Below are 56,952 nucleotides of genomic sequence, written 5' to 3'. Positions count from 1 at the left end.
CGGCGACGGTGGAGGAGACGGCCAGGCCGAGGATCATCGGCAGGGTCATCAGGCCCGCCACGGTCGGGGACTTGTCCCGGGCGAGCTGGAAGTACTGGCTGAGGAAGGTGGTCGCGCCGTACATCCCGATGCCGACCAGGACGCTGGCCAGCGCGGCCAGGGTGACCGTCCGGTGCTGGAACAGGTGCGGCGGGATGATCGGCTCGGCGGCGCGGCGCTCGACGGCGACGGCGATCGCGCCGAGCAGCAGTCCGCCGCCGACCATGACCGCGGTCTGCCAGGAGAGCCAGGCGTAGTTCTTGCCGGCCAGGGTGATCCAGATCATCAGCAGGCTGACCGCGGCGGTGATCACCAGGGCGCCCAGGTAGTCGATCTTCACCTTGCGCTTGACCACGGGCAGCTTCAGGGTGCGCTGGAGCACCAGGATCGCGACCACGGCGAACGGGATGCCGACGTAGAAGCACCAGCGCCAGCCGAGCCAGGAGGTGTCGACGATGACGCCGCCGATCAGCGGGCCGCCGATGGTGGCCAGCGCGAAGACGGCGCCGAAGTAGCCGCTGTACCGGCCGCGCTCGCGCGGCGGGACCATCGCGGCCAGGCAGATCTGGGCGAGGGCGGTGACACCGCCGGCGCCGATGCCCTGGAGGGCCCGGCAGGCGATCAGCTGGCCGGTGTTCTGCGAGAGGCCGGCCAGCGCGGAGGAGGCGATGTAGATCACCAGCGCGATCTGCAGCAGCAGCTTCTTGCTGGCGAGGTCGGAGAGCTTGCCCCAGATCGGGGTGGAGGCGGTGAGGGTGAGCAGGGTGGCGGTGATCACCCAGGTGTAGGCGGACTGGCCGCCGTGCAGGTCGGTGAGGATGCGCGGCAGCGCGTTGGAGACGACGGTCGACGAGAGCACGGCGACGAAGAGTCCGAGCAGCAGGCCGGAGAGTGCCTCCATCACCTGCCGGTGCGTCATCGGTTGGTCGGCGGTGTCGGCGGCTCCGGTCGCGGCAGGCGTGGCGGTGACGGTCATCGAGGTCCTTCGGATAGTTGCCTGCAGCAACCATAAGGCCGATGGTTGACCTAGGCAACATTCGTCAAGAACAAGTAAAGCCCGGACCGATCCCGGCCCGGGCCCCTCGCGTCCACCGCTCAATCGGTCGGCGCGGCCGCCTCGCCGACCACGTCGTTGAAGCGGTGCAACAGATCGGCGAAGCGCGCCACATCCTCCTCCGGCCAGCCGCCCATCAGCTCCCGCACCCGGCCCATCCGCGCCGCCCGGGCGGCCAGGAAGCGCCGCCGGCCGTCCTCGGTGAGCGTGACCCGCGCGGAGCGGCGGTCCTGCGGGTCCGCCTCCCGGGCCAGCAGGCCCAGTTCCTCCAGCGCCCTGATCTGCCGGCTGATCGTCGCCTTGCCGACCGCGAAGTGGACGCCGATGTCGGTCACCCGGACCGGACCGGCCTGCTCGACGTGGCTCAGCAGGCTGTACGCCATGCCCTCCAGTTGAGGGTGGACCCGCCGGGACAGCTCGGACATCCGGGCCCGGCCGCGCCGGAACAGCACCCCGACCTCGCGCTCGACCGCCATCAGCGGATCCTCGTCCGGCCGGCCCCCGGCGCGGTCTTCGTTCGGCGTACTCACCGCGTCAGTATCCCGCAGCACACCCCGCCCGTCCCCGGCGCGGGAGAAACCTCGGCGAAACTAGTTCATGCTATTAAGTACCCGGTTTCCCCCGATACGCAAGGAGATGTGCATGACCGTCCCAGGGCAGCAGGAACCAGGGCCCACCGCGGCACCGGAGCGCGCAGCCGGGCCGGCCGCGCCGAGGAAGGGCTTCGCCGCCGAGCTGAAGGGCGCCGTCACCCCGCGCGCCGCGCTGCTGGTGATCGGCGTGCTGCTCCTCCAGCTGGGCTTCGTCACCTCCTACGTGGGCGCGCTGCACCAGCCGAAGCCGCACGAGCTGTCGATCGCGGTGGTCGCCCCGCCGCAGGTCGCCCCCCAGCTGGTCCAGGGCCTGGAGTCGGTCCCGGACGACGCCGTGAAGGCCTCCACCGCGCCGGACGCGGAGAGCGCCACCCAACTGCTCAAGGACCAGCGGATCTACGCCGCGCTGGTGGTCGACCCGGCCTCCACCGAGGACGTGCTGCTGGTCGCCAACGCGCGCGGGACGTCCGCCGCCAAGGCCGCCGAGTCCATCGTCACCGGCCTGGAGAAGAGCCAGGGCCGCACGGTCGTCGTCCAGGACGTCGTGCCGCTCGCCAAGGGCGACGCCAACGGCCTCTCCTCCTTCTACCTGGTGATCGGCTGGTGCGTCGGCGGCTACCTGGTCGCCTCGATCCTCGGCGTCAGCGCCGGCGCCAAGCCGGCCAACGCCAACCGGGCGCTGATCCGGCTCGGCACCCTGGCGCTGTACTCGGTCGCGGCCGGCATCGGCGGCGCGCTGATCGTCCAGACGATCCTGGACGCGCTGCCCGGCCCGTTCCTGGCGCTGTCCGCGGTCGGCGCACTGGTGGTCTTCGCGGTCGGCGCGTTCACCATGGCCATGCAGTGCCTGTTCGACGTCATCGGCATCGGCGTCGCGGTGCTGCTGTTCGTGGTGCTCGGCAACCCGAGCGCCGGCGGCGTCTTCCCGCCGCCGATGATGCCGGCGTTCTGGCGGGCGATCGGGGCCTGGTTCCCGAACGGCGCCGGCACCGACGCCACCCGCTCGATCGCCTACTTCGACGGCAGCGCCATGACCCAGCCGCTGCTGGTCCTGCTGGCCTGGGCGCTGGTCGGCGTCGGCATCACCCTGGCCGCCGTCGTCGGCCGCCCCTCGCACCTGAGCCGCGAGCTGGTCAAGGACTGAAGCGGCCGGTCAAGGACCGGAACGACTACTCCTGCAGCCGCCCCGGGTCGGCGAGCAGTGAGCGGACCACGCCGACCGCGGCCCCCAGCAGGGGGCCGCGGCGGCCCAGCCGGGAGACCGTCAGCCGCTCGTGCGACCACGGGCGGACGGTCACCCGGGCGGCCAGCTCGGCCCGCATCGCGGGCAGCAACCAGGGCGCCAGCTGGGCATAGCCGCCGCCCAGCACCACCTCGGACGGGTCCAGCAGGTTGACCGCCCCGGCCGCCGCGATGCCCAGCGCCGTCCCGGCGCCGTCGAGCGCCCCGCGCACCTCCTCGTCCGCGGCCTCGGCCCGCTCGGCGAGCAGCGCCACCCAGTCGCCCCGGATGCCCTCCAGCCCGGCCGCGCGCAGCACCGCCGACTCCCCCGCGTACTGCTCCAGGCAGCCGTGCGCCCCGCATGCGCAGCGCGGCCCCTCGGGGTGCACCGGGACGTGGCCCAGCTCGCCCGCGTAGCCGCGCGCGCCGCGCAGCAGCCGGCCGTCGACGATGATCGCCGAGCCGATCCCGGCCTCGGCGGAGACGTGCAGGAAGTGCTCGGGCCCGCCGCCCAGCCAGAGCTCGGCGAGGCCGCCGAGGTTGGCCTCGTTGTCGGCCCGCAGCGGGAGCTCGGCGAGGTCCGGCGCGCCGGCGGCGCGCAGCGCGAGCCGCAGTTCGGCGGCGACCGCGACGTCCCGCCAGTCCAGGTTGGCGGCCCGCTGGAGCAGCGCGCCCTCGGCGCCGACCAGTCCGGGTACGGCCAGCGCCAGCCCGGCCGGGCGCAGTGCGGCGTCGGCGGCGGCCCGGCGGACCAGCTCGGCGAGGTCGGCCATCACGGCGGCGGGCCGCCGGCCCCGGTTGCGGATGTCCTGGCGGCGCCAGGCACGGACCTCGCCGCGCAGGTCGACCACGCAGGCGCCCAGGTGTTCCACCCCGATCTCGGCGCCGAGGCCGGCCGGGCCGTCCGGGTTGAGCCCGAGCGCGGTGCCGGGCCGGCCGACCTTGCCGCTGGGGGTGGCCGGGCCCTCCTCGACCACCAGTCCGGCCGCGATCAGCTCCTCGGCGAGCGAGGAGACGGCGGCCCTGGTCAGCCCGCTCTCGGCGGCCACCTCGGCGCGCGAGCGCGGGGTGCGGGAGATGACCCGGAGCACCAGGGCCAGATTGCTGCGGCGCATCCCCTGCTGGCTCGCCGGCCCGGCCGCGCCCCCGGCGCCGCCCCTCTCACCCATCGCTCTCACCCGCCCCGGCCTCCGCCGACCGCACCCGCGGACCCAGCTGCCCGCCCGCGCCACCCGTGCCGCCGGTGCCCGCGACGAGGGACTGCTCCACCCGGGTGAACACCCAGCGCCGCATGGCCCAGAACCGGAACAGCATCGCCGCGAAGGTGCCCAGCACCATCCCGCTCAGGAAGTCGGCCACCTCCTGGGCGACCGCGCTGACCTGCGGCTCGCGCAGGTCGAACAGGTAGCGCGAGACGATCAGCGGCAGGACGTTGACGCCGATGGCGACGGCGCTCACCAGCAGGAACAGCAGCGGTTCGCGCCGCCGCCAGGAGGAGCGGAAGCTCCACCGCCGGTTGAGCAGGTAGGAGACGGCGGTGCCGGCCACCGTCGCCACGGTGAGCGCCACCACCGGCTTGCGCTCCAGCAGGGTGAGCCGCAGCGCGTAGTTGATCAGCAGGGTCAGGGCGAAGCAGCCGCTGCCGACCAGCAGGAATTTCACCAGGCTCCGGTGCCGGACCAGGAGGGGTCGCACCCGCTCCGGCACCCGGGCCAGGACGCGCTGGGTCAAGGACGGCACCCTCGCAGTCTGGCACGCGCCCCGCGGCCCGTCCCGTCCGGCGGCGCACCGGGACGGGACGGGCCGCGGGGCGGACCGGGGCCGGGGCCGTCAGGCCGCCGCCACCAGCACGCCGGCCGGCTCCAGGGCCAGCTCCAGCACCTCCCGGACGTCCGCGACCGGGTGCACGGTCAGCCGCTCCAGCACCTCCGCGGGGACGTCGTCCAGGTCGGGCTCGTTGCGCCTGGGGATGACCACCGTGGTGATCCCGGCCCGGTCGGCGGCGAGCAGCTTCTGCTTCACACCGCCGATCGGCAGCACCCGCCCGGTCAGCGACACCTCGCCCGTCATCGCCACGTCGGTGCGCACCTTGCGCCCGGAGAGCAGCGAGGCCAGCGCCGTGGTCATGGTGATGCCGGCGCTCGGCCCGTCCTTGGGGACGGCCCCGGCCGGGACGTGCAGGTGCACGCCGCGGTCGCGCAGCGAGGTGACCGGCAGCTCCAGCTCCGCGCCGCGCGAGCGCAGGTAGGAGAGCGCGATGTGCGCGGACTCCTTCATGACGTCGCCCAGCTGGCCGGTCAGGGTCAGCCCGGTGCCGCCGGTCTCGGCGTCGGCGAGCGAGGCCTCGATGTAGAGGACGTCGCCGCCGGCCCCGGTGACCGCCAGTCCGGTGGCCACGCCGGGCACCGCGGTGCGCCGCTCGGCGGGCTCCTGGGCCGCCTCCGGCACGTGGTGCGGCCGGCCGATCAGGGCCCGCAGGTCGTCGGCGCCGATCGCGGCGGGCAGCTCGCGCTCGCCCAGCTCGCTCTGTGCGGCGATCTTGCGCAGCACCCGGGCGATGGCCCGTTCGAGGTTCCGGACGCCGGCCTCCCGGGTGTACTCGCCGGCCAGCCTGCGCAGCGCCGGCTCGTCGACCGCGACCTCCCCGTCCCCGAGCCCGGCCTTCTCCAGCTGGCGCGGGAGCAGGTGGTCACGGGCGATGACGACCTTCTCGTCCTCGGTGTAGCCGTCCAGGCGGACCAGCTCCATCCGGTCGAGCAGCGGCTCGGGGATGGCCTCCAGCACATTGGCGGTGGCGAGGAAGACCACGTCGGAGAGGTCCAGCTCGACCTCCAGGTAGTGGTCGCGGAAGGTGTGGTTCTGCGCCGGGTCGAGCACCTCCAGCAGCGCGGCGGCCGGGTCGCCCCGGTAGTCGGAGCCGACCTTGTCGATCTCGTCGAGCAGCACGACCGGGTTCATCGAGCCGGCCTCCTTGAGCGCCCGGACGATGCGGCCGGGCAGCGCGCCGACGTAGGTGCGCCGGTGGCCGCGGATCTCCGCCTCGTCCCGGACGCCGCCGAGCGCGACCCGGACGAACTCCCGGCCCATGGCGCGGGCCACCGACTCGCCGAGCGAGGTCTTGCCGACGCCGGGCGGGCCGACCAGCGCCAGCACCGCGCCCCCGCGGCGGCCGCCGACCAGCCCGAGCCCCTGGTCGGCCCGGCGCTTGCGGACGGCCAGGTACTCGACGATGCGCTCCTTCACGTCGGCCAGGCCGGCGTGGTCGGCGTCCAGCACCGCGCGGGCGCCGGCGATGTCGTAGGAGTCCTCGGTGCGCTCGTTCCAGGGCAGCTCCAGGACGGTGTCCAGCCAGGTGCGGATCCACGAGCCCTCGGGCGACTGCTCGCTGGAGCGCTCCAGCTTGTCGACCTCCTTGAGCGCCGCCTCGCGGACCTTCTCGGGCAGGTCGGCGGCCTCGACCCGGGCGCGGTAGTCGTCCTCCTCGCCGGCCGGGTCGCCGTTCAGCTCGGCCAGCTCCTTGCGGACGGCCTCCAGCTGGCGGCGCAGCAGGAACTCCTTCTGCTGCTTGGCGACGCCCTCCTCGACGTCCTTGCGGATGGTGTCGTTGACCTCCTCCTCGGCGAGGTGGTCGCGGAGCAGGCCGAGCGCGTACTCCAGCCGCGCGACCTGGTCGGCCTCCAGCAGCACCTTGAGCTTCTGCTCGGCGGTGGCGAAGGAGGCGTAGCCGATGTTGTCGGCGAGCTCGCCGACGCCCTCGATGGCGGCCACCCGGTCGACGATCTGCCAGGCGCCGCGCTTGCGCAGCCACTGGGTGGACAGGCTCTTGTACTCCCTGACCAGTTCGGCGGCGCGCCCGGCCACCGGGGTGCCGACCGAGGACTCCCGGAACGGCGTGGTCTCCACCCAGAGCGCGGCGCCCGGCCCGGTGGTGCCGACGCCGATCCGCACCCGGCGCACCGCGCGGACCAGCGCGGCCGGGTCGCCGTCGGCCAGCCGGCCGACCTGCTCGACGGTGGCGAGGGTGCCGGCCGCCGCGTACGAGCCGTCCACCCGCGGGACCAGCAGGACCTGGGGCTTCCCGGTGCCGGTGGCGGCGGCGCGCGCGGCCTCGACGGCGGCGCGGACCTCGGCGTCCTTCAGGTCCAGCGGCACGACCATGCCCGGCAGGACGACCTCGTCGTCGAGCGGCAGCACGGGCAGGGTGAGCGGTGTGGACGTCGATGCCATGATCTCTCCCCAGTCAGCGAACTTGAGTCGACCTGACTAAGGCTGTGCGGGCGCCGGATGTTCCCCGGGCCTCGTTCGCCGTGAGCGAACGGTGAAGGACCCCTGGTGGTCCCGTCAAAAACCGGGCCGGACCCGGCTCAGCAGCGGTCCAGGGCCGCGGCCCGGCCCGGCGCGGAGGCCGGCGCGGGCGCTTTCCGGGGGCGCTCGGCGGACGCCCCGAGCCGGGTCCGGCACGGCCGGTGCCCGTCCCAGCGGCGCAGCCACCGCCACAGCGCCACCCCGGTCAGCAGCGCCGCCGGATGGCCGACCCCGGTGACGAGGTCCCGGTCGCCGGCGATCTGCTCGACGATCAGCGCCCCGGCCAGCCCGAGCGCGACCGCCCGGCCGCCCGGCCGCAGCAGCCCGGCCAGCGCGCCGAGGCTGGCCAGCACGCCGTAGCTGACGCCGATGTCCAGGTGGTCCATCGCGGCCGGCCCCAGCCGCCCGCTCTCCACCGCGACGATCACCACGCCCTGCGAGAGCAGGGTGGCGCCGATGTGCCCGGCGGCGAAGACCACGGCCGCCCGGGCGGGGCCGACCCGGCGCTCCAGCGGCGCGACGGTGAGGGCGAAGGTCCACAGGTAGGGCACCCAGTCGGTGCCGGCCACCCAGAAGCCGCTGAGCAGCAGCGCGCGCAGCGGGTGGCTCAGCAGGTTGTGCCCGTCCGAGCTGGACGCCTCCTGGAGCCGCTGGACGAGGTCCGGGTCGGCCAGCGAGGCGAAGGCGGTGGTGGCGCCGACCACGGCGAGGTAGCCGAGCGCGAAGGGGTTGCGCCCCGGGGTCGGCACCCGGGCCAGCAGCCACTCGACCGCCCCGGCCCGCAGGCCGTGCCGGAGCATCGCGTACGGCGGCCCGCCGCGCCCGGCGCGCACCCGTCGCTCCGCCATGCCGCCTCCGCTCCGCCGCCCGCGGCCGTCGCTCCCGCGCGTGTCCAACGTACCGGCGCGTCCGGGAAATCCCGCCCCCGCGATTTGTCGTGGCCACGGTACGGGCGGCGGCTGGGAGCCGGCTGGGAGAACCCTGGGCGCGGCATGATCGCCGGGTACCCGAATTGGTCCAGACCTTCTCCCCCTATACGCACACCCATCCCCGCTGACCGGCGGCTTGGCGCCAACTGATGTGCATACGTACCGTTACGGAGTGAAAAAACGCCGGGTAAGGTATCGGCCCGTGCCCACTTCCCAGTGGGCCCGACGACCGGCCCGGCAGGCCGGCCCACGGGCCGGAAATGCCCGGTCCACCTGCCGGGAATCACCCGCTGTCCGTACGCTGCGAGGTGCGTGGGAGAAGTGAGCGGCGCACACCGCTCGCCGACCCCGCAGTACGCGACGGGACGGCGGACCCGGCACAGTCCACGACGGAACAAGACTACGAGCGGAGCCTTCGCCATCCCCACAGATGGCCGGCCCGCAGCCCTGGGGGCGGTGGCGTGACCGTGACAGAAATTCAGCAGGACAACCAGAACGCCGGCGGCACGGTGAGCAGTCAGCGCAGAGTGCTGGTGGTCGAGGACGAGCCCACGATCGCCGAGTCCATCGCGGCCCGGCTGGGCGCGGAGGGCTTCAAGGTCGCCGTGGCCCACGACGGCCCGGGCGCCGTCGACGGCTTCCACACCTGGCAGCCCGACCTCGTCGTCCTCGACATCATGCTGCCCGGCTTCGACGGCCTGGAGGTGTGCCGACGGATCCAGGCCCAGCGCCCGGTACCGGTCCTGATGCTCACCGCGCGGGACGACGAGACGGACCTGCTGGTCGGCCTCGGCGTCGGCGCCGACGACTACATGACCAAGCCCTTCTCCATGCGCGAACTGGCCGCCCGGGTCAATGTGCTGCTGCGCCGCGTCGAGCGCGCCCAGCAGGCCGCCCGCACGCCGGCGCTCGGCAGCCTGCGCTTCGGTGAACTGGAGATCGACCACGTGCAGCGCCGGGTCCGGCTGGCCTCGGGCGACGTCCACCTGACGCCGACCGAGTTCGACCTGCTCGCCTGCCTGGCCGCCCAGCCGCGCGCCGTGCTCACCCGTGAGCAACTGCTGGCCGAGGTCTGGGACTGGACGGACGCGTCCGGCACCCGCACCGTCGACAGCCACGTCAAGGCGCTGCGCCGCAAGATCGGCGCCAGCTGGATCCGCACCGTGCACGGCGTCGGATACGCGCTGGAGGCCCCGCTCTCGTAGCGCCGCACCTTCGGACACCGGGCCGCCGGGGGCCCGTGTCCCGACCGCCGTGCGCACCCACGCGGGGGATCACAGGGGACCAATGACCTTTCCACAGCAACGCAACGGGGACCTCGACGGCAGCCGGCCGCCCACTCTGGCCGCCCGCGCCGCGAAACGGGTCTGGGCCGACATCCGGCCGCTGGACCCGGTCCGCTCGATCAAGGGCAAACTCGCCCTCCTGGTGATCGTCTCGGTCTTCCTGGCCACCGGCATGGTGGTCGTGGCGATCCGGTCCGAGACCCAGATCCGGATCATCATGATCTTCTCGATGATCGCCTCACTGCTCTTCATGCAGTTCCTCGCGCACGGGCTGACCGCCCCGCTGCGCGACATGACCGCCGCCGCCCGCGCGATGGCCTCCGGCGACTACAGCCGCCGGGTCGAGGTGAACTCGCGCGACGAGATCGGCGAGCTGGCCGCCACCTTCAACCAGATGGCGGCCGACCTGGAGGCGGCCGACCGGCACCGCCGCGAACTGGTCGCCAACGTCTCGCACGAGTTGCGCACGCCGATCGCCGCGCTGCACGCCGTGCTGGAGAACGTGGTCGACGGCGTCGTCCAGCCGAACCCGGCGACCCTGGGTGCCGCGCTGGAGCAGACCGAGCGGCTCGGCCGGCTGGTCGCCCACCTGCTCGACCTCTCCAAGATCGACGACGGCGTGGTCGACCTGGACGCCCGCCCCTTCGAGGTGCGCGAGTTCCTCGACGGCGTGCTGCGCGGGGTCACCGTGGACGGCGCCACGGCGGGCGGGGCGTTCTCCCGGCGCGGCGACGTCCGGCTCGCGCTGGAGGTGAGCCCGGTGGGCCTGACCGGCGTCGCCGACCCGGAGCGGCTCCACCAGGTGGTCGCCAACCTGGTCGACAACGCCTGCAAGCACTCCCCGCCCGGCGGCACCGTGACCGTGCGCGCCCGGCCCGACGAGGGGCCCGGCTCGCTGCTGCTGGAGGTCGAGGACGAGGGTCCCGGCATCCCCGCGGCGGACCGCGCCAGGGTCTTCGAGCGGTTCGGCCGCAGCGGCACCGCGACCGCCGCCGGGCCCGGCGCCGACGGCGGGACCGGCCTCGGGCTGGCCATCGCCCGCTGGGCGGTGGACCTGCACGGCGGGCGGATCGAGGTCGCCGAGGCCGCCCGCGGCTGCCGGATCGAGGTCCGGCTGCCCGGGCCGCGCTGACGCGGGCGGAGGACGGGCGCGAGGAGGACCCGGCCCCGGGTGAAGCGGACGAATGTCACAGATCCGACACAGAGCTTCGCCCGGGGCTCCAAACCCTACTTTGTCCGCTTTTGACCCCATTTTTTGGGTGGTCGGAAGCGGTCGGTTCCCCTCCGATGCCGGTTTCTAACGCACATTTTCAGCCAAAGCGCAGGTCAGGACTGTGATCTGGGCGACGCCTACCCCCCGGGGACTGCGCGATCACCGGTCGGAGGCGTAGCCTTAATCCCCGCTGTCCAAACATCCCAAAAGGAAGCGGAAGAGGGCGGTTGCCGCCGTGTCGCCACAGTCCCCTGAACACCCCAACAGCTCGGCAAGCTCCACTGGCTTCGGCCCCAATGAGTGGCTCGTCGACGAGATCTACCAGCAGTACCTCCAGGACCCGAACTCGGTCGACCGAGCCTGGTGGGACTTTTTCGCCGACTACAAGCCCGGTACCGAGGTGACCCCAGTGACCCAGGCCGCGACTCAGGCCGGCGCTACGCCGACCCCCGCCGCCGCCCCCGCGCCCGCCGCCGCTCCGGCGGCCCAGGCCCCCGCCGCCCCGGCCCCCGCGCCGGTGCAGCCGGCCCCGGCCGCCCCGGCGACGCCCGCCGCGCCGCTCGCCGCCGCTCCCGCCGCGCCGCCGGCGCCCAAGGCCGCCGCCCCGGCCCCCGCGCCCGCCGCCGAGCCCACCGGCCCCCAGCTGGTCCAGCTGCGCGGCCCGGCCAAGGCCGTCGCCACCAACATGGACGCCTCGTTGGAGGTGCCGACCGCGACCTCGGTGCGCGCCGTCCCGGCCAAGCTGTTGATCGACAACCGCATCGTCATCAACAACCACCTGCAGCGCGCCCGCGGCGGCAAGGTCTCCTTCACCCACCTGATCGGCTACGCCCTGGTCCAGGCCGTCAAGGCCTCCCCGGGCATGAACCACAGCTACAAGGTGGAGGACGGCAAGTCCTACCTGGTCAAGCCCGAGCACGTGAACCTCGGCCTGGCCATCGACCTGGTCAAGCCGAACGGCGACCGCCAGCTCGTCGTCGCGGCCATCAAGAAGGCCGAGACCCTCGACTTCTTCGGCTTCTGGCAGGCCTACGAGGACATCGTCCGCCGGGCCCGCGCCAACAAGCTGACCATGGACGACTTCACCGGCGTCACGGTCTCGCTGACCAACCCCGGCGGCATCGGCACCGTGCACTCCGTGCCGCGCCTGATGCAGAACCAGGGCACCATCGTCGGCGTCGGCGCCATGGAGTACCCGGCCGAGTTCCAGGGCTCCGCCCCGGAGACCCTGGCCCGCCTCGGCGTCTCCAAGATCATGACGCTGACCTCGACCTACGACCACCGCGTCATCCAGGGCGCGGCGTCCGGCGAGTTCCTGCGCACGATCCACCAGCTGCTGCTCGGCCAGAACGGCTTCTACGACGAGATCTTCGAGTCGCTGCGGATCCCGTACGAGCCGGTCCGCTGGGCCACCGACGTCGCCACCACCCACGACGACGAGGTCAACAAGACCGCCCGCGTCATGGAGCTGATCCACTCCTACCGGGTCCGCGGCCACCTCATGGCCGACACCGACCCGCTGGAGTACAAGCAGCGCAAGCACCCCGACCTGGACGTCACCACCCACGGCCTCACCCTGTGGGACCTGGAGCGCGAGTTCGCGGTCGGCGGCTTCGGCGGCCAGCGGATGATGAAGCTCCGCGACATCCTCGGCCTGCTGCGCAACACCTACTGCCGCACCGTCGGCATCGAGTACATGCACATCCAGGACCCGAAGCAGCGCAAGTGGCTGCAGGAGCGCCTGGAGAAGCCGTACACCAAGCCGGAGCGCGAGGAGCAGCTGCGCATCCTGCGCCGGCTGAACTCCGCCGAGGCGTTCGAGACCTTCCTGCAGACCAAGTACGTCGGCCAGAAGCGCTTCTCGCTGGAGGGCGGCGAGTCGCTCATCCCGCTGCTCGACGCCACCATCGACGCCGCCGCCGAGCACCGCCTCGACGAGGCCGTCATCGGCATGGCCCACCGCGGCCGCCTGAACGTGCTGGCCAACATCGTCGGCAAGCCGTACGGCAAGATCTTCGGCGAGTTCGAGGGCAACCTCGACCCGAAGTCGATGCACGGCTCCGGCGACGTGAAGTACCACCTGGGCTCCGAGGGCACCTTCACCGGCCTGGACGGCGAGACCATCAAGGTCTCGCTGGCCGCCAACCCCTCCCACCTGGAGGCCGTGGACCCGGTCGTCGAGGGCATCGCCCGCGCCAAGCAGGACATCCTGGACCAGGGCGGCACCACCTTCCCGGTGCTGCCGATCCAGATCCACGGCGACGCGGCCTTCGCCGGCCAGGGCGTCGTCGCGGAGACCCTGAACATGTCGCAGCTGCGCGGCTACCGCACCGGCGGCACCGTGCACGTCGTGGTGAACAACCAGGTCGGCTTCACCGCCGCCCCGGCCTCCAGCCGCTCCTCGATGTACTGCACCGACGTGGCCCGCATGATCGAGGCCCCGATCTTCCACGTGAACGGCGACGACCCGGAGGCCGTGGTCCGCGTCGCGCGGCTCGCCTTCGAGTTCCGCCAGGAGTTCCACAAGGACGTGGTGATCGACCTCATCTGCTACCGCCGCCGCGGTCACAACGAGGCCGACAACCCGTCGTTCACCCAGCCCCTGATGTACGACCTGATCGACAAGAAGCGCTCGGTGCGCAAGCTGTACACCGAGGGCCTGATCGGTCGCGGCGACATCACCATGGAAGAGGCGGAGCAGGCGCTCCAGGACTTCCAGGGCCAGCTGGAGAAGGTCTTCGCCGAGGTCCGCGACGCCGCCCAGGCGCCGGCCCCGGCCACCGGCGGCAAGCCGGTCGCCGACTTCCCGGTGACCATCCACACCGGCATCTCCCAGGAGATGGTCAAGCGGATCGCCGCCTCCCAGGTCAACCTGCCAGACTGGCTGACCGTCCACCCGCGCCTGCTGCCGCAGCTCCAGCGCCGCGCCGCCTCGGTCGAGGACAACACCATCGACTGGGCGATGGGCGAGAGCCTCGCCATCGGCTCGCTGCTCATGGAGGGCCACCCGGTCCGCCTGGCCGGCCAGGACAGCCGCCGCGGCACCTTCGGCCAGCGGCACGCCGTGCTGATCGACCGGGCCACCGGCGAGGACTACACCCCGCTGCAGTACCTCACCGAGGACCAGGCCCGCTACACCGTGTACGACAGCCTGCTGTCCGAGTACGCGGCGATGGGCTTCGAGTACGGCTACTCGCTGACCCGCCCGAACGCGCTGGTCATGTGGGAGGCGCAGTTCGGCGACTTCGTCAACGGCGCGCAGACCATGGTGGACGAGTACATCGCCTCCGCCGAGCAGAAGTGGGGCCAGCACTCGGGCGTCACCCTGCTCCTGCCGCACGGCTACGAGGGCCAGGGCCCGGACCACTCGTCCGCCCGCCCGGAGCGCTTCCTCCAGCTGTGCGCGCAGAACAACATGACGGTCGCCATGCCGACCCTGCCGTCGAACTACTTCCACCTGCTCCGCTGGCAGGCGCACAACCCGCACCACAAGCCGCTGGTCGTCTTCACCCCGAAGTCGATGCTGCGTCTGAAGGCCGCGGCGAGCGCCACCGAGGAGTTCCTGTCCGGCTCGTTCCGCCCGGTCATCGGCGACTCCACCGTCGACCCGGCGCAGGTCCGCAAGGTGGTCATCACCGCCGGCAAGTTCTACTACGACGTCGAGGCGGCCCGCACCGAGCGCGGCATCACCGACACGGCGATCGTCCGGGTCGAGCGGCTCTACCCGCTGCCGGTGGCCGAGCTCCAGGAGGAGCTGGCCCGCTACGGCGACGACGTCCAGTTCGTCTGGGCGCAGGAGGAGCCGGCCAACCAGGGTGCCTGGCCGTTCATCGCCATGAACCTGGTCGACCACCTCCAGGTCGTCATCGGCCGCAGCGCGGACGGCCCGCGCCTGCGCCGCGTCGCCCGCACGGCCTCCTCGGCCCCCGCGGTCGGCTCGGCCAAGCGGCACACCGCCGAGCAGCAGCAGCTGCTGGAGGAGATCTTCACGCTCTGACCCTCCGGTCGGCCGCGTGAACCCGGCACCACGGCCCCCGTGCCCCTGGACTCCAGGAGCACGGGGGCCGCCGCCGTTCCGGGGCGGTGCACGGGGTGTGTGCGAAGGTCCCAGCTCTGCAACCAAACCGGTACCGACCTGCGCGGAGTCCTGACGGATCGATAGGTTATGGAGCGCCAGACCGCCGCCCGGACGCCCGTCACCGCGCCCGCCCGGCGGTCGGTGGAACTCACCGCTCTCCCAGGGGGATCAACCGCATGACCGCCGACACGCCACGGGACGCCACCGCCGCACCGCTCCCGCCGGTCTTCCAGCCGCTGCATCCGGACGACCCCCGGGAGGTCGGCGGCTACCGGCTGTTCGCCCGGCTCGGGGCCGGCGGCATGGGCCGGGTCTACCTCTCGTACACGCCCGGCGGCCGGCCGGTGGCGCTCAAGGTGGTCCGCCCCGAGTTCGCCGAGGACGGCGAGTTCCGCCGCCGGTTCGCCCAGGAGGTGTCCAACGCCCAGCGGATCCACGGCCTCTACACCGCCCAGGTGATCGACTCCGGCGGCCTGGACGGCGACGCCCCGTGGCTGGTCACCGCGTACGTCCCCGGGCCGTCCCTGCAGCAGGTGGTGCGGGAGAACGGCGCGCTGCCGGTCCGCACCGTGCTGCTGCTGATGGGCGGCATCGCCGAGGCGCTGCAGGCGATCCACAGCGTCGAGGTGGTCCACCGCGACCTCAAGCCGGCCAACGTCCTGGTGGCCGGCGACGGCCCCCGGGTGATCGACTTCGGCATCGCCCGGGCCGCCGACGCCACCGCGCTCACCGGCACCGGCTACCGGATCGGCTCCCCCGCCTTCATGTCGCCCGAGCAGGCCCAGGGCCGCCCGGTCACCCCGGCCACCGACGTGTTCGCGCTCGGCGCGCTGGCCGCGTACGTGGCGGGCGGCGCCGCGCCGTTCGGCGACGGCCCGGACACCGCCGTGCTCTACCGGGTGGTGCACGAGCAGCCCGACCTGGACGCCGTCCCGGCCGGGCTGCGCGAGCTGCTCCTGCGCTGCCTCGCGAAGTCCCCCGAGGACCGCCCGAAGCCCGCCGAGATCATCGACATCGCCCGCAACCACCCGGCCGTCGGCGGGCAGCTGCGGTTCTCCGACGACTGGCTGCCCAAGCAGGTGAACACCGAGATCACCCGCCGCTCGGACCTGCCGAAGACGCCGCCCACCCCGCTGCCCGCTCCCCCGGCCGGCCCGCCGACCGGCCCGGTCTCCGCGACGCCGCCGCCCGCACCGGCCGCGCCGCCCACCCACCCGGCCACCGCGCCGTCCTTCGGCCCGCCGCCGCCCGGGTTCGGCCCCGCCCTGCCGGACACCCCGCCGCCCGGCTTCGTCCCGCCGCCGCTCGGCGCGTACGGCGCCGCGCAGACGCCCACCGAGGCCCCGACCGGCCCGCTGCTCGGCGCCCCGCCCACCGTCCAGCTGCGCCAGGAGCCGCCGTCCTACGACACCCCGCCGCCCGGACCGGTGGTCACCGACCTCGCGGCGCCCGCGCCGGAGCCGGCCCGCAAGGGCGGCGTCTCCTGGAAGGTGCTGCTGACCGTCGCCCTGGTGATGGCGCTCGGCGGCACGGCCGGGGGCGTGGTGCTGGTGTCCAAGCTCGGCAAGGACGACAACAAGCAGAACAGCGCCCAGGGCGGCCAGGGGAGCGCGCAGCCCGCCGCCCCGCCGGCCACCACCCCGCCGGCGGCCGCCACCCCCTCCGCCACCACGCCGTCCGCCACGGCCCCCACCCCGAGCTCGGTGCCGGTCAGCGCGGCGCCCAGTGGCTCGGCCTCGGCCGGCGGGGTCACCGCGCCGGCCCGGCCGGTCGGCTACCAGCCGGTGCTGGAGAAGAAGTCGCTCGCCATCCCCGCCGCCGAGTACTCCAGCGAGGCCTACCGGATCGACCTCACGGCCGGCACCGTGGTGCCGCGCGGCTCCGACCTGAAGTGGGGGCTCGGCCTCAGCCGGGAGTCCACCTCCAGCGGCAGCCGGGCCGACTCCTTCGAGAGCGTGGGCGACAACAAGTCCGACTTCGCGGTGATCACCGAGGCGACCGTCACCCCGGAGCAGTGCGCCGTCGCGATCGACTCCCGGCCGGACACCGACCTGACCTTCAACCGGGTCACCCCGGGCCGGCTGCTCTGCATCCGCGACCGGACCACCCGCAACATCGCCATCGCCGCCGTGGAGGTCGCCGACCCCACCACCGGCGCCGCCAAGGTCTCCCTCTCCACCTGGCGGGCCAGCTGACCCGGTCTATCCTGACCAGGTCGAATCCCCATCGGACCGGAGCGAACCGTGTACTTCACCGACCGCGGCATCGAGGAACTGGAGAGCCGGCGCGGCGACGAGGAGGTCACCTTCGAGTGGCTCGCCGAGCGCCTGCGCGAGTTCGTCGACCTCAACCCGGACTTCGAGGTCCCGGTCGAGCGGCTGGCCACCTGGCTGGCGCGGCTCGACGACGAGGACGACGAGTGACCAGGTGACCGAGTGACCGGACGACCCGGTGAGCGGCCGTCGCCAGGGCCCGGAGGCAACCGCCTCCGGGCCCTTTCGCGTGCTCCCCGTAGGGGCGGGTCTCCGGGTCCGCTCCGGGTCGGCCTCGGGGTGGGACTCCCTTGACTTCGCCGTCACGCGATATATCGTCTTTAAAAGAGAGAACGCGATACATCGCGAGTCCGAAACGGGAGGCGGCAGAGATGAGCCAGTGGACGGTCGAAGGACCCGACAGGATCACCATCGAGGAGACGGTCCGGAGCCTTCAGGTGCGGACCATCGACGGCACCGTCAACGTGGTCGCCGCCGAGGGCCCCGCCCGCCTGGAGGTCACCGAACTCACGGGCGAGCCGCTGCACGTCACCCTGGTCGACGGCGTGCTGACCGTCACCTACAAGGACCTCAGCAGCTGGAACGAGTTCGGTGACGTCCTCAAGTCGGTCGAGTCGGTGAAGGGCTTCTTCTCCTCCTTCAAGCGCAAGCGGACCGCCTCGGTCACCCTGACCGTGCCGGCCGGCACCGAGGTCAAGGTCGGCACCGTCTCCGCCGCGACGACGGTCTCCGGGATCACCGGGAATGTCTCGACGCAGACCGCCAACGCCGACGTCACCCTGGTCGGCCTGGCCGGCCGGACCGAGGCCAGGACGGTCACCGGTGACGTGGACGCCCAGTCGGTGGCCGGCCGGCTCGGACTCAACACCGTCTCCGGCCGGCTGACCGTGGTCGCCGGCACCGCCGAGAAGGTGTCCGCCAACTCGGTCACCGGCGCGGTCACCCTGGACCTCGCGGCCGCCACCCCGACCGAGATCAAGGTCAACACGGTCAGCGGCGCGGTCGGCGTCCGGCTCCCCTCGCTGGCCGACACCAAGGTCGAGGCCGGCACCACCAGCGGCGACCTCTCCTCCACCTTCGAGCAGCTCAAGGTCGGCGGCAGCTGGGGCACCAAGCGCCTCTCCGGCCAGCTCGGCGACGGCAAGGGCAGCCTCTCGGTCACCACCGTCTCCGGCGCGGTCACCGTGCTGCACCGGCCGGACGCCGAGGACGACGCCCGGTCCGCCGTCCGGGAGCTGCCCGCCGGGGACGGCCCGTCCACCGGCCCCGACCTCACCAAGGAGGCCTGACATGACCCCCGTCTTCGGCCACGGCCGGCTCCGGCTCTACCTGCTGAAGCTGCTCGACGAGGCCCCGCGCCACGGCTACGAGGTGATCCGCCTGCTGGAGGAGCGCTTCCAGGGCCTGTACGCGCCCTCCGCCGGCACCGTCTACCCCCGGCTGGCCAAGCTGGAGCAGGAGGGACTGGTCGCGCACAGCACCGAGGGCGGCCGCAAGGTCTACCGGCTCACCGACGCGGGCCGCACCGAGCTCGCCGCCCGCCAGGGCGAGCTCGACGAGCTGGAGCTGGAGATCCACGACTCGGTGGCCCAGCTGGCCGGGGCGATCCGCGAGGATGTCCGGGACAGCGCCAAGGACCTGCGCGAGGAGCTCTGGGGCGCGGCCGAGCAGGCCCGCCGGAGCGCCCCGCGGCCGGAGGCGGAGGACGGGGACGGCGCGGGGTACGCGGACCGGAGCGGTGGCAACCCGTGGGCCGGACCGTGGGGCGACCAGGCCGCCTGGCAGCGCGCCAAGGAGGAGTTCGCCCAGTTCAAGCGGCAGGCCAAGGAGCAGGCCAAGCGGGCCAAGGAGCAGGAGAAGGCCGCCAAGGCCAAGGCCAAGGCGGCCGAGGAGGAGGCCCGTCGGCTGCGCGAGCAGTCCAGGGCGGCCCGTACGGCCGCCCAGCAGGAGGCCCTGCGGATCAAGCGCCGGGTCGAGCAGCAGGTGCGCGACCACGCGGCGCGCGGCGACTGGCCGACCGGCCTGGCCGAGGGGCTCTCCGAGCTGACCAAGGGGCTCGCCGGGCTCGCCGACGCGGCCCGCTGGGGCCACCCGTCCGAGGAGAAGGCCGGGCCCGCCGCCGGTGCGCCCGCCGCGGAGCGGGTCACCGTCACCCGGATCGACCTGGACAAGGACGAGCCGGCCGGCGCGGCCCCGGCCGACCCGCCGCCGTGGGCCGCCACCGACCCGGCCGGCGACCCGGCCCGGGAGCTGGAGCGGCTGCTCGACCGGTTCCGCGACCAGGTCCGCGACGCGGCCAGGGACGGCGGGGTGACGACCGAGCGGCTCGCCGAGGCCCGCGACGTGATCGGCGCGGCCGGCGAGCGGCTGAAGCGCCTGCTCGGCTGAGCCGGTGGACCCCGGGCGCCCGGTACCCCTCGCGGGGGTGCCGGGCGCCGGCGCGTCGGGAAGGGGTCAGGGGGTCAGGGGGTCAGGGGGTCAGCACGATCTTGCCGAAGACATCGCCCCCGGCCAGCCGGGCGAGCGCCTCGGGGGCCGCGGTCAGCGGCAGCACCGAGTCGATCACCGGGCGGACGCCGGTGGTGGCGCAGAGCGAGAGCAGCCCGGCCAGCTCCTCCTTGGTGCCCATGGTCGAGCCGACCACCTTCAGCTCCAGGAAGAAGATCCGGTTCAGCTCGGTGGCCGGCGGGTTGGGGCCGGAGGTGGCACCGGAGATGACGATCGTGCCGCCCGGGCGCAGCGACTTCACCGAGTGCGACCAGGTGGCCGCGCCGACCGTCTCCATCACCGCGTCCACCCGCTCGGGCAGCCGGGCCCCGCTCGGGAAGGCCGCGTCGGCGCCCAGCTCCACCGCCCGGGCCCGCTTGGCCTCGTCCCGGCCGGTGACCCAGACCCGCAGGCCCGCCGCCTTGCCGAGGACCACCAGCGCGGTGGACACCCCACCGCCGGCGCCCTGCACCAGGACGGTGTCACCGGGCTTCACCCCGGCGTTGGTGAACAGCATCCGGTAGGCCGTCAGCCACGCGGTGGGCAGGCAGGCGGCCTCCTCGAAGGAGAGCCCGGCGGGCTTGGGCAGCAGGTTCCAGGTGGGGACGGCCACCTGCTGGGCGAAGGTGCCCTGGTAGCGCTCGGTCAGGAGCGAGCGCGGCTCGTCGGGCCCGACCCCGTGCCCGCTCTGGCCGATCACGGAGTGCAGGACCACCTCGTTGCCGTGCTCGTCGACGCCGGCGGCGTCGCAGCCGAGGATCATCGGCAGCTTCTCGGCGGGCAGTCCGACCCCGCGCAGCGACCACAGGTCGTGGTGGTTCAGGCTGGCGGCCCGGACGGTGACCACGCTCCACCCGGGGCGGGCCCGCGGTTCGGGGCGTTCGCCCAACTCCAGCCCGCTCAGCGGGTCGTCGGCGTCGATTCGTGCGGCGTAGGCAGCAAACATGCCCCGGACGATAGCCAGAACGCCCCGGGCCCCGGAACAACGCGTGACTGTGACGCGCGTCCCGGGGCTGTGGCTCTTACCCCCCGTGGGGGGTGTCGGGATGCCCCCGGGTCCTGACGGACTACCGCCGCGCGACGCCCTCGGCGCGGGCGGCCTCGGCGACGGCCTTGCCGACGGCCGGCGCGACCCGCTCGTCGAACGGCGAGGGGATGACCCGCTGCGGCGTCAGCTCGTCGGCCACCACACCGGCCAGCGCCTTGGCGGCGGCCAGCTTCATGCCCTCGGTGATCCGGGTGGCCCGGACCTGGAGCGCGCCCGCGAAGATGCCCGGGAAGGCCAGCACGTTGTTGATCTGGTTCGGGAAGTCGCTGCGCCCGGTGGCCACCACGGCCGCGTACTTGTGCGCGACCTCGGGGTGGATCTCCGGGTTCGGGTTGGCCATGGCGAAGACGAACGCGCCCTCGGCCATGGTCGCGACGACCTCCTCCGGCACGGTGCCGCCGGAGACGCCGATGAAGACGTCGGCGCCGGCCATCGCGTCGGCCAGGGTGCCCTTGAGGCCGGTGCGGTTGGTCAGCGCGGCGATCTCCGCCTTGGCGTCCGTGAGGTCGCCGCGGCCCTCGTGCACCACGCCCTTGCGGTCGCACACGGCCACGTCGCCGATGCCGGCGGCGAGCAGCATCTTGGCGATGGCGATGCCGGCCGCGCCGGCGCCGGAGATGACGGCCCGCAGCGAGTCGATCTCGCGGCCGGTCACCTTGGCCGCGTTCCAGAGCGCGGCGGTGGTGACGATGGCGGTGCCGTGCTGGTCGTCGTGGAAGACCGGGATGTCCAGGGCCTCCTGGAGCCGGCGCTCGATCTCGAAGCAGCGCGGGGCGGAGATGTCCTCCAGGTTGACGCCGCCGAAGGACGGGGCCAGCCGGACCACGGTCTCGACGATCTCGTCCACCTCGGTGCAGGCCAGCGCGATCGGCACCGCGTCCACGCCGCCGAACTGCTTGAACAGGATCGCCTTGCCCTCCATGACGGGCAGCGAGGCCTCCGGGCCGATGTCACCGAGGCCCAGCACGGCGGTGCCGTCGGTGACCACGGCCACCGTGTTGGACTTCCAGGTGTAGTCGTTCACCAGCTCGGGCTGCTCGGCGATGGCCGTGCAGACGCGGGCCACACCGGGGGTGTAGGCGAGGGACAGGTCGTCCGCGTCGCGCACCGGGACGGTCGCCCGGACCTCCATCTTTCCGCCGCGGTGGAGCGCGAACACCGCGTCGACCGGATCGTCGGTGTCCTGGGTAGTGCTGTGGATGATCTCCGCTGCCACGATGACCTCTTCGTCATTGATCGAGCGAGGACACCCGGCCGACGGAGCGGACGACCCGGCCGGTTCCGGCATCCGGCGACCGGTGGCCGGTAACCGGAACCCGGGAACGCCGAAGCGTCCCCGGGACTGGGTCGGGGCGCCGCCGTCGGACGGACGCCCTCGGATGAGGGTTTATGGATTTGTCTGCGTCGGGTCTGCGCTGTGCTTCCGGGCCGAGCGTAGGTCGGACGAGGGCATCGCACCCATGCCTTTTCGTCCAAGTCACATGGTTGTCGTACGCCTCACAGCCACCTGGGGGCACCAGGCGCCGCGAGAACCGGCCCCGGCTGCGGAAACGGCGAAGCGAAGAACGCGCACCCGCAGTGGTGAACGCAGACGCGGAGGGGAGGCCGGCGCCTCGGATACGGAGTCGTCGTCCTGGACTTCCGTTCCTGCGCACCCCGAGCCTGTTGCGGCCCGGCGGTCTGGTTCGAGCGTCGGGGGTCACCCGGTACCGAATTCTGACACACCCGGCCACGGGCCGGGCAGGCCGGGATGGGAGGATCCGTTCCTCCGCCATCTCGCGTACACCTCCGCGACGCCGCGGCGCCGTCCCCTCCCTCCCACAGGAGTCCACCGATGCATCACCGTGCCCAGTACCGACGGCCGGCCGTCGCCGCGCTCGCCCTCGCCACCACCGGAGCACTGCTGCTGAGCGGCTGCGGCGGGGGCGAGGAGACGGCCAAGGACCCGGTCCAGGCGATCCGGGCGAAGGTGCCGAAGGCCCAGCAGATGAGCAAGGTGCTGCGGATCGGCATGGACGTCAACTACCCGCCGGTCGAGTTCCGGGGCGCCGACGGCAAGCCGGACGGGCTGGATCCGGACATCGCCGCGGCGCTCGGCCGGATCCTGGACCTGCGCATCGAGTACGTCGACACCCCCTTCGACAAGCTCATACCGGATCTCCACAACAAGCAGTACGACGTGGTGATGTCCGCGCTCAGCGACATCCGCCAGCGCCAGGAGGGCGTGGACGAGGCCGGCAAGCCGACCGGCAAGGCGGTGGACTTCGTCGACTACTTCATCGCCGGCACCTCGATGGTGGTCGCCAAGGGCAACCCGAAGGGCATCCGCACCCTGGACGACCTCTGCGGCAAGACCGTGGCGGTGCAGTCCGGCACCACCCAGGACGAGATCGTCGCCCGCCAGGCCGCCGCCTGCGCCCGGACCGGCAAGCAGCTCACGGTGCACAAGTTCGACACCGACGCCAAGGCGCTGGCCGAGGTCGCCGCCGGCGCCGCGCAGGCCGGGCTGAACGACTTCCCGGTGGCCGCCTACGCGGCGAAGACCACCGACGGCGGCAACCGCTTCGAGGTGGTCGGCTCGCAGTCCCGCTCCAACCCGTACGGGATCGCGCTGCGCAAGGAGGACACCGCGCTGCGCGACGTGCTGGCCAAGGCGGTCGACCAGCTGATCCAGAGCGGCGAGTACGACAAGATCCTCGCCAAGTGGAACGTGAGCGCGGGGGCGGCCCAGAACGCGGTGGTCAACGGGGGCCTCTGAGCCGGGCCCCGGGCGGGGGCCAGGGCGAGGGCCGGGGCGGGGCCGGGCCGGGCCGCCGCGGGAGCGGGTGCGCGATCGGGCGAGCGCGCGGCCTGGCCTCCGGATGGGCAGCAGGGTGGTCTGCATACTTATACACAGGGTGACAGGGACACGATATTCATCCGCATAGCGGACAGCACGGCCCCTCGTTATCCGATTTTGATCTGAATGAAGGCCACCCGACCGTCATCAGATGGCAGGATTCCCCCCATCTCGGAGCGAGCCGGCCACTGGTCGAGGCGGCTCGGTCAACGCCCACCTCGGCGGACGGTGGCGGAGAGCAGTACCCGTACCACCCTTGCGCGCAGTTCACCCAGCCCCACCCGTACAGCGCCGTACGGCCTTTGCTGCCCCGGTGCGCCGCTCCCCCGCGGCGCGCTCCGCCCGACCTCTCCCTCAGGAGGAGATCCCCCATGACCGCCCGTACCCAGCGCACCCGCTTCCTCGCCACCGCGGCGGTGCTCGCGTCCGCGTCGCTCGTGCTCACCGCCTGCGGCAGCAGCGAGTCCTCCTCCAACAGCGGTGCCGCGGGCGCCAATCCGAGCGCCACCGTCGCGGCCGTGGCCGCCGACCCGGCCCTGGCCCCGCTGGTCCCGGCCGACGTCAAGAGCTCGGGCAAGCTCATCGTCGCCGCCGACGCCTCCTACGCGCCCAACGAGTTCAAGGACGACAAGGGCAACATCGTCGGCCTCGACGTCGACCTCGCCGGCGCCATCGCCAAGAAGCTCGGCCTGACCGCCGACGTGCAGAACGCCGACTTCACCTCGATCATCCCGGGCATCACGGCGAAGAAGTACCAGCTCGGCATGAGCTCCTTCACCGACACCAAGGAGCGCGAGCAGACCGTCGACATGGTCACCTACTTCACCGCCGGCAGCGCCGTCGCGGTGAAGAAGGGCAACCCGGACAAGATCGACCCCAAGGACCTCTGCGGCAAGAAGGTGGCCGTGCAGACCGGCACCACCCAGGCCCAGGAGGTCACCGACGTCCGCAACCCGGAGTGCGCCAAGGCGGGCAAGCCGGCCATCCCGAACGACGGCGACAAGTTCACCCTGCAGACCGACGTCACCACCGCGCTGGTCTCCGGCCGCGACCAGGTGATGATGGCCGACTCCCCGGTCGTCGACTACGCGATCAAGCAGACCAACGGCCAGCTGGAGAAGCTCGGCGACACCTACGACAGCGCGCCCTACGGCGTCATCGTCGACAAGGGCTCCCCGCTGGCCCAGGCCGTCCAGGGCGCGATCCAGTCGCTGATCGCCGACGGCACCTACAAGCAGATCCTCGCGAAGTGGGGCGTCGAGGCCGGCGCGATCGAGAAGTCCGAGATCAACGCCGCCAAGAGCTGATCCCTCGCACCACCACACCCCCTGAGGCCCCAAGGTGAATTCTTCCGAGCAGGGGGCGGTGAAATCGCGACGGCCTGAGACCATCAAGGCCGTCCCGGTCCGCCACCCCGGACGCTGGGCCGGAGCCGCCGTCATCGCCGTTCTCGCGGCGATGCTGCTCCACGCCCTGATCTTCAACCCCGCGTTCCAGTGGGACGTCGTCAAGGACACGCTGCAGAACGAGCAGATCCTGCGCGGCATCGTCGTGACACTGGAGCTGACCGTCCTGTCCATGCTGATGGGCGTGACCGGCGGCGTACTCCTCGCGATCATGCGGCTGTCGCCGAACCCGCTGCTGTCGGGCACGGCCTGGTTCTACATCTGGGTCTTCCGCGGCACCCCCGTCCTGGTGCAGTTGGTGTTCTGGAACTTCCTGGGCGCCCTCTGGCCGAAGCTGTCGATCGGCATCCCGTTCGGCCCCGAGCTCTGGTCCGAGTCGACCAACGTCCTGATCCCCACCTTCACCGCCGCCCTGCTCGGCCTCGGCCTCAACGAGGCGGCGTACATGGCGGAGATCGTCCGCGGCGGCATCCAGTCCGTCGACGAGGGGCAGACCGAGGCCGCCCACGCGCTGGGCATGAGCCGGGCGGCCGCACTGCGCCGGATCGTGCTCCCCCAGGCGATGCGGGTCATCATCCCGCCGACCGGCAACGAGACCATCTCGATGCTGAAGACCACCTCGCTGGTCCAGGTCATCTCGCTGTCCGAGCTGTTCACCGCCGGCCACGACATCTACTCGCGGACCTTCCAGACCATCCCGGTCCTGGTCGCGGTCAGCATCTACTACCTGCTCATGACCTCGATCCTCACGGTGGGGCAGTACTACATCGAGCGGCACTACGCTCGTGGTGCGAACCGGACGCTGCCGCCCACCCCGCTCCAGCGGCTGCGGCTGCTGTTCGGCGGCAGGCCCGCCCCGAAGGCCAAGAACGACGTGGTCCCCGGACTCGAGGGAGGCGGCCACGCATGACCGACCTGATCAAGGCCCCCGCCGACGCCCGCCCGATGGTGAAGGCCGAGGGCGTCCACAAGTCGTACGGCCCGGTCGAGGTGCTCAAGGGCATCGACCTGGAGGTCCGGCAGAGCGAGGTCTTCTGCCTGGTCGGCCCGTCCGGCTCCGGCAAGTCGACCTTCCTGCGCTGCATCAACCACCTGGAGAAGATCAACGGCGGCCGCCTCTGGGTGGACGGCGACCTGGTCGGCTACCAGCAGCGGGGCGACAAGCTCTACGAGCTCAAGGACCGCGAGGTCGCGCTCAAGCGGCGGGACATCGGCATGGTGTTCCAGCGCTTCAACCTCTTCCCGCACATGACCGCGGTGGAGAACGTCATGGAGGCGCCGGTCCAGGTCAAGGGCGAGTCCAAGGCCTCGGCCAAGGAGCACGCCATGGCCCTGCTGGAGCGGGTCGGCCTGGCCGACAAGGCCGGGAACTACCCCTCCCAGCTCTCCGGCGGCCAGCAGCAGCGCGTCGCCATCGCCCGGGCGCTCGCCATGAAGCCCAAGCTGATGCTGTTCGACGAGCCGACCTCGGCGCTCGACCCCGAGCTGGTCGGCGACGTCCTGGACGTCATGCGCGGCCTCGCCGAGGAGGGGATGACCATGATCGTGGTGACCCACGAGATGGGCTTCGCCCGCGAGGTCGGCGACGCGCTGGTGTTCATGGACGGCGGCGTGGTCGTCGAGTCCGGCAACCCCCGCGAGGTCCTCACCAACCCCCAGCACGAGCGCACCCGCGCCTTCCTCTCCAAGGTGCTCTGAGCGCACCGCACCGCGGCGCCCGGCAGGCCGGTCCTGCCGGGCGCCGCCGCTTTCCCGCTTTCACCCCTGAGGTAATAGGCTGGAGGCGATCAGCCCGTTACCGCCTCTGGAAGGACCACCGTGGAGCTCGCCTCGTACGCCGATCTGGCCGTCCGGCTGGTGAACACCGAGGAGCCCGAGCGCGGCACCGACTCGCTGACCTCGGTGGACGCGGTGCGCGGCCTGTTCACGGACTCCGCCCGGGCCCGCGACCTCGCCGACGAGTCCGACCTGCCCCGGCTGCGGGCCGTCCGCACCCGGCTGCGCGGGGTCTTCGAGGCCGCCGCCGAGGGCGAGGAGGTCCGCAGCGTCGACCTGCTGAACAGCCTGCTGATGGAGTTCCCGGTCAGCCCGCTGGTCTCCGGGCACGACTATCTGGACGAGGCCGGCCGGCCCCGCTGGCACCTGCACCTCGCCGACAACTCCCCCACCGCCACCGCGCACTTCAGCGCCGTCGCCTGCATGGGCCTGGCCGTCCACCTCACCGAGCTGGGCGCCGACCGGCTCGGCATCTGCCAGGCCGCGCCCTGCCGCAACGCCTACCTGGACACCTCCACCAACCGCTCCCGCCGGTACTGCTCGGACCGCTGCGCGACCCGCGCCAACGTCGCCGCCTACCGGGCCCGCAAGCGCCTGGAGGCCGCCGCGGCGGCCGGCGAAGCACAGGGCTAGGGAGGTCCGCGGGGCCGGGGCTCAGGAGTTCTGCAGCTCCTCCGGGCGGACCCAGACGCCGAGGCGACGGGCCAGCCCGGGCACCCGGGCCAGCGGGCCAAAGAGCAGCACCCGCTCCAGCCGGCGGCCCGGCGCCAGCCAGGCCGGGCGCGGGCGAAGCCGCAGCAGCACCCGGCCGAGCACCAGTTCGTCCGGCACCGCGCCGTAGCTGCGGCTGTCGCTGTCCACCGGCCGGTTGTCGGACAGCAGCCACCAGCCCTTCGGCCGACGGCCGTCGGCCCGCTTGACGACCAGCAGGTTCTGCTGGAACGGGTGCCGGAAGACCACCACCGCGCCGGGCCGGATCCGCGCGCCGTACCGCACCAGCAGCTGGTCGCCGTCGCGCAGGGTCGGCACCATCGAGTCCCCCGCGACGTCGATCAGCCCGAACGGCGCGCCGCCCGCCGGGGGCCCCTCCTCCGGTTCCGCGCTCCGTGCCACGACTCCTCCTCCCGGCCCGCGTCCCGCCGCGTCCCGCGGTCGCACACCAGTCTGCCGCACGGGCCGCGCCCCGCCGATGTCCGGATTCGCCCGGTTCCGGCTCCGCCTTTCGCCCTGGGCCCGCCGTCCGACCGAGAAACCGCAGGGCCCGAAGGGTAATCTCGGGCGCGGGAAGACGATCAAAGGAAGGACTCCCATGTTCTCTCGCCTGTTCGCACCGCGCACCACCGCCCACGCCCACTGTGACCTGCCCTGCGGCGTGTACGACCCGGCCCAGGCCCGCATCGAGGCCGAGTCCGTCAAGGCCACCCAGGAGAAGTACCAGGCCAACGAGGACGCGCACTTCCGCGCTCGCGCCGTCATCATCAAGGAGCAGCGCGCCGAGGCCGTCAAGCACCACATCTCGGTGCTGTGGAGCGACTACTTCAAGGCCCCGCACTTCGAGAAGTACCCGCAGCTGCACCAGCTCGTCAACGACACCCTGAAGGCCGCCTCGGCCGCCAAGGCGTCCACCGACCCGGCCACCGGCCAGGCGCTGCTCGACCTCATCGCCGAGGTCGACAGGATCTTCTGGGAGACCAAGCAGGGCTGATCCCCGCTCAGTCCCCTTCCGAGCGCCCCCGTCCGCACACCGCGGACGGGGGCGCTCGCCCATGTGTCCGTGACCACAGTCAGGGCGGTAAGGGTTGCCTGACCCGAGCGCTTGTTATGCTGCCGAGGTGTCCTGAGGGGAAAGCCGGTGCGAATCCGGCGCTGACCCGCAACGGTAAACGGTGCCCCGCGCCCGTGAGCCCGATCGCCCGAGGACGCCGACCTCCCGACAACTCGCCGTGGACTGCGAGGGGATGGCGCCCCGGCACACCCGCGCCCGGGCGCGCCGCCCCGCGCCGTCCGCGGCCCGAGGCAAGGCGCGCACCAGTGAGCAGCACCGCGACCGCACCGGCCACCGCCGCGGCCCCGCCGGGCCCGCCGGGCCCGCGCCGAACACCCGCCGTACCGCTGGCCGCCGCCCTCGCCGCGGCGCTGCTGGTCTCCCTGGTCTGCGCCGTCGCCGTGGGCTCCTCCGGACTCGGCTGGGGGCAGGTGCTGCGACTGCTGCGCGCCGGGCTGACGGGCGGCCGGCTGGAGGCCGACGAGGCCGCCGCCTACGCGATCGTCTGGGAGATACGGCTGCCGCGCGCCGTCCTGGCCGCCGTGGTCGGCGCCGGACTCGCCGCCACCGGCGTCGCCGTCCAGGCGATGGTCCGCAACGCGCTCGCCGACCCCTTCGTGCTCGGCATCTCCTCCGGCGCCTCGGTCGGCGCCAACGCCGTGCTGATGCTGGGCGCCTTCGCCTCGCTCGGCGTCTGGGCGATCTCCGTCTCCGCCTTCGCCGCCGCCCTGCTCGCCATGGTGCTGGTCTACCTGACGGCCAGGACCGCCCACGGGCTCACCCCGCTGCGGCTGGTGCTCACCGGCACCGCGATGTCGTACGGCTTCTCCGCGCTGACGGCGCTGATGGTCTTCGCCGCCGCCCGCGGCGAGGCCGCCCGCTCCGCCCTGATGTGGCTGCTCGGCAGCCTCGGCGGCGCCACCTGGGGCTCGGTGCCGATAGCCGCCGTCACCGTGCTGGCCGGACTGGCGTACCTGGCCTGCGCCGCCGGACGGCTGGACGCGCTGGCCATGGGCGACGAGACGGCCGCCTCGCTCGGCGTGGACCCGGACCGGCTGCGCCGCGAACTGTTCGTGGTCACCGCCGCCGTCACCGGCACCGTGGTCGCGGTCAGCGGGGCGATCGGCTTCGTCGGCCTGATGGTCCCGCACCTGGTGCGGATGCTGGTCGGCGCCGGCCACCGCCGGGTGCTGCTGGTCGCGCCGCTCGCCGGGGCGCTGCTGCTGGTCTGGGTGGACATCGTCTCCCGCACCCTGCTGGCACCCGCCGAACTGCCGGTCGGCGTGGTCACCGCGGCCGTCGGGGTGCCCTGCTTCCTGCTGCTGATGCGCCGGCGCGGCTACACCTTCGGAGGCGGCCGGTGAACGCCTCCCCCGCCGCCCTGGACCTCGCCGTCGACCGGGTCTCGGTCGACCTGGCCGGCGTCCGGCTGGTCCACGACGTCACGCTGACCGCCGGCGCCGGCCAGGTGGTCGGCCTGATCGGCCCCAACGGCAGCGGCAAGTCCACCCTGCTGCGCTGCGTCTACCGGGCGCTGCGGCCCGCCGCCGGCGCCGTCCTGCTGGGCGGCGACGCCCTGCACGCGCTGGCCCCGCGCGAGGCCGCCCGGCGGGTGGCGGCGCTGCCGCAGGAGCACTCCGCCGAGTTCGACTTCACGGTGGCCGAGGTGGTCGGCATGGGCCGGCTGCCGCACCGGCGCGGCGCCCTGGCCGGGCCGTCCGCCGGGGACGAGGACCGCTGCGCCGAGGCGCTGCGCCGGGTGGGCGCCGCGCACCTGGCCGCCCGGGGCTTCCTGAGCCTGTCCGGCGGTGAGAAGCAGCGGGTGCTGATCGCCCGCGCGCTGGTCCAGGAGCCCAAGGTGCTGGTCCTCGACGAGCCCACCAACCACCTGGACATCGCGCACCAGCTGGAGGTGCTGGCCCTGGTCCGGGAGGCCGGTCCCACGGTGCTCACCGCGCTGCACGACCTCAATCTGGCCGCCGGGCACTGCGACCTGCTGTACGTGGTCGCGGACGGCCGGATCGTCGCCTCGGGCCCGCCCTCCGAGGTGCTCGAACCCGGCCTGCTGGCCGAGGTGTTCAAGGTCCGCGCGACGCCCGTGCGGCACCCGGTCACCGGCGCCGTCCAGCTGCTGCTCGACCGTCTTCCGTAACCCCCCTCCCCCGCCGACCGCCCTTCCCGAGGATCCCCATGCGCACCAAGGCCGTTGCCGCCGCCGCCCTGCTCGCCCTCGCGCTCACCGGCTGCGGCGCCGAGATCACCCCCAGCGGTGACGGCGCCGCCGACGCCTCCGCCCACTATCCGGTGACCGTGCAGAACTGCGGCGCCGAGGTCACCTTCAAGGAGAAGCCGGCCCGCACCGTGACCAACGACGTCGGCATCACCGAGCTGATGTTCGCGCTCGGCCTGGAGGACCGGATGGCCGGCTACGTGATGCCCGACGACAAGGGGCAGGTCGACAAGGTCGCCTGGAAGGACGGCTACCAGCGGGCCAAGTGGCTCTCCAAGGACGCGATCACCAAGGAGACCGTGCTGGACGCCAGGGCCGACCTGGTCTTCGCCGGCTGGCACTACGGCTTCGACGAGGGGAAGGGCTTCACCCCGCAGACCCTGTCCGGCCTCGGCATCGGCTCCTACGTGCTCACCGAGTCCTGCCGCAGCGGCAAGGGCCCGGAGCGCGGGGTGATGTCGCCGCTCGACGCGCTCTACACCGACCTGGCCAACCTGGGCGAGATCTTCGACGTCCGGGACCGGGCCGACCGGCTGATCGCCGGCTTCAAGGCGCAGATCGCCGCGATCCCCGAGCCCGCGCACCGGCCGACCGTCTTCCTGTACGACAGCGGCGAGGACAAGCCGTACACCTCCGGCCGGTTCGCCGCCCCGGAGGAGATCATCGCCAAGGCCGGCGGCCGGAACGTGATGGGCGACGTCGCCGACTCCTGGACCACCGTCGGCTGGGAGAGCGTGGTCCAGCGCGATCCCGAGGTGATCGTGATCAACAACTACGGCACCCCGGACGCCGAGGCGAAGCGGAGGTTCCTGAAGTCCTTCCCGCCGCTGGCCGGCGTCTCCGCGGTGCGCAACGACCGGATCTTCGTCCTCGACTACGTCGACCTGGTCGAGAGCCCGCGCAACCCGGCCGCGATCACCGCCCTGGCGGACTACCTGCGGACCGTCCCGGCCCGCTGAGCCGGGGCCGTTCCCGCCGCGGTCCCCACCGCCGCCCGGCCCGTCCTCCGGCCGGTTCCGACGGGCGTACGCTCAAGAGGTACGAGCCGACGGAACCGACCGGAGGAGCGAGCAATGACCACCATGGCCGCACCGTCCGCCTTCGACGTCCGGGCCCTGCGCGAGGGCATCGAACGCGCCGACCCGCGGGCCCTGCTGGCGCTCTACGCGGACGACGCCGAACTGCGCGTGGTCGACCGCAAGACCCAGCCCAGCCACCCGCTGGTGATGCACGGCAGGGACGAGATCGGCGCGATGCTGGACGACCTCTACGGCCGCGAGATGAGCCACACCCTGGAGCAGGTGGTGGTCCAGGCCGACCGCCTCGCCTTCCTGGAGTCCTGCCGCTACCCGGACGGGGTCCGGGTGCTGGTCAGCTCCACCGCCGAGCTGCGCGACGGGCGGATCGTCGACCAGACCTCCGTCCAGGCCTGGGACGAGAACGAACCGGCCCAGTAGGCTCGGGGTCATGATCCGCACCGCCCTCCCCTCCGACGTCCCCGTCATCCACGCCATGATCCGCGAACTCGCCGACTACGAGAAGGCCGTCCACGAGGTGGTCTCCACCGAGCGGCAGCTGCACGACGCGCTGTTCGGCGACTCCCCCGCCCTGTACGGCCTGATCGCCGAGGACGACACCACCGGCGAGCCGGTCGGCTTCGCGCTCTGGTTCCTCAACTACTCGACCTGGCGGGGCACCCACGGGATCTACCTGGAGGACCTCTACGTCCGCCCGACCTCCCGCGGCGGCGGCCACGGCAAGGCCCTGCTGCTGGAGCTGGCCCGGATCGCCGTCGAGCGCGGCTACTCCCGGGTCGAGTGGTCGGTGCTGGACTGGAACCGGCCCTCGATCGACTTCTACAAGGCGCTCGGCGCCGTGCCGATGGACGAGTGGACCGTCTACCGCCTCACCGGGGACGCGCTCACCGCCGCCGGCGCCCGCTGAGAGCGGCGCGCGAAACGGCGCACGCCGGAGGCGTGCGGAGGCCGGGTGCAGACCACTGCCACCCTGTGTCGCGATGCCTTACCATGAGTGACTCCCGCACCGGGGCAGGAACGCGGTAACGTCTCGGGCGGACGGCGGCGTCCGGCCACCCCCCGAGGGGTATGACCGGTACGTACCGCACCACCCCTCTGGACAGTTGGGGCGAAGCAGTTGAGCCAAGCAACAGACAGTGCCGCGGCCACCGGCCCGGAAGCACAGCGCGTCACCCAGGAGGTGAGGGTGTCCCAGATCGACGGCGAGCCCGGAGTGCAGGACTTCGTGGAGGTCCGGCTGCCCGCGGCCGGGGCCTACCTCTCGGTCCTGCGGACGGCCACGGCGGGCCTCGCGGCCCGGCTGGACTTCACGCTGGACGAGATCGAGGACCTGCGCATCGCGGTCGACGAGGCCTGCGCCATCCTCCTCCAGCAGGCCGTCCCCGGCTCGGTCCTCTCCTGCGAGTTCCGGCTGGTCGGCGACTCACTGAAGGTGATCGTCTCGGCACCCACCACCGACGGCCGGGCGCCCGAACGGGACACCTTCGCCTGGACGGTGCTCTCCGCGCTCGCGGGCGAGGTCGAGTCGGCGGTCGCCGAGGACAAGACCGTGTCGATCAGCCTGCACAAGAAGCGCGGCGGCCCCGCCGCCCACTAGAACCGCCGCGGCGACGCGGCAGCAGCACCGAACAAGGGCCGTCCGCCCGGCACCACCGGGCCGGACGGACGGCTCCCGGTACCGCCCACCCGGCGGTACGACCAACGAGACGAACCGGGGCCGACCGCCCCGGTGCTCCCGGAACGGAACGGGGGAATGGCCGTGAGTGATCTGGACCGTACCGGCCTCGCGACGGCGGGCCCTGCCGTACCGACCCAGGCGAGCGTTCCCGGCCTCGCCGCCACCGACGAAGCGCACCCGAAGGACGCCCACCGGATGAGCCAGCCGACCGAGCCGACGCCCCAGTCGTCGCCCGATCAGTCGCCCCCGCCCGTGCCGTCGGCAGCGGACCTCCCGGACGCCGGCCGCCCGGACGACGAACCGGACGGCGACGGCCCGGCCCCCGGGGGCGCGGACGGGGCCGACGACCACGACGACACCGAGGACGCCGCCGAGGCGGCCGAGGTGCTGCGCGCGGCGGTGCCCGCGCAGGGCCCGCAGCGCAGCGGGGCACCGGACCGCGAGGCGGCCCGGGCCCTGTTCGTGCGGCTCTCGGCGCTGCCCGAGGGCTCCCCCGAGCGGGTCGAGCTGCGCAACCAGCTGGTGCGCATGCACATCCCGCTGGTCGAGCACCTGGCACGGCGGTTCCGCAACCGGGGCGAGCCGCTGGACGACCTGACCCAGGTCGCCACCATCGGGCTGATCAAGTCGGTGGACCGGTTCGACCACGAGCGCGGGGTCGAGTTCTCCACCTACGCGACGCCGACCATCGTCGGCGAGATCAAGCGGCACTTCCGGGACAAGGGCTGGGCGGTCCGGGTGCCGCGCCGGCTGCAGGAGCTGCGGCTGTCGCTGACCACGGCGACCAGCGAGCTCTCCCAGCGGCACGGCCGCTCCCCCACGGTGCACGAGCTGGCGGAGCACCTGGGGATCTCCGAGGAGGACGTCCTGGAGGGGCTGGAGTCCGCCAACGCGTACTCCACGCTGTCGCTGGACGTGCCGGACAGCGACGACGAGTCGCCGGCCGTCGCGGACACCCTGGGCGCCACCGACGAGGCGCTGGAGGGCGTCGAGTACCGCGAGTCGCTCAAGCCGCTGCTGGCCCAACTGCCGCCCCGCGAGCAGAAGATCCTGGTGCTCCGGTTCTTCCGGAACATGACGCAGTCGCAGATCGCCGCCGAGGTGGGCATCTCGCAGATGCACGTCTCCCGGCTGCTCGCCCGGACCCTGGCCCAGCTGCGGGAGAAGCTCCTCGTGGAGGAGTGACGACCGGAGAACGACTGACGGCCGCTCAGCGGCGGCCGTCGGGTCGTACGGAGAACGGTGGAAGGCGGCGGCCCTCCGCGCTCAGCCCTCGTGCGGAGCGTAGAGGGCCGCCGTCGCCTTCGGGCTGAGCAGCGCGCCGATGCCGACCAGGCCGAGCAGGCCGACGCCCACGCCGACCCCGGCCATCGCCCCGCCGCTCTGCCACATGTAGTACGCGACAGGCAGGCAGATCGAGTTGGTCAGCACGGCGGGGCTGCGGCCCCAGCGGCGGGTCCTGAGCAGCGCCCTGGCGGCCAGCAGCGGCGCCACGCCGAGCAGCACGATCACCAGGCCGCCGAACTCGTTGAGGACGAGCTGCTTGGACTGGCCGGACAGCGCGGCGACCATGTCCCAGACGCCGACGACGGCCAGCGTGGCGCCCTCGACGGCGGTGATGGCGGCGCCCAGGGTCAGGGCCGTCGGCCGGTCGGTGCCGGGCGCGGGTACGGGTGCGGAGGATTCTGCGGTCACTCCAGCAGGGTAGCCGCCGGTTGGTCCGTACCGCCCCGTAGGCTGGGCCCATGCGCGCTCTCCTGGTCGTCAATCCGAAAGCGACCACCACCAGCGGCCGTACCCGGGACGTCCTGATCCACGCCCTGCGCAGTGACCTCAAGCTGGAGGTGGCGCAGACCGAGTACCGCGGCCACGCGCGCGATCTGGCCCGCGAGGCGGCGGAGGACGGCGCGGTCGACCTGGTGGTCGCGCTGGGCGGGGACGGCACCGTCAACGAGGTGGTCAACGGGCTGCTCGCGCACGGCCCGGGCGAGCGGGTGCCGCGGCTGGCCGTGGTCCCCGGCGGCTCGACCAATGTGTTCGCCCGCGCGCTGGGCCTGCCGAACGACCCGGTGGAGGCGACCGGCGTCCTGCTGGACGCGCTGGAGCGCCGGCGCGAGCGGTGGATCGGGCTGGGCAAGGCGATGACCGAGGGCCTGCCGGACCGCTGGTTCACCTTCACCGCGGGACTGGGCTTCGACGCCGGCGTGGTCGGCCGGGTCGAGGAGCAGCGCCGGGCGGGGCGCAAGTCCACCCACGCGCTCTACGTCGCCCAGGCACTCCGCCACTTCGTCACCCAACGTGAGCAGCGCAGATCAGGCCCGGTATCGCTGGCGCTGGCGGGCCACGAGCCCGTGCCGGGCCTGGTACTGGCGATAGTCAGCAACACCTCGCCGTGGACGTTCCTGGGCAACCGCCCCGTCTACCCCTCGCCGCGCGCCTCCTTCGACTCGGATCTCGACGTCTTCGGCATCACCCGGATGACAGCGTTCGGCACCGCTCGAACGGTCCGTCAGATCCTGCGGTCGCACGGTCCTTCGAGCGATGACGGCACGCCGGACGGCCCCTCCGGGAAGCATGTCGTCTCCTATCACGACGTCCGTCACTTCACCTTGGTTTCGGAGGAACCGGTCCCGTTCCAGGTCGACGGGGACCACCTTGGATCCAGGAGTCGCGTCAGTTTCACAGGCGTACGGCGGGCACTGCGTGTGATTGTGTGACTAGAAGGGCCCTTCACCCTTCTTCTCGAACGCACAAGCCCCCTTCACTCCATAGAAGTACCGGCTGTGAGCTAGGCGACACCGAAGAATCCAAAATTCCTTCCTGAAGGGGGTTGTATCCGGGCCTGAGGTTTGCGAACCTCTACATGGCGCTCGGGACACATCGCAGCGACGGCAAACCTCGAAACTGGGGGAGCCGACCGCGAGGTGTCCCTCGAGTCGCCGAATCCCTCCCCAGCACAGACCTCCCAGGCCCGATGGGCCTTTGGTCTCTTTTGCTGTTGCGGGATTCGTGAAAGCGTTCACATTCACAAGGACCATCGATGTGCCGATCGGGCAACCCCCGCCGGCAGGAGGAGTTGGACGACCATGGACTGGCGCCACCGCGCTGTCTGCCGCGAAGAGGACCCGGAGCTGTTCTTCCCGATCGGGAACACCGGTCCCGCTCTGCTGCAGATCGAGGAAGCCAAGGCCGTGTGCCGCCGCTGTCCGGTCATGGAGCAGTGCCTCCAGTGGGCCCTCGAGACCGGCCAGGACGCCGGCGTCTGGGGCGGCATGAGCGAGGACGAGCGCCGCGCCATGAAGCGCCGTGCCGCCCGCAACCGCGCCCGCACCGCCTGATCACACGCCGTAGTACCAGCAGTAACCACAGCACCGATCAACACATGATCACAGGCTTCCCCTGCACCTCCTGGTGAAGCCTTCCGCACAAAGGGCCTTGCTCGATGAGGTCCCGCGACACCGGCCCGCCCAGCCACTTGATACTGTTCACTTAGAGCAATATTGTGGAGCTGTGGCGCTCACCGTGTGCAACGCACCGGCTGGTGTCGCACCACCAAGAGCCCCCGTTCCGGCCGACTCCCCCCGACGGCCGGAACGGGTTGAGAGGCCCTGTCGACCCACCCCCCCCGGTCGACAGGGCCTCGTTTCTGTTTTCCCGCCGTTGCGAAGGCTCTCCCGCCGTCGCGAAGGAGCGTGCGACCGGCGCTCACTCCGGACGCACGCCCCCGTACACGTCAACGCGCCTCGGCGCACCTCAGCGCACCGGGATCTCCAGGACCACCTTGGTGCCGCCGTTCGGGCCGGCCACCATGTCGAAGGTGCCGCCGAGCTCCCCGGTGGCCAGCGTCCGGACGATCTGCAGCCCGAGGTTGCCCGCCTGCTGCGGGTCGAAGCCCTCCGGCATGCCCTTGCCGTCGTCCTGCACCGTGATCAGCAGGTACTCCTCCGGGCGGGCCCCGCCGTTCCAACTGTCCGACCAACCCATGCCGGTGGCCGGCGCCCGCCCGCGCAGCGCGCTGACCTCCAGGTTGCCGGAGGCGCTCGGGCCGAACGCGTGTTCTAGGGCGTTCTGCAGCAGTTCGGTCAGCACCATCGCCAGCGGGGTGGCCACCTCGGCCGAGAGGATGCCGAAGCTGCCGCTGCGGCGGGTCGCCACCCGGCCGTCCTGGGACAGCTCCATCACCATGGCCAGCACTCGGTCGGCGATCTCGTCGAAGGCCACCTGCTCGTCCAGCGCCTGGGAGAGCGTCTCGTGCACGATGGCGATCGAGCCGACCCGGCGCACCGCCTCGTCGAGCGCGGCGCGGCCGGACTCCGAGTCCATCCGGCGGGACTGCAGCCGCAGCAGCGCGGCGACGGTCTGCAGGTTGTTCTTCACCCGGTGGTGGATCTCCCGGATGGTGGCGTCCTTGGTCATCAGCTCGCGGTCGCGCCGGCGCAGCTCGGTGACGTCCCGGCAGAGCACCAGGGAGCCGGTCAGGGTGCCCTTGGGCTTGAGCGGGATGGCCCGCAGGGTGACCACGCCGCCCTGGGCCTCGATCTCGGTCTGCCGGGGCGCCCAGCCGCTGGCCAGCTTCACCAGCGCCTCGTGCACGGCGGCCCGGGAGGGCGGGGCGAGGTCTGCGGTGGTGCGGCCGAGGTGGCTGCCGACCAGGTCGGTGGTGAGGCCGAGCCGGTGGTAGGCGGAGAGCGCGTTGGGGCTGGCGTAGGTGACGATGCCGTCGGCGTCGAGGCGGATGAGGCCGTCGCCGACCCGCGGTGCGGCGTCCATGTCGGCCAGTTCGACGCCGGGGTAGGGGAAGGTGCCGGCGGCGATCATCTGGGCGAGGTCGGAGGCGCTCTGCAGGTAGGTGAGCTCCAGCCGGCTGGGGGTGCGCACGGTCAGCAGGTTGGTGTTGCGGGCGATCACGCCGAGCACCTTGCCCTCGCGCCGCACCGGGATGGACTCGACCCGGACCGGCACCTCCTCGCGCCACTCGGGATCGCCCTCGCGCACGATCCGCCCCTCGTCGTAGGCGGCGTCCAGCAGGGGGCGGCGGCCGCGCGGGACGAGGTGGCCGACCATGTCGTCCTGGTAGGAGGTGGGGCCGGTGTTGGGGCGCATCTGGGCGACCGAGACGTACCGGATGCCGTCCCAGGTGGGGATCCAGAGCACGAGGTCGGCGAAGGACAGGTCGGAGAGCAGCTGCCACTCCGAGACCAGCATGTGCAGCCACTCCACATCGGCACCGGTCAGGGTGGTGTGGCGGCGGACGAGTTCGTTGAGCGAGGGCACAGGGCGAGCGTAGCTCCAGGGGGGTGCGAACGGACCCCGCGCACCCCCGCCGCCGGTGCCGGGCCACTCCCCCGGCAAGTTGTCCAGACCAATTTGCGGGGAGGCCTGGACAACCCAGATTGGTCTAGTCCACAATGAAAGGGCACCAAGGAGAGGCAACCGCGCAACTGCCCTGACCGCGCGATGCCGCTCCTCGGTCGGACGCCGCCGAACGAGGACCCCGCACAGTTCTCGATCGTCCCCGGCGCCCGACGACAGCTCCGGGCCGCGGAGCCGCATGGGTTGAGGGTCCCGTGTCGGCGCCGTGGCCCGTAGTGTTTTCCCGACCTCCTCCGCACGCCGTGCGGTAACGCCGGAGCCCCCGTCCACAGGCTGTGGACGGGGGCTCCTGGCGTTGCGGGGCGCGTCAGTGGGTCTCGGTGACCTTGGCGAGCGCGCGCGGGGCGTCCGGGTCCTGGCCGCGGGCGATGGTGACCTCGTAGGCCAGCAGCTGGAGCGGCAGGATCTCCAGGATCGGCTGCACCTCCTCGGGCACGCCGGCCGGCAGCGCGAAGCCCGCCGAGGCGGCCTCGACCTGCGCCTGCTGGCCGACCACGACCAGGTCGGCGCCACGGCCGCGCAGGCGGTCCAGGACCGGCTGCAGGGCCTCTCCGCCCTTGCCGTCCGGGACGATCGCGATGACCGGGGAGACGTTGTCGACCATGGCCAGCGGGCCGTGCAGCAGGTCGGCGCCGGAGAACGGGGAGGCCGGGATGTAGGTGGTCTCCATCAGCTTCAGCGCCGCCTCGCGGGCGGTCGGGTAGCCGTAGCCGCGCGAGGTGATGACCAGGCGCTGGGCGAAGCGGTAGCGCTCCGCCAGGGCCTTGACCTCGTCCTGGCGGGCCAGGACGCCCGCGGCCAGCTCCGGCAGGCCCTTGGCGGCCGCGCCGTCGCCGCCGCGCAGGCCCTCGACCAGCAGGTAGAGGGCGAGCAGCTCGGCGGTGTAGGTCTTGGTGGCGGGCAGCGCCTTCTCCGGCCCGGCCAGCACGTCGATGTGGAACTCGGAGACCTCGGCCAGCGGCGAGCCGGCGTTGTTGGTGACCGCGAGCGTGATGGCACCGGCCTCGCGGGCCGCCTTGGTGGAGGCGACGAGGTCCGGCGAGCCGCCCGACTGGCTGACGGTGATCACCAGCACGTCGGTCAGGTCCGGCTTGGCGCCGTAGGCGGTGGTGGTGGACATGGAGGTCAGGCCGGCCGGCTTGCCCAGCAGGATCTCGATCAGGTACTTGGCGTACAGCGCCGCGTTGTCCGAGGTACCGCGCGCGGTCAGGAGGACGAACCGCGGCTTGCGGGCGGCGATCCGGGACGCGATCTCGAAGATCTTGGGAGCGCCCTCGTCGAGGATGCGCTGCAGGACGGCCGGCTGCTCGGCCATCTCCGCCGCCATGATCCGGCCAGGGACGGTCTGCGTGTCGGACATCGTGGGTGTGCCTCCGATGAGATGGTTCCACCCCGACCGGACGGGAATGCCCGGCGGGGACCTCTACGGCGGCGAGTCCGCACACTCGCTGCGGTGAATGCTGCGGCAATCCTACGGTGGCCGCCCGCCCGGGGCACATCCGAGGAGGTGCTCACCGGGGGTGCGGCGGGCCCCGGAGGTGCGCGGAGCCCCTCCCGGCGGTGCGGGGAGGGGCTCCGGCGTCCCGGGGCGACGGCTCAGCCGGCCTTGTTGATGAGCTGGTCGATGGCGGCGTCCGCCTCCTTGGTGGCCTGGTCGACCGGCTTGCCGCGGAGGATCGCGGTCAGCATGTCGGGCAGGATCTTCTGCTTCTCCACCAGGCCCCAGCCGGGGGCCAGCGGGGTGAACCAGGCGTCCGGCACCGCGTTGGCCGCGGCGGCGGTGGCCGGCTTGGTCTTCAGCGGGTTCAGCTGGGTGAGGTTGTTCGGCAGGATGTCCTTGTCGGCCAGCGCCTGCTCGGACTTGGCGCTGGTGAACATCCGGACCCAGTCGGTCGCCAGGGGTGCCGTGGGCGACTTGGCGGTGACGGCGAGGGCCGAGCCGCCGATGAAGGTCGGCAGGGGCTTGCCGCCCGGGCCGGGCATGGTGGCCACCTTCACCGAGTCCTTGAGGCTCGGGTCGCCGGTGACCGGCGCGACGACGCTGGCCGCCTCGTAGCCGTTGCCGTAGAAGGACGCCGCGTGGCCGCGGGCCATCGCCTCGTACTGGTTCTGCTCGTTGACCGCCTGGTCGCCCTTGTTGTACTTGCGCACCAGGTCGACGAAGTGGGTGATGCCCTGCTGGGACTTGGGGTCGCTCAGGGTGCCGTGCCACATGCCGCCGCTGTCGAAGCGGGCGATGGCTCCGCCGTACGCGGAGACGTAGCTCATCGCGGCGTACCAGTACGGACCGGGCAGGTAGAGCGGGGAGAAGGTCCGGTCGCTCTTGTTCTTCTCCGCGATCTTGTCGAGCGCCGCACGCAGCTCGTCCTCGGTCTTGGGGAACTCGGCGTTGCCGGTGGCCTGCTGGAAGGCCGTCGAGTTGTAGATGGCGACCCGGGCGCCCGCGTAGTAGGGCACGCACCAGAGCTTGTCCTGGTAGGTGCAGGTGTTGGCGAGCGCCGTGATCCAGGTGTCCGAGTTGTCGAAGGTGTTGCGCTCGACGGGCGCCAGCGCGCCGGAGAGCACGTACTTCATGGTCTCGGTGTTGCCCAGCTCGACCACGTCCGGCGCGGTGCCGTCGGCGATCGCCTTGTCGAGCTTGGCCACCTTGTCGGCCCAGCCCTGGTAGGCGAGCTTGAGGGTCACGTTCGGGTACTTGGCCGCGAACTCGTCGTTGACCCGCTGGACCAGGTCGGGCCAGTTCTTCTGGGCGTCGTCCATCAGCCAGACCGTCACGGTGCCGGTCGCGGCCTGGGGGTCGGCCGAGGCGGTCTTGGCGTCGCCCGACGCCGATCCGCCCGAGGAACACGCCGTCAGTCCGGCGGCCAGCGCCATGATGCCGACCGTCGCCATGAACCGACGCTTAATCACGCCATCCTCCGAGGGTGTTTTAGAACTTGTGCCCGCCGGCGGCGCGCCGGCGCCCGACGGGACGGTGTCCGGGGAGGGGCGGCGAAGAGCTTCGGGGCCAATACCACATCCGGCTAAATTGAAATTCGAACCGGATGGACTGGAGCCTGGCCTAGACCACAGTTGGTGTCAACGCCAAATGGCCTGGCGGTCAAGGCCGTTGCAGACCTGTTGTACCTCGTGGCGATCAGTCGCCCGGCGGTCACCCTAAGTAGAACTTAAGGCTCCCTTAAGGCCGATTTGAGGGAACATCGTCATCTCGCGAAGTCGCGGCTCACACGGCGTCAGCACCCGGGAAAACGCAACGGGCCCGCCATGCGACATGCGCATGACGGGCCCCTCGGCCGGGTGCCTCCCGGCACCCGGCGTGACGTTCCGACGCGGACTCAGCCGATCGCCCCCGACTGGCCGGTGAGCACCTCGACGGCGGCCAGCCCGCAGACCCGGGCGGCGCCGTGGGTGGCGACGTACAGGGCGCCGACCGGCTCGGACTGCGGCAGGCCCATCTCGACCACCGCGGCGTCCGGACGGGCCGCCACCAGGCGGGCCAGCGCGGCCGTCATCCACTCGTGGCGGTGGGCGTCGCGGACCACCAGCACCAGGCGGCGGTCGGCGGCGTCGGCCAGCACCTCGGCGACCAGCGCGTCCAGCGCCCCGGCCTCGGCGGCCTCGGCACCGATCTCGCGGGTCCGGGTGCCCGGGAAGCGGTCGGCCAGCATGCCGGCCACGCCCCACGGGGTGACGTCGCCGACGGCGATGTTCGGCTCGGCGGAGAACGAGGCCACGTACGGGCGCTCGGTCACCGGCAGGACCTCCCGGCCCGGCGCGCGGACCACCCGCAGCGCCCGGCGGGCCGCCCGCAGGCCGACCGCGAGGTCCGCCTGCGGCCGCTCGCCCTGGGCCGCGATCCGGGCCCAGCTGCCGAGCGCGCGCACCCGGGCGGCCGCGTCGGCGAGCCGCTCCTCCGGGAGCCGGCCGGACTGCACGGCCGCCACGATGGCGTCCCGCAGCATCAGCACGGTGTCCTCGTCGGCCAGGCCGCCGCCCACGCAGATCGCGTCCGCGCCGGCCACCAGGGCCAGCACGGTGCCCTCGCCCATGCCGAAGTTGTCGGCGATGGCGCCCATCTCGATCGCGTCGCTGACGATCAGGCCCTGGTAGCCCAGGCCGCCGTCCTCGGGGGCGGCGCGCAGCAGGTCGCGCAGCACGGCCGGGCTGAGCGTGGCGGGCAGCTTGGGGTCGAGCGCCGGGACCATGATGTGGGCGGTCATCACGGCCTTGGTGTCGGCCGCGATCGCGGCCTGGAACGGCACCAGGTCGCGGGCGCGCAGCACGTCGAGGTCGACGTCGATGACCGGCAGGCCGTGGTGCGAGTCGACGGCGGTGTCGCCGTGGCCCGGGAAGTGCTTGGAGCAGGCCGCGACACCGGCCGACTGCAGGCCCTCCACCCAGGCGGCGGTGTGCCGGGCGCACAGCTCCGGGTCGGCGCCGAAGGAGCGCACGCCGATGACCGGGTTGCGCGGGTTGGAGTTGACGTCCGCGGTGGGCGCCCAGTTGTAGTTGACGCCGGCGGCGGCCAGCGCGCGGCCCAGCTCACGGGCGACGTCGCGGGTCAGCGCCGGGTCGTCGATGGCGCCCAGGGCGAGGTTGCCCGGCCAGGACGAGCCGGAGCCCGCCTCCAGCCGGGTGACGTCGCCGGACTCCTCGTCGATGGCGATCAGCAGGTCGGGGTTCTCGGCCCGCAGCGCCGCGGTGAGCGCGGCGAGCTGGCCGAGGTCGGCCACGTTGCGGTCGAACAGCGCCACGGAGCCCAGACCGGCCGCCAGGTGACGCAGCAGCCACTCCGGCGGCTCGGTGCCGACGAAGCCGGGCTGCAGGACGGTCAGCGCGTCACGGTGCAGCTGGTCGGAGGCCGGGAGGGTGGGTACGAGGATGCTCACGGAGGATCAGCCCTTCACGGCGCCGTCGGTGAGGCCACCGACCGCCTTGCGCTGCAGGAAGACGAACAGGATCAGCACCGGGATGGCGAACATCGTGGACGCGGCCATGGTGGCACCCCAGTCGTTGCCGAAGGCGGTCTTGAAGGAGGACAGCCACAGCGGCAGGGTCTGGCCCGACTCCTTGTTCAGGATCAGGACGAGCGGGAACTCGTTCCACGCGGTGATGAAGCCGAACAGCGAGGTCGACATCAGACCGGGGGCCAGCAGCGGGAAGATCACCTTCACGAAGGCCTGGGTACGGGTGCAGCCGTCCACCATGGCCGACTCCTCCAGCTCCTTTGGCACCGCGGCGATGAAGCTGCGCAGCGTCCAGATCGTGAAGGGCAGCACCATCATCATGTAGAAGAGGGTCAGCGGCACCAGGCTGTTCAGCATCTCGTTGTCGCGCGAGATCATGTAGACCGCGATGGTCATGACCTCCCACGGCGCCATCTGCGCGGCCATCACGACCAGCACGAAGGTCTTGCGGCCGCGGAACTTCATCCGGGCGATGGCGAACGAGGCCAGGGTCGCGATCACCAGCGAGGCCAGGACGGCGCCGATGGTGACGGTGAAGCTGTTGCCGACGAACGTCCAGAAGTCCTTGGCGTGGACCGCGGTGACGTAGTGGTCCAACGTCCCGTTCAACGGGATGAAGACCGGCGTCTTGCTGATGATGTCGCCGTCCTTCTTGAAGGACGTCGCGACCATCCAGTAGACGGGGAAGATGAAGAAGACGAAGAGGACGACCGCGATGACGTTCGGCCAGGTACGTCCGATGAGCGAGCGCCTCACAGCTCGTCCTCCTGCTTGAGCATGATGCGGAAGTAGTACGCCATGAGCGCGACCAGCATCAGGATGGTGAGCACGGCGATCGCGGAGCCGACGCCGTAGTGCTGGCCCGACGACCCTTCGAGGAAGGCGTGCACGGGCAGGTTCCGGGTCAGGTTCTCGGGGCCGCCCGCGTTGATCGCGTAGACCTGGGTGAAGGCCTTGAAGACCCAGATGACCTCAAGGAAGGTCGTGGCCAGGAAGAAGGGCTTCAGGCTGGGGAAGACCACCGAGCCGAAGATCTTGAAGGCGCCGGCGCCGTCCATCCGGGCGGCCTCGTACAGCTCCTTCGGGATCGTGGTGAGACCCGCGTACATGTTGAAGGCGACGAACGGGATCGACTGCCAGACGATCAGCAGGATGATCACGAAGAAGGTCGAGTACTGGTCGCTCATCCAGTTGTAGTTGGCCATCGAGTGCCAGCCGAGCTGGTCGAGGAACCAGTTGACGACGCCCCACTGCTGGTCGAACAGCCAGGTGTAGACGGTGGTCGCGGCGACCACCGGCATCGCCCAGGCCATCAGCAGGCCGACCGAGAGCACCAGGCGCATCTTCTTGCCGAGGCGGTTGAGCAGCAGGCCGACCAGGGTGCCGCCACCCATGATCAGCACGACGTTCACCAGGGTGAACGCGACCGTGCGCCCGGTGACCGCCCAGAAGTCCGGGTCGGTCAGCTGCTCCTTGTAGTTGTCGAAGCCGTTCCACTCGGTCAGGTGCATGACGAGCTGGCGCCTGTTGAGGTTCTGGAACGACAGAACGATCGTCTTCAGGAGCGGCCAGCCCAGCAGGGCGAGCGTCGCCAGGGTGGCCGGCAGCAGCAGCAGGTACGGGGCCGCCTTGGCGCCGAAGCTCCGGCCGTCCGCCGGTCTGGCGCTCTTCGGGGTGCCCTTGGCGCCGCCACCACCGGCGCTCGTCTTGATAGTGGCCACAGCAGCCTTCCCTGAATCCGGAGACTGTGTGTGCACCCGCTCGGAATGCACAGCCATCGTTCTCACTTCCTCATTACCCGACCACGACGGACGGGCGCCGCCCACCGGCCCCCCGCCGGGAGCCGGTGAGCGACGCCGCTCGATGCCTTACTGCTTCTGGTTGAGCCGCTTCGCGATCTCGTCGTCGTACTTCTTGGCCGTGGCCGCGTAGTCGCCACCCTGGAGGGCGGCGGTCAGGAACTCCTTGATCGGGTTCGGCTTGTCCTCGACGCTGGCCCAGTTCGGGGTGTTCGGGGTGATCGCACCCTGCTTGGAGGCGGGGACGGCGGCCTTGGCGAAGTCGCCGGTGACCTGGCCGCTCAGCGACTCCTTGTTCGGGATGTTGCCGGCGGCGGCGACCAGACCCTCGTTCTTGTCGTTGAGGGCGACCTTCAGGAAGTCCTTGGCCATGTCGGTGTTCTTGCTGTTCTGGGCGATCGCCAGGTTCGAGCCACCGAGGAACACGCCGGAGGGCTTGTCAGCGGTCTTGCCCGGCAGCGGGAAGAAGCCGATCTTGCTGGCCGACAGCTCCTCCTCCTTCGGCAGCTCCCAGCCGAGGCCGATCATGGTGCCGACGTTGCCCTTGGCGAAGACGTCCTTCTGCTGCGGGGTCGCCTCGTCCTTGTCCTTCGGGGCCTTGGAGTGGCTCTGCAGCGTCTTGTAGGTCTCGAAGGCCTTCTGCGCCTCGGGCGACGACAGGCCGCCGACCCACTTGTCGCCTTCCTTCTTCGCCAGGTTGCCGCCCTCGGTGGCGAGCAGGCCGAAGTAGACGTACCACTCCTGGCCCGGCATGTAGAGCGCGTCCTCGACGCCCGGGGTGGTCTTCAGCTTCTCGAGGTCCGCGTAGAACTCCTCGAGGGTCTTCGGCGTCTCGGCGATGCCGGCGGCCTTCCACAGGTCCTTGTTGTAGGCGACCACGCGGTTGGAGACCCACCACGGCGCGGCGTACTGCTTGCCGTCGAGGATGGCGGCCTCGTTCTGGTTCTTCGCCCAGTCGTCGCCGCCCAGGTACGACTTGTCCTTGGTGATGTCGAGCAGGCCGCCCGAGGCCGCGTAGCCCGCGGTCTGGGTGTTACCGACCTCGACGACGTCGACCGAGCCCTCGGAGAGCGCCGCGGTGATCTTCTGGCCGATGCCGTCCCACTGCTGCTCCTGGAACTCGACCTTGGAGCCGGGGTAGGTCGTCTCGAACTCGGACTTCACCGAGTCGGTCCAGCCCTTGGGGGCCGAGCCGCTCATGAGCCAGACCTTGAGCGTCTTGCCGTTGTAGTCCTTCTTGCCCGAGGCGGCGGACGCCGAGCCGGTGTCGCCCTCCTTCTTGGCGTCCGAGCCACAGGCCGCGAGACCAACAACCATGGCCGCGACGCCGACCGCCGCGATGAGCTGACGCTTCACGCCATCCTCCTGAGGGATGCCTGGTTACCCCCGTCGGGTGGCAGCGGCGGCATACCCACACGAAGTGGGAGGAATGGTGCCGCGGGCTCCAGCGAACGGGTGGGGGGATTCATAGTGACCGGCCTAGTGGTGTAGACCAGATGCCTGGAGCTTGGCCTAGACCAATGGGCCTGTCAACGGCTGTTCGACCGATCCGGACCACCCGTTATCAAGCCGACACCGCACATCGTTCATCGCGTGATGAGGTATTCGTTCCGTAGCCATACATGCAACGATGTGAGCCGTTAATGATGCGGTGGGGCTTCGCGAGAGCTCTGGGAGAAGCGGGAGACAGGTCCGATGAGCAGCGACGGGGGCAGCACGGCCCAGGTCAACGACCCCCAGGTGCGGAATCCCGCCCCCCAGGGCGGCGCGGACCCGACGGCCAGGGTGCCGAAGTACTACGGCCTCAAGCGCCACCTGCTGCAGCTTACCGAGACCCAGCCCGCCGGCACCCCGGTACCTCCCGAACGGGCCCTGGCCGCGCAGTTCGACACCTCCCGCACCACCGTCCGGCAGGCACTGCAGGAGCTGGTCGTCGAGGGCCGGCTGGAGCGCATCCAGGGCAAGGGCACCTTCGTCGCCAAGCCCAAGGTGGCCCAGGCCCTCCAGCTCACCTCCTACACCGAGGACATGCGCGCCCAGGGCCTGGAGCCCACCTCCCGGCTGATCGAGATCGGCTACATCTCCGCCGACGACCGGCTGGCCCCGCTGCTGGACATCAAGCCCGGCGGCCGGGTGCTGCGGATCGAGCGCCTGCGGCTGGCCAACGGCGACCCGATGGCCATCGAGGTGGCCCACCTGTCCGCCAAGCGGTTCCCCGCCCTGCGCCGCAACCTGGCCAAGCACAACTCGCTCTACACCGCGCTGCGCGAGGTCTACGGGGTGACCGTGGCGGAGGCCGAGGAGACCATCGAGACCACCCTCGCCAACCCGCGCGAGGCCGGGCTGCTCGGCTCCGACCTCGGCCTGCCGATGCTCCAGCTCTCCCGGCACTCCTTCGACCCGGACGGCGACCCGGTCGAGTGGGTGCGCTCGATCTACCGCGGCGACCGCTACAAGTTCATCACCCGGCTCAAGCGGCCGGAGTAGTCCGACCCGGCGCGTCCGCGTCCCCGGGCCCCGGCGTGCGAGTGGCGCGCGCCGGGGCCCGTTGCGTCGGCCCGGCGCGCGGAGCGACCGGTTGGCGGGAAGTTGCCCCGGATCCGGTGACACGGATCACGTGATGCTCTAGATTCCGCATCCGTACTGACTGCCGATCACCAGTGGTGCTGCTCGGCGGACCAACGGGGGCACGCGGCTCCCGGGGGTTGCGGCGCCGGCGAGGTGAACCCTCCGAAGCGGAGCCGAACCATGTCGTCAGACCTCACCGACCAACCTGTCATGCCCGAGCCAGACGAGCCCGCGGGCCCCGGCCTCCCGGCGGTCACCCCCGAGCGGGTGCTGGCCGCGCTCGCCCTGCTGGTGCCGATCGTCGCGATGCTCTGGGTGGGCTCGTACGACAAACCCGACCCCGAGGCGGGCGGCGTCCCGTTCTTCTACTGGTACCAGCTGCTCTGGGTGCCGGTCTCGGCCGTCTTCACGGTCGCCGCCTACCTGCTGGTCAACCGGGACGAGAAGGCCCGCCGGGCCGCCCGGGCGCGGAAGGCGGGTGGCGCCCGGTGAACGGGGTCAACGTGCCCGCGCTGACGGTCTTCGTCCTCTTCTTCCTGCTGGTCACCGTGATGGGCTTCCTCGCCTCCCGGTGGCGGCGCGCCGACAACGCGCTCCACCTCGACGAGTGGGGCCTCGGCGGGCGCAGCTTCGGGACCTGGATCACCTGGTTCCTGCTCGGTGGCGACCTCTACACCGCGTACACCTTCGTCGCCGTCCCCGCCGCCGTCTACGCGACCGGCGCCGCGGGCTTCTTCGCCGTCCCCTACACGATCATCGCCTACCCGCTGGTCTTCCTCTTCCTCCCCCGGCTCTGGTCGGTCTCCCGGGTGCACGGCTACGTCACCCCGGCCGACTTCGTGCGCGGGCGCTACGGCTCCCGGCCGCTGTCGCTGGTGGTCGCGCTGACCGGCATCCTCGCCACCATGCCGTACATCGCGCTCCAGCTGGTCGGCATCCAGGCGGTGCTGGACGTGCTGGGCGTCGGCGGCGGCGACAGCGCCAACTGGTTCGTCAAGGACCTGCCGCTGTTCATCGCCTTCGGCGTGCTCGCCGCGTACACCTACTCCTCGGGGCTGCGCGCGCCGGCGCTGATCGCCTTCGTCAAGGACACCCTGGTCTACCTGGTGATCATCGTGGCGGTGATCTACATCCCGATCCGGCTCGGCGGCTACGGCCACATCTTCGACGCGGTCGGCGAGCGGTTCAGCGCCCCCAAGTCCGGCGGCTCGCTCACCCTGCCGGAGAACAAGCAGTGGACGTACGCCACGCTGGCGCTCGGCTCGGCGATGGCGCTCTTCCTCTACCCGCACTCGGTGACCGGCGTACTGGCGAGCAGGTCGCGCAACACCGTGCGCCGGAACATGGCGATCATGCCCGCGTACTCGCTGATGCTTGGGCTGCTCGCGCTGCTCGGCTTCATGGCGATCGCGGCCGGGATCGGCAAGGGCGACAAGAACTTCAACACCCAGCTCTCGGTGCCGCAGCTGTTCGAGAACATGTTCCCCGACTGGTTCACCGGCGTCGCCTTCGCGGCGATCGGCATCGGGGCGCTGGTCCCGGCGGCGATCATGTCCATCGCGGCGGCGAACCTGTTCACCCGCAACGTCTACAAGGAGTACCTGCGGCCCGCCGCCACCCCGGCGGACGAGACCCGGGTGGCCAAGCTGGTGTCGCTGCTGGTCAAGGTGGGCGCACTGGTCTTCGTGCTCGGCATGGACAAGCAGGCGGCGATCAACCTCCAGCTGCTCGGCGGCCTGTGGATCCTGCAGACCTTCGTCGCGATCGTCGGCGGCCTGTTCACCCGCTGGTTCCACCACTGGGCGCTGCTCGCCGGCTGGGCGGCCGGCATGGTCTACGGCACCTGGGTGGCCTACGGGATCGCCAGCCCCAAGACCCGGCACTTCGGCGGGAACGCCGCCGAGATCCCCGGGATCGGCGAGATCGGCTACATCGGGCTCACCGCCTTCGTCCTCAACCTGCTGGTCTCGGTGGCGCTCACCCTGGTCCTGCGCGCCGTGAAGGCGCCGGACGGGCCGGACGAGACCCGGCCGGGCGACTACGGCGCCGAGGGCGGCGACGAGGAGCCGGAGAACGCGCCGGAGCCCGTGGCGGCGCACTGATACGCCCCGCGCGCCCTGTGGTCGCGCCGTCTCCTCCATCAACACTGGAGGGGGCGGCGCGATCATATGTATGAACAGCCGCGTGCATGGGACACCACACTCAGGGCACCAACCAGACCGGACCGGCAACCGGCCGGCAACTGAACGACCCACGGGGAGCGGCGGCAGATGGCAGAACTCGGCACCACCCTCAACGGCCAGCACCACACCGACGGACGGCACCGGCCGGCCGTCCCGCACCGGACCGCGGGCGCCGTCGCGGCCACCACGGCCGTCGGGCCGCCGCCCGTCCCGTCGGTGCTGATCGCCACCCGCCACGGCGAGTCCACCGCCAACGTCGAGTTCCAGCTCGCCGAGGCGGCCGGCGCGCTCACCGTCCCGATCACCAGCCGGGACGCGGACATCCCGCTCTCCATGCACGGCCAGCAGCAGGCCCACGCGCTCGGCCGCTGGTGGGCCGCCCTGCCCAGCGCCGACCGGCCGCGCAGCGTCTGGTGCTCGCCCTACGTGCGCACCGCCGAGACCGCCCGGATCGCGCTCGCCCAGGCCGCCGGCCTCGGCGCCGTCCCGGTCTCGCTCGCCGTCCGCTACGACGAGCGGCTGCGCGACCGCGAGCTCGGCATCCTGGAGATGCTGCCCAAGGCCGCGATCGAGACCGGGCACCCCGAGGAGGCGGCCCGGCGGCGGAAGATGGGCGAGCTGTACTACCGCCCGCCCGGCGGCGAGTCCTGGGCGGACGTGGCGCTGCGGGTGCGCAGCGTGCTGCGCGACATCTGCGCGGAGGAGGCCGGGCGGCCGGTGCTGGTGGTCGCGCACGACTGCACGGTGCTCATGCTGCGGTACGTGCTGGACCGGCTCACCGAGGAGCAGCTGACCGCGCTGGAGCCGGTGCGCAACTGCTCCGCCAGCGTCTGGCGGGCCGAGGGCGGCCGGCTGCGGCCGGACCGCTGGAACCAGACCGGGCACCTGGAGGACGCGGGCTGAGCGCGGGCCCGGGCTCCGGGACGCCCGGGCCCCGGGATGCCCGGGCTCCGGGGCTCAGACCCGGGTGGCGGCCGGGGCGGCGGGCTCGGCGAAGCAGCGGCGGTAGGCCAGCGGCGTGGTGCCCAGCCGGCGGCCGAAGTGGTGGCGCAGGGTGGCCGCGTTGCCGAAGCCGCAGCGGGCGGCGACGGCGTCCACCGGCTCGGTGGTCGACTCCAGCAGCCGCTGGGCGAGCAGCAGCCGCTGCCCGGTCAGCCAGCGGTGCGGGGTGGTGCCGGTCTCCTGGTGGAAGCGCCGGGCGAAGGTGCGCGGCGACATGTGGACCCGGGCGGCCAGCTGCTCGACGGTCGTCTCCTCGTCCAGGTGGTGGCGCATCCAGTCGAGCAGCGGCGCCAGCGACTCGCCGTCGCCCTCCGGCAGCGGCCGGTGCACGAACTGGGCCTGCCCGCCCTCCCGGTGCGGCGCCACCACCATCCGGCGGGCGATCCCGCGGGCCACCTCGGCGCCCTGCACCTTGCGCACCAGGTGCAGGCAGGCGTCGATGCCGGCCGCCGTACCGGCGGAGGTGATCACCGGGTCGTCGTCCACGTAGAGGACGTCCGGCTCGACGGTGGTCCTCGGATGGCGGGCGCCCAGCTCGGTGGTGTACCGCCAGTGGGTGGTGGCCCGGCGGCCGTCCAGCAGGCCCGCGGCGCCGAGCACGAAGGCGCCGCTGCAGATGGACAGCGCCCGGGCGCCGCCCTCGACGGCCGCCCGCAGCGCGTCCAGCAGCGGCTGCGGGTAGTCGCCCCGCAGCGAGGTGGCGGTGACCACCACCAGGTCGGCGGCGGCGAGCCGTTCGGGCCCGTGCGGGACGTCGACGGCGAAGCCGGCGTGGGTGCGGTGCGGGCCGGGCCGGGCGCCGGCGATCGCGAAGTCGTAGGCGGGCAGCCCGTCGTCGCTCCGGTCCAGCCCGAACACCTCGCAGGCGACCCCGAGTTCGAAGGGGTGGACGTCCTCCATGACCACGGCCACGACGTTCTTCAGCATGCCGCCAGGGTAACCGGCGCGGTGGCAGTTTTTCGATGCCATCGGGCGTTCCTGCCACTCGCCCCGGCCCCGCGGCGCCGGGAGAGTGGAGCCATGGATTCCGACACGCTCGCCAGCGCACTCGCCCTGCTCGGGGCCGTCGGCGGCTTCGGCCTGCTCGGCGGACTGATCGGACGCGACGTGGCGCGGCAGAAGGCCACCGGACGTGACAACTGGCACCGTCCGGGCGGCTACCCTGCGGACCCCGCACTGCCCGACCGGCTCCACGGCACCATGCCCGCCGCCTCGCTCCGCCCGTCCGCCGACCCCGCCACTACCGCCGCCACCGTCACGATCACCGCCACCACCACCGCCGTCCCCGTCATGGAAGCGGAGGCCCGCACCCCGCTCAGCGCCGTACCGCGGGACTCCGGCACACTGACCGGATGGACATCGTCATCCGCCCGGCCCGCGCCGAGGAGTTCGAGGAAGCCGGCCGCATAACCGTCGAGGCCTTCGTCGGCGGCGGCTTCACCTCGCCCGAGGGCCCGTACGCGCAGCGACTGCGCGACGCGGCCGTCCGGGCCGCCGAGGCCGAACTCCTGGTCGCGGTGGACGCGGCCGACGGGACGGTCCTCGGCTGCGTCACCTTCGCGGTCGGCGGCACCCGCTGGTCGGACATCGCCACCCCCGAGGAGGGCGAGATCCGGATGCTCGCCACCGCCCCGGCCGCCCGCGGGCGGGGCGCCGGCGAGGCCATGGTGCGCGCCGCGCTCGCCCGCAGCCGCGAACTCGGCCTGGCCGGCATGGCGTTCTCCACCCAGCGGGAGATGACCACCGCGCACCGGCTCTACGAGCGGGTCGGCTTCCGCCGCGCCCCGGAGCGGGACTGGTCGCCGGTCCCGGGCGTCGACCTGATGGTCTACAGCCTGGCCTTCTGACCGCTCACCGGCCCTTGCGCTCCAGCAGCACCAGCCGCAGGTGGGGCAGGTTCTCGGTGCGGACCGGGCGGAAGGCGTTCAGCTCCTTGGCCACCTTGTCCGAGACGGCGCCGAACGGCCGGCGGTCGCCGCCGGACACCAGCAGCCAGACCCGCCGGGTGCCGGCCAGGCAGCGGGCCGGGTCCTCGCACTCCAGCGCGCCGAAGCTGCCGGCCTGCTCGGCGGAGACCGACAGCAGGACGTCCGCGGGCGCCGGCCGCCCGCGCAGCTCGTAGGCCAGGGAGCGGCGCAGCGAGCTGCCCGGCTCGTAGACCACGCCGTCGCCCGGGCGCACGCCCTCGCCGATCAGCCGGGCCGCGGCCCGGGCGTCCGCCTCGCCGGGCAGGTCCTCGCGCACGGACGCCTGGGTGGGCCAGGAGAGCACGCCGGCCAGCGCGAGGGCCGCCACCAGGGGGGCCGGCCCGGCCACCCAGCGCGGCGGCGTCCCGGAGGCGGTGAACCGGGCGACCAGGCCGGGCAGCCGCCCGACCGCCTCGGCGCCCAGCAGGGCCCAGGCGGGCACCGTGAAGAGCAGGTAGCGGGCGAGGAACAGATGCAGCCAGTGCGCGGTCCCCAGGGTCAGCAGCACCGGCAGCAGCGCCCAGCAGATCAGCAGCCCGGCGCCCCGCTGCCGCAGCACCAGCAGGCTCGCCGCGCCCAGCACCGCCACCACCAGCAGCGTCCAGCCCAGCGCGGCGGACCCGGCCAGGTCCGTGACCAGCATGCCGAGGTCGTCCCAGTCCCGCTCGTTCCAGGCGATCTGCCCGCTCTGGCCGGCGCCGAGCAGCAGCAGCGGGCTCAGCAGCAGCACCGCCCCCGCCGAGGCCAGCGCCCACCGGCCGAGCAGCATCCAGCGGGCGCCGCCGTCCTGCGGCGCGGCCGGTGCGCGGCGGAACTCGCGGGCCACCAGCAGCAGGTGGCCGGGCAGCACCATCAGCGTCACCACGTGGGTCAGCCCCATGGCGACCACGGTGAGCCCGTAGCCGGCCCAGGCGAGCAGGACGGTGCGCGGGGCGGCCGGGACCGCCCCCGGGCGGTCGTGCACGAGCCGGGCCAGCAGCAGGGTGCTGCCGGCGGCCGCCAGCACGGCGAAGGCGTACGGGCGGGCGTCCTGGCCGTACCAGGTGATCGCGGGGCAGACGGCGAACAGCAGGCCGCCGAGCAGCCCGGCCCGCGGTGAGAGCAGCCGCCGCCCGAGCAGGGCCACGCAGCCGGCGGCGGCGGCCATGGCGAGCGCCGAGGGCAGCCGCAGCGCGGCCTCGGAGTCGCCCGCGACGGCGATCCACAGGCGCAGCAGCACGTAGTAGGGCGCCAGCACCAGGTCCATGTTCCCGAGCAGCGCGCCGAGGTCGGACCAGGACAGGGTGGCCGCCCACCAGGAGGCGTGCTCGTCGCGCCAGAGCTGGCGGTCCCCGATGCCGTAGAGGCAGAGCGCCAGGGTGAGCAGGACCGGCGGCAGGGCGACGCCCAGCGTGGCGCGCCAGTGCGGGGCCTGCTCGTCGCCGTCCGGCACGGCCGGTGGCGGCACGGCCCGGCCCGGCGGCACCGCGCCCGGCGGCACCGCCGGGGCGGGCGGCGCGGGCGGCGCGGGCGGGAACGGGGGCTTCGGCGGGTGGCTCGGCTCCGGCGGCGGGTCCGCCGGGCCGGCCGTCGCCCGTATGGGGGTGGTCATCGCTACTGTTTGACCCAGATCCGGTAGTACCCGGTTCCACCGACGTGTGTGAAGGGAATGCGCCCGAGCAGCCGGTAGTGCGGGCTCTGCGCGATCGCCTCCGCCACCACCCGGTCGGTGTCCGGGGTGGCGACACCGTCGAGCACCACGAGGTCGAACCAGCCGTCCGCGATGGCGGTCCGGTAGCCGTCGTCGCCGGTGTGCAGCGCGCCGGCCCGGTCGACGTACCCGATGCCGTAGGTGGACGTCCACTGGCTCTGCAGCGTCAGGTCGCGGGTGTAGTAGACCGGGACGTTGTCGGCCGAGGCCAGGTAGCGGCCGGTGCTGGTGACGTGCTGGCGCACCACCTCGGTCATCCGGGTGGAGTCGGGCCAGGTGTCGAACCGCCAGGTCGACTGGCTCAGGCCCAGGGCGAGCGTCACCACCCAGAGCAGGATGCCCAGTTGCGGGTGCCTGAAGTGCGGTCCGACCAGCCGGGCCAGACCGATGCCGGCCATCGGGGCGGCGAACAGCAGGCCGAAGCCGAGGTGCTTGTACAGCGCCACCGAGGTGTTGAGGTGCATCTGGTAGGCGGGGGCGAGCAGCGCGGTGCCGGTCAGCAGCAGGCCGAGCAGGACCCGGCGGCGGCGGCCGGGCCCGGTCATCGTGCGCACCAGCGGCGACTCGTTCATCCGCCCGCGCAGCGCGTACGCGATCGCGCCGCCGACCGCGGTGACGAACATCAGGCCGCCGAACTCCACGCACTGGCGCGCCAGTTCGGTCCAGGGCTCGGTGCCGTGCGCACGCTGGGTGGTGGTCGCCCGAACGCCCTTGAGGACGTCGGTGAAGGCCATCCCCAGCCAGAGCAGGCCGCCCGCGCCGACCGCGAGCAGCACGCCGCGCAGCAGCGGCTGGCGGTTCTTGTCCCGCCGCCCGGTCAGCACCGCCAGCAGGACCAGGCTGGGCAGGTAGAGCGCCGAGGCGTACTTCAGCCCGACCGCCAGCACCGCGAACGGCGCGGCGAGCAGCACGGCGGCCGCGGGTGCCCGGTCGGTGCGCACCACGATCCAGACCGCCACGGCGAGCAGCAGCACCGCCGGGGCGTCGTAGGTGGCGAAGAAGCCGAGCGTCACGGTCGACTGGGTCACCGCGAACATCGCCGCGGCGCCGAGCGCCACCCGCTCGTTGAACAGGCGGCGGCTGAAGCCGTAGAGCAGCGCGGTCGAGCCCAGCATGCAGAACAGGCTGAACAGCCGCACGCCGAGCATGCCGAAGTGGTTCTCCACCACCGCGGCGGCGATCGGGTAGAGGGTCGGCGCGCCGGAGAAGTAGGTGTTGTAGTCCTTCGGCAGGGGGGTGTCGTAGAGCCAGTGCGAGAGCTGCGCGTGCCCGGCGTACATGTAGAGCGCCTCGTCCTGGAACGCGGTGTTCGACAGCCGGACGGACATCGCGGTCTGGATCAGCAGGATGCCCAGCAGCAGCGCGCGGCTGATCCAGGAGCGGCGGCGGCCGGAGTCGAGCGTCCAGCTGGCCTCGGGCACCGGCGGCAGGGTGTAGCCGGGGCCCTCGGGCCGGCCGCCGTCCTGGGGGCCGCCGTCCTCGGGTTCGCCCACGGCCGGACCATCGGCCGGCTCGTCGGCCGGGTCCTCGTCGTCCGGGTGGTCGGTGAACCGGACGCCGTCGTCAGGCCGTTCCCCCTGCTGGGGGAACGGCGGCGCCGGGTGGCCCTCGAACCACGAGCCGCCGGTGTCGGGCACCCGGACCGGCGCCTCCTCGGCGAGGGGGTTGCGGGGCGTGGGGATGGACGTCATCAGGGGCTCTTCACATCGAAGCTGTAGCGGCCGTCGGAGACCGCCTGCTTGAAGGCGTTCTGGGACTTCGGGTCGTCCTCGATCCGCCAGTCGACCTCCTTGTTGAGGTTGAACCAGATGAAGCCCAGGCAGTCGGGACGCTTGATCACGTTCGCGGCGAGGTTGTAGATGTCGGACACCTTGCGGGTGCCCGGCTCGGAGCCCGTCTCGGCGATGATCCACGGCTTGTTGGTGAAGGTGCGGATCTGGTTGAGGGTGGGCGTGTAGAGGGTGTCGAAGGTGCCGGCCTCAAGGTGGGTGTAGTAGGCGACGATGCCCACCCAGTCGACGTAGGTGTCGCCGGGGTAGTACGGCTTGAGCGCCACCGCCGGCACCGGGTTGATGCTGTTCGGGCTCCAGACCCAGATCACCTGGCCGACGCCGAGCTGGGTGAAGACGTCGTGCAGGTGCTGGTA

General features: G+C 72.5%; 50 protein-coding genes and 1 riboswitch (2 of these 51 cut by a window edge). Of the genes, 29 read left to right on the top strand and 21 right to left on the bottom strand.

All coding sequences use genetic code 11. The features are described 5' to 3' along the window. On the bottom strand, positions 1–1,015 hold the 5' portion of the coding sequence (locus ACFZBX_RS17700; RefSeq protein WP_391534647.1) for an MDR family MFS transporter. Its footprint begins 536 nt before the window's first position; 1,015 of the gene's 1,551 nt are visible here — the first part of the coding sequence; the start codon lies at positions 1,013–1,015; its stop codon lies beyond the left edge, outside the window. A 119-nt stretch (positions 1,016–1,134) separates the two neighbouring features. Continuing rightward, positions 1,135–1,623 (bottom strand): MarR family winged helix-turn-helix transcriptional regulator, encoded by a 489-nt coding sequence (locus ACFZBX_RS17695; RefSeq protein WP_391534646.1) that lies wholly within the window; start codon positions 1,621–1,623, stop codon positions 1,135–1,137. Between the two features lie 112 nt (positions 1,624–1,735). On the opposite strand from ACFZBX_RS17695, the gene ACFZBX_RS17690 reads away from it, so the two are divergent. Then, positions 1,736–2,830, top strand: a complete 1,095-nt coding sequence (locus ACFZBX_RS17690) for an ABC transporter permease (protein ID WP_391534645.1) — start codon at positions 1,736–1,738, stop codon at positions 2,828–2,830. Between the two features lie 25 nt (positions 2,831–2,855). Here the strand turns inward: ACFZBX_RS17690 and ACFZBX_RS17685 are convergent, their stop codons facing one another. The 4 genes from ACFZBX_RS17685 to ACFZBX_RS17670 all read right to left on the bottom strand — a co-directional run bounded on the left by ACFZBX_RS17685 (position 2,856) and on the right by ACFZBX_RS17670 (position 8,060). Continuing rightward, a complete protein-coding gene (locus ACFZBX_RS17685; RefSeq protein ID WP_391534644.1) occupies positions 2,856–4,076 on the bottom strand; it encodes an ROK family protein in 1,221 nt (406 codons plus the stop codon). Further along, positions 4,069–4,647: a GtrA family protein gene (locus ACFZBX_RS17680; RefSeq protein ID WP_391534643.1), complete on the bottom strand. Its 579-nt coding sequence runs from the start codon at positions 4,645–4,647 to the stop codon at positions 4,069–4,071. The genes ACFZBX_RS17685 and ACFZBX_RS17680 overlap by 8 nt, the downstream gene beginning before the upstream one ends. A 90-nt stretch (positions 4,648–4,737) precedes the next feature. Next, positions 4,738–7,134: an endopeptidase La gene (lon, locus tag ACFZBX_RS17675; protein WP_391534642.1), complete on the bottom strand. Its 2,397-nt coding sequence runs from the start codon at positions 7,132–7,134 to the stop codon at positions 4,738–4,740. 137 nt (positions 7,135–7,271) lie between these two features. Next, positions 7,272–8,060 (bottom strand): rhomboid-like protein, encoded by a 789-nt coding sequence (locus ACFZBX_RS17670; protein ID WP_391534641.1) that lies wholly within the window; start codon positions 8,058–8,060, stop codon positions 7,272–7,274. 548 nt (positions 8,061–8,608) lie between these two features. On the opposite strand from ACFZBX_RS17670, the gene ACFZBX_RS17665 reads away from it, so the two are divergent. The 7 genes from ACFZBX_RS17665 to ACFZBX_RS17635 all read left to right on the top strand — a co-directional run bounded on the left by ACFZBX_RS17665 (position 8,609) and on the right by ACFZBX_RS17635 (position 19,379). Further along, entirely contained in the window at positions 8,609–9,346 is a 738-nt protein-coding gene (locus ACFZBX_RS17665; protein ID WP_344337269.1) for a response regulator transcription factor, read from the top strand. Positions 9,347–9,428: 82 nt separating this feature from the next. Further along, on the top strand, positions 9,429–10,559 hold the full coding sequence (locus ACFZBX_RS17660) for a sensor histidine kinase (protein ID WP_391534640.1): 1,131 nt from the start codon (positions 9,429–9,431) through the stop codon (positions 10,557–10,559). A gap of 316 nt (positions 10,560–10,875) precedes the next feature. Further along, on the top strand, positions 10,876–14,637 hold the full coding sequence (locus ACFZBX_RS17655) for a multifunctional oxoglutarate decarboxylase/oxoglutarate dehydrogenase thiamine pyrophosphate-binding subunit/dihydrolipoyllysine-residue succinyltransferase subunit (protein ID WP_391534639.1): 3,762 nt from the start codon (positions 10,876–10,878) through the stop codon (positions 14,635–14,637). Between the two features lie 257 nt (positions 14,638–14,894). Continuing rightward, on the top strand, positions 14,895–16,913 hold the full coding sequence (locus tag ACFZBX_RS17650) for a serine/threonine-protein kinase (RefSeq protein WP_391534638.1): 2,019 nt from the start codon (positions 14,895–14,897) through the stop codon (positions 16,911–16,913). A 48-nt stretch (positions 16,914–16,961) separates the two neighbouring features. After that, positions 16,962–17,141 (top strand): DUF6104 family protein, encoded by a 180-nt coding sequence (locus tag ACFZBX_RS17645; protein ID WP_030309148.1) that lies wholly within the window; start codon positions 16,962–16,964, stop codon positions 17,139–17,141. A gap of 221 nt (positions 17,142–17,362) precedes the next feature. Then, positions 17,363–18,280, top strand: a complete 918-nt coding sequence (locus tag ACFZBX_RS17640; protein ID WP_391534637.1) for a DUF4097 domain-containing protein — start codon at positions 17,363–17,365, stop codon at positions 18,278–18,280. 1 nt (position 18,281) lies between these two features. Further along, a complete protein-coding gene (locus ACFZBX_RS17635) occupies positions 18,282–19,379 on the top strand; it encodes a PadR family transcriptional regulator (protein ID WP_391534636.1) in 1,098 nt (365 codons plus the stop codon). Between the two features lie 82 nt (positions 19,380–19,461). On the opposite strand, the gene ACFZBX_RS17630 is transcribed toward ACFZBX_RS17635, so the two are convergent. Both ACFZBX_RS17630 and ACFZBX_RS17625 read right to left on the bottom strand, forming a co-directional pair. Continuing rightward, positions 19,462–20,424, bottom strand: a complete 963-nt coding sequence (locus ACFZBX_RS17630) for a zinc-binding dehydrogenase (protein WP_391534635.1) — start codon at positions 20,422–20,424, stop codon at positions 19,462–19,464. A 121-nt stretch (positions 20,425–20,545) separates the two neighbouring features. Beyond that, complete coding sequence (locus tag ACFZBX_RS17625) at positions 20,546–21,742, bottom strand: NADP-dependent malic enzyme (RefSeq protein WP_391534634.1); 1,197 nt, start codon at positions 21,740–21,742, stop codon at positions 20,546–20,548. 618 nt (positions 21,743–22,360) lie between these two features. On the opposite strand from ACFZBX_RS17625, the gene ACFZBX_RS17620 reads away from it, so the two are divergent. The 5 genes from ACFZBX_RS17620 (at position 22,361) to ACFZBX_RS17600 (ending at position 27,180) form a co-directional block, all read left to right on the top strand. Next, the gene (locus tag ACFZBX_RS17620) at positions 22,361–23,284 is read left to right on the top strand and encodes an ABC transporter substrate-binding protein (RefSeq protein WP_391534633.1); all 924 of its coding nucleotides are present in this window, start codon (positions 22,361–22,363) and stop codon (positions 23,282–23,284) included. A gap of 452 nt (positions 23,285–23,736) precedes the next feature. Continuing rightward, entirely contained in the window at positions 23,737–24,672 is a 936-nt protein-coding gene (locus ACFZBX_RS17615; RefSeq protein ID WP_391534632.1) for an ABC transporter substrate-binding protein, read from the top strand. Between the two features lie 58 nt (positions 24,673–24,730). Beyond that, positions 24,731–25,681 (top strand): amino acid ABC transporter permease, encoded by a 951-nt coding sequence (locus ACFZBX_RS17610; RefSeq protein ID WP_391534631.1) that lies wholly within the window; start codon positions 24,731–24,733, stop codon positions 25,679–25,681. Beyond that, the gene (locus ACFZBX_RS17605; RefSeq protein WP_380763871.1) at positions 25,678–26,469 is read left to right on the top strand and encodes an amino acid ABC transporter ATP-binding protein; all 792 of its coding nucleotides are present in this window, start codon (positions 25,678–25,680) and stop codon (positions 26,467–26,469) included. Before ACFZBX_RS17610 ends, ACFZBX_RS17605 begins: the two co-directional genes overlap by 4 nt. Before the next feature lie 120 nt (positions 26,470–26,589). Beyond that, positions 26,590–27,180: a CGNR zinc finger domain-containing protein gene (locus ACFZBX_RS17600; protein ID WP_391534630.1), complete on the top strand. Its 591-nt coding sequence runs from the start codon at positions 26,590–26,592 to the stop codon at positions 27,178–27,180. 21 nt (positions 27,181–27,201) lie between these two features. Here the strand turns inward: ACFZBX_RS17600 and sodX are convergent, their stop codons facing one another. Further along, positions 27,202–27,579 (bottom strand): nickel-type superoxide dismutase maturation protease, encoded by a 378-nt coding sequence (sodX, locus tag ACFZBX_RS17595; RefSeq protein ID WP_391534684.1) that lies wholly within the window; start codon positions 27,577–27,579, stop codon positions 27,202–27,204. A gap of 277 nt (positions 27,580–27,856) precedes the next feature. On the opposite strand from sodX, the gene sodN reads away from it, so the two are divergent. From sodN to ACFZBX_RS17555, 8 genes are all read left to right on the top strand, one after another. Then, positions 27,857–28,252 (top strand): superoxide dismutase, Ni, encoded by a 396-nt coding sequence (gene sodN / locus ACFZBX_RS17590; RefSeq protein ID WP_391534629.1) that lies wholly within the window; start codon positions 27,857–27,859, stop codon positions 28,250–28,252. A gap of 108 nt (positions 28,253–28,360) precedes the next feature. Next, a riboswitch (cobalamin riboswitch) is annotated at positions 28,361–28,479 on the top strand. Positions 28,480–28,578: 99 nt separating this feature from the next. Beyond that, positions 28,579–29,676 carry a FecCD family ABC transporter permease gene (locus ACFZBX_RS17585; RefSeq protein WP_391534628.1) on the top strand — a complete coding sequence of 366 codons (1,098 nt, stop codon included), beginning with the start codon at positions 28,579–28,581 and terminating at the stop codon, positions 29,674–29,676. Next, the gene (locus ACFZBX_RS17580) at positions 29,673–30,464 is read left to right on the top strand and encodes an ABC transporter ATP-binding protein (protein WP_391534627.1); all 792 of its coding nucleotides are present in this window, start codon (positions 29,673–29,675) and stop codon (positions 30,462–30,464) included. Before ACFZBX_RS17585 ends, ACFZBX_RS17580 begins: the two co-directional genes overlap by 4 nt. Before the next feature lie 38 nt (positions 30,465–30,502). Then, positions 30,503–31,501, top strand: a complete 999-nt coding sequence (locus tag ACFZBX_RS17575; RefSeq protein ID WP_391534626.1) for an ABC transporter substrate-binding protein — start codon at positions 30,503–30,505, stop codon at positions 31,499–31,501. Positions 31,502–31,615: 114 nt separating this feature from the next. Next, a complete protein-coding gene (locus ACFZBX_RS17570; protein WP_391534625.1) occupies positions 31,616–31,999 on the top strand; it encodes a nuclear transport factor 2 family protein in 384 nt (127 codons plus the stop codon). 10 nt (positions 32,000–32,009) lie between these two features. Then, on the top strand, positions 32,010–32,486 hold the full coding sequence (locus ACFZBX_RS17565) for a GNAT family N-acetyltransferase (protein ID WP_391534624.1): 477 nt from the start codon (positions 32,010–32,012) through the stop codon (positions 32,484–32,486). 279 nt (positions 32,487–32,765) lie between these two features. Further along, entirely contained in the window at positions 32,766–33,176 is a 411-nt protein-coding gene (locus ACFZBX_RS17560) for an anti-sigma regulatory factor (RefSeq protein ID WP_350549759.1), read from the top strand. A 162-nt stretch (positions 33,177–33,338) separates the two neighbouring features. Further along, positions 33,339–34,442, top strand: coding sequence for a SigB/SigF/SigG family RNA polymerase sigma factor (locus ACFZBX_RS17555; protein WP_391534623.1), 1,104 nt, complete (start codon positions 33,339–33,341; stop codon positions 34,440–34,442). An 81-nt stretch (positions 34,443–34,523) separates the two neighbouring features. Here ACFZBX_RS17555 and ACFZBX_RS17550 read toward each other — a convergent pair whose 3' ends face one another. Continuing rightward, positions 34,524–34,952: a hypothetical protein gene (locus tag ACFZBX_RS17550; protein ID WP_391534622.1), complete on the bottom strand. Its 429-nt coding sequence runs from the start codon at positions 34,950–34,952 to the stop codon at positions 34,524–34,526. Between the two features lie 50 nt (positions 34,953–35,002). On the opposite strand from ACFZBX_RS17550, the gene ACFZBX_RS17545 reads away from it, so the two are divergent. Continuing rightward, complete coding sequence (locus tag ACFZBX_RS17545; RefSeq protein ID WP_391534621.1) at positions 35,003–35,974, top strand: diacylglycerol/lipid kinase family protein; 972 nt, start codon at positions 35,003–35,005, stop codon at positions 35,972–35,974. A gap of 369 nt (positions 35,975–36,343) precedes the next feature. Then, complete coding sequence (locus ACFZBX_RS17540) at positions 36,344–36,595, top strand: WhiB family transcriptional regulator (protein ID WP_014138019.1); 252 nt, start codon at positions 36,344–36,346, stop codon at positions 36,593–36,595. 415 nt (positions 36,596–37,010) lie between these two features. Here ACFZBX_RS17540 and ACFZBX_RS17535 read toward each other — a convergent pair whose 3' ends face one another. The 7 genes from ACFZBX_RS17535 to ACFZBX_RS17505 form a co-directional block, all read right to left on the bottom strand. After that, a complete protein-coding gene (locus ACFZBX_RS17535) occupies positions 37,011–38,531 on the bottom strand; it encodes a sensor histidine kinase (RefSeq protein ID WP_391534620.1) in 1,521 nt (506 codons plus the stop codon). Positions 38,532–38,937: 406 nt separating this feature from the next. Beyond that, a complete protein-coding gene (locus ACFZBX_RS17530) occupies positions 38,938–39,990 on the bottom strand; it encodes an SIS domain-containing protein (protein ID WP_391534619.1) in 1,053 nt (350 codons plus the stop codon). Positions 39,991–40,226: 236 nt separating this feature from the next. Next, on the bottom strand, positions 40,227–41,537 hold the full coding sequence (locus ACFZBX_RS17525; RefSeq protein WP_391534683.1) for an extracellular solute-binding protein: 1,311 nt from the start codon (positions 41,535–41,537) through the stop codon (positions 40,227–40,229). Positions 41,538–41,965: 428 nt separating this feature from the next. Next, positions 41,966–43,519, bottom strand: a complete 1,554-nt coding sequence (locus tag ACFZBX_RS17520; RefSeq protein ID WP_391534618.1) for a glycoside hydrolase family 3 protein — start codon at positions 43,517–43,519, stop codon at positions 41,966–41,968. A 6-nt stretch (positions 43,520–43,525) separates the two neighbouring features. Further along, the gene (locus ACFZBX_RS17515) at positions 43,526–44,353 is read right to left on the bottom strand and encodes a carbohydrate ABC transporter permease (RefSeq protein ID WP_391534617.1); all 828 of its coding nucleotides are present in this window, start codon (positions 44,351–44,353) and stop codon (positions 43,526–43,528) included. Then, positions 44,350–45,375, bottom strand: a complete 1,026-nt coding sequence (locus ACFZBX_RS17510) for a carbohydrate ABC transporter permease (protein WP_391534616.1) — start codon at positions 45,373–45,375, stop codon at positions 44,350–44,352. The genes ACFZBX_RS17515 and ACFZBX_RS17510 overlap by 4 nt, the downstream gene beginning before the upstream one ends. A 90-nt stretch (positions 45,376–45,465) precedes the next feature. Beyond that, the gene (locus ACFZBX_RS17505; RefSeq protein WP_391534615.1) at positions 45,466–46,752 is read right to left on the bottom strand and encodes an extracellular solute-binding protein; all 1,287 of its coding nucleotides are present in this window, start codon (positions 46,750–46,752) and stop codon (positions 45,466–45,468) included. A 339-nt stretch (positions 46,753–47,091) separates the two neighbouring features. Here ACFZBX_RS17505 and ACFZBX_RS17500 point away from each other — a divergent pair, with 339 nt between their 5' ends. From ACFZBX_RS17500 to ACFZBX_RS17485, 4 genes are all read left to right on the top strand, one after another. Beyond that, positions 47,092–47,883, top strand: coding sequence for a GntR family transcriptional regulator (locus ACFZBX_RS17500; RefSeq protein WP_391534614.1), 792 nt, complete (start codon positions 47,092–47,094; stop codon positions 47,881–47,883). Between the two features lie 291 nt (positions 47,884–48,174). Next, positions 48,175–48,456, top strand: a complete 282-nt coding sequence (locus tag ACFZBX_RS17495; protein WP_391534613.1) for a DUF3311 domain-containing protein — start codon at positions 48,175–48,177, stop codon at positions 48,454–48,456. A gap of 59 nt (positions 48,457–48,515) precedes the next feature. Next, positions 48,516–50,066, top strand: coding sequence for a monocarboxylate uptake permease MctP (gene mctP / locus ACFZBX_RS17490; protein WP_391534682.1), 1,551 nt, complete (start codon positions 48,516–48,518; stop codon positions 50,064–50,066). A gap of 168 nt (positions 50,067–50,234) precedes the next feature. Then, positions 50,235–51,050: a histidine phosphatase family protein gene (locus ACFZBX_RS17485; protein WP_391534612.1), complete on the top strand. Its 816-nt coding sequence runs from the start codon at positions 50,235–50,237 to the stop codon at positions 51,048–51,050. Between the two features lie 54 nt (positions 51,051–51,104). Here the strand turns inward: ACFZBX_RS17485 and ACFZBX_RS17480 are convergent, their stop codons facing one another. Then, complete coding sequence (locus tag ACFZBX_RS17480) at positions 51,105–52,076, bottom strand: helix-turn-helix domain-containing protein (protein ID WP_391534611.1); 972 nt, start codon at positions 52,074–52,076, stop codon at positions 51,105–51,107. Positions 52,077–52,169: 93 nt separating this feature from the next. Between ACFZBX_RS17480 and ACFZBX_RS17475 the strand changes: the two genes are divergently transcribed. Both ACFZBX_RS17475 and ACFZBX_RS17470 read left to right on the top strand, forming a co-directional pair. Then, positions 52,170–52,559: a hypothetical protein gene (locus tag ACFZBX_RS17475; protein WP_391534610.1), complete on the top strand. Its 390-nt coding sequence runs from the start codon at positions 52,170–52,172 to the stop codon at positions 52,557–52,559. Then, the gene (locus tag ACFZBX_RS17470) at positions 52,502–52,996 is read left to right on the top strand and encodes a GNAT family N-acetyltransferase (RefSeq protein ID WP_391534609.1); all 495 of its coding nucleotides are present in this window, start codon (positions 52,502–52,504) and stop codon (positions 52,994–52,996) included. Before ACFZBX_RS17475 ends, ACFZBX_RS17470 begins: the two co-directional genes overlap by 58 nt. A gap of 4 nt (positions 52,997–53,000) precedes the next feature. Here ACFZBX_RS17470 and ACFZBX_RS17465 read toward each other — a convergent pair whose 3' ends face one another. The 3 genes in view from ACFZBX_RS17465 to ACFZBX_RS17455 are tightly spaced (at most 2 nt apart) and all read right to left on the bottom strand, a layout consistent with a single transcriptional unit that may run on beyond the window. Continuing rightward, positions 53,001–54,707, bottom strand: coding sequence for a glycosyltransferase family 39 protein (locus tag ACFZBX_RS17465; RefSeq protein WP_391534608.1), 1,707 nt, complete (start codon positions 54,705–54,707; stop codon positions 53,001–53,003). 2 nt (positions 54,708–54,709) lie between these two features. Beyond that, on the bottom strand, positions 54,710–56,497 hold the full coding sequence (locus ACFZBX_RS17460) for an ArnT family glycosyltransferase (RefSeq protein ID WP_391534607.1): 1,788 nt from the start codon (positions 56,495–56,497) through the stop codon (positions 54,710–54,712). Next, a protein-coding gene (locus tag ACFZBX_RS17455) for a glycoside hydrolase family 26 protein (RefSeq protein ID WP_391534606.1) crosses the window boundary here: on the bottom strand, positions 56,497–56,952 show its 3' end. It continues 639 nt past the right edge of the window; the window shows 456 of its 1,095 coding nt (coding positions 640–1,095); the start codon falls outside the window, past its right edge — the gene reads right to left on this strand; its stop codon occupies positions 56,497–56,499. The genes ACFZBX_RS17460 and ACFZBX_RS17455 overlap by 1 nt, the downstream gene beginning before the upstream one ends.

The organism is Kitasatospora sp. NPDC008115, assembly GCF_042957205.1.
In the GTDB taxonomy this organism is placed as follows: domain Bacteria; phylum Actinomycetota; class Actinomycetes; order Streptomycetales; family Streptomycetaceae; genus Kitasatospora.
This window is presented reverse-complemented; position numbering and strand designations above follow the sequence as displayed.

What these genes read in the sequence shown, in the direction of transcription:
- ACFZBX_RS17685 (WP_391534644.1), bottom strand. Translation starts at nt 4,076, where the DNA reads ATGGGTGAGAGGGGCGGCGCCGGGGGCGCGGCCGGGCCGGCGAGCCAG.
- ACFZBX_RS17480 (WP_391534611.1), bottom strand. Translation starts at nt 52,076, where the DNA reads ATGCTGAAGAACGTCGTGGCCGTGGTCATGGAGGACGTCCACCCCTTC.
- ACFZBX_RS17570 (WP_391534625.1), top strand. Translation starts at nt 31,616, where the DNA reads ATGACCACCATGGCCGCACCGTCCGCCTTCGACGTCCGGGCCCTGCGC.
- lon (WP_391534642.1), bottom strand. Translation starts at nt 7,134, where the DNA reads ATGGCATCGACGTCCACACCGCTCACCCTGCCCGTGCTGCCGCTCGAC.
- ACFZBX_RS17605 (WP_380763871.1), top strand. Translation starts at nt 25,678, where the DNA reads ATGACCGACCTGATCAAGGCCCCCGCCGACGCCCGCCCGATGGTGAAG.
- ACFZBX_RS17630 (WP_391534635.1), bottom strand. Translation starts at nt 20,424, where the DNA reads ATGTTTGCTGCCTACGCCGCACGAATCGACGCCGACGACCCGCTGAGC.
- ACFZBX_RS17475 (WP_391534610.1), top strand. Translation starts at nt 52,170, where the DNA reads ATGGATTCCGACACGCTCGCCAGCGCACTCGCCCTGCTCGGGGCCGTC.
- ACFZBX_RS17635 (WP_391534636.1), top strand. Translation starts at nt 18,282, where the DNA reads ATGACCCCCGTCTTCGGCCACGGCCGGCTCCGGCTCTACCTGCTGAAG.
- sodN (WP_391534629.1), top strand. Translation starts at nt 27,857, where the DNA reads ATGTTCTCTCGCCTGTTCGCACCGCGCACCACCGCCCACGCCCACTGT.
- ACFZBX_RS17565 (WP_391534624.1), top strand. Translation starts at nt 32,010, where the DNA reads ATGATCCGCACCGCCCTCCCCTCCGACGTCCCCGTCATCCACGCCATG.
- ACFZBX_RS17620 (WP_391534633.1), top strand. Translation starts at nt 22,361, where the DNA reads ATGCATCACCGTGCCCAGTACCGACGGCCGGCCGTCGCCGCGCTCGCC.
- ACFZBX_RS17495 (WP_391534613.1), top strand. Translation starts at nt 48,175, where the DNA reads ATGCCCGAGCCAGACGAGCCCGCGGGCCCCGGCCTCCCGGCGGTCACC.
- ACFZBX_RS17575 (WP_391534626.1), top strand. Translation starts at nt 30,503, where the DNA reads ATGCGCACCAAGGCCGTTGCCGCCGCCGCCCTGCTCGCCCTCGCGCTC.
- ACFZBX_RS17460 (WP_391534607.1), bottom strand. Translation starts at nt 56,497, where the DNA reads ATGACGTCCATCCCCACGCCCCGCAACCCCCTCGCCGAGGAGGCGCCG.
- sodX (WP_391534684.1), bottom strand. Translation starts at nt 27,579, where the DNA reads ATGGTGCCGACCCTGCGCGACGGCGACCAGCTGCTGGTGCGGTACGGC.
- ACFZBX_RS17540 (WP_014138019.1), top strand. Translation starts at nt 36,344, where the DNA reads ATGGACTGGCGCCACCGCGCTGTCTGCCGCGAAGAGGACCCGGAGCTG.
- ACFZBX_RS17510 (WP_391534616.1), bottom strand. Translation starts at nt 45,375, where the DNA reads ATGGCTGTGCATTCCGAGCGGGTGCACACACAGTCTCCGGATTCAGGG.
- ACFZBX_RS17465 (WP_391534608.1), bottom strand. Translation starts at nt 54,707, where the DNA reads ATGACCACCCCCATACGGGCGACGGCCGGCCCGGCGGACCCGCCGCCG.
- ACFZBX_RS17530 (WP_391534619.1), bottom strand. Translation starts at nt 39,990, where the DNA reads ATGTCCGACACGCAGACCGTCCCTGGCCGGATCATGGCGGCGGAGATG.
- ACFZBX_RS17650 (WP_391534638.1), top strand. Translation starts at nt 14,895, where the DNA reads ATGACCGCCGACACGCCACGGGACGCCACCGCCGCACCGCTCCCGCCG.
- ACFZBX_RS17670 (WP_391534641.1), bottom strand. Translation starts at nt 8,060, where the DNA reads ATGGCGGAGCGACGGGTGCGCGCCGGGCGCGGCGGGCCGCCGTACGCG.
- ACFZBX_RS17615 (WP_391534632.1), top strand. Translation starts at nt 23,737, where the DNA reads ATGACCGCCCGTACCCAGCGCACCCGCTTCCTCGCCACCGCGGCGGTG.
- ACFZBX_RS17485 (WP_391534612.1), top strand. Translation starts at nt 50,235, where the DNA reads ATGGCAGAACTCGGCACCACCCTCAACGGCCAGCACCACACCGACGGA.
- mctP (WP_391534682.1), top strand. Translation starts at nt 48,516, where the DNA reads ATGGGCTTCCTCGCCTCCCGGTGGCGGCGCGCCGACAACGCGCTCCAC.
- ACFZBX_RS17690 (WP_391534645.1), top strand. Translation starts at nt 1,736, where the DNA reads ATGACCGTCCCAGGGCAGCAGGAACCAGGGCCCACCGCGGCACCGGAG.
- ACFZBX_RS17500 (WP_391534614.1), top strand. Translation starts at nt 47,092, where the DNA reads ATGAGCAGCGACGGGGGCAGCACGGCCCAGGTCAACGACCCCCAGGTG.
- ACFZBX_RS17470 (WP_391534609.1), top strand. Translation starts at nt 52,502, where the DNA reads ATGGACATCGTCATCCGCCCGGCCCGCGCCGAGGAGTTCGAGGAAGCC.
- ACFZBX_RS17660 (WP_391534640.1), top strand. Translation starts at nt 9,429, where the DNA reads ATGACCTTTCCACAGCAACGCAACGGGGACCTCGACGGCAGCCGGCCG.
- ACFZBX_RS17545 (WP_391534621.1), top strand. Translation starts at nt 35,003, where the DNA reads ATGCGCGCTCTCCTGGTCGTCAATCCGAAAGCGACCACCACCAGCGGC.
- ACFZBX_RS17640 (WP_391534637.1), top strand. Translation starts at nt 17,363, where the DNA reads ATGAGCCAGTGGACGGTCGAAGGACCCGACAGGATCACCATCGAGGAG.